Consider the following 55,986-nt stretch of genomic DNA (forward strand, 5'->3'; position numbering starts at 1 on the left):
TAACGGTCCCGGTAGGTCTGGTCTGCGACAAGCCAGGCCGGCAGCCGTACCCCGGGGGCGAGCATCGCGTGCACGGCGTCCACGTAGGGCGCGGCCTCGTTGACGAAGCGCCGCCCGCTGCTGTCGACGAGCAGGCAGCCGGGCTGGTTGCGCTCGGCGAGACAGAAGTACGGCCCGCTGGTGAGCGGGATCGACGGCCCCCACCACGCCTCGTCCATCAGGTCGAGTGCGGCGCCGAGCCGCTCGCCGGCCTCGATGCCGTCGCCGGTGTTGCCGGCCGCGCCGACCGTCCACTCCACGCCGAGGTCCTGATATTTCCGCCGCATCGGCTCGTTGTGCTCGAAGCCGCCGCTGGCCAGCAGCACACCCCGGCGGGCGCGGAAGGTCAGTTCGCCCGCGTGCACCCCGGTGACCCGGCCGTCCTCGACGAGCAGGTCGGTCATCGGCGTGCCGAGCCGGACCGGGACGCCGGCGGTGCGCAGGCCGGCGCGCAGCCCGGCGGCGAGCGCCTGGCCCATGGTCAGCGTCCGCCGCCGCGACAGCCGGGCGGTCAGGCCACGCAGGGCGAGCCGGGCCGCGGTGCGGATCGCCCGCGGATGCCGGGTGCCCAGCGACAGCCACCGGTAGTCGACCTGGGTGACCGCGACGCCGTCGGGTGCTTTCCGGTACGGCTCGGCGAGCGTCGCCAGATCCGGCCCGACCCGCCGGGTGTCCAGCGGTCGCGGCTCGATGCTGCGCCCGCTCGCACGGCCGCCGGGTGCCTCGGGGTAGTAGTCCGGATAGCCGGGGACCCAGGCGAAGTCGAGCGGGGTGTGCGCCCGCACGAACGCCAGCATCCGCGGCGCGGCGTCCAGGAAGGCGTGTTGCCGGGCCGGCGCGACCTGTGGCCCGGCGACGTGGGCGAGGTAGGCCCGCGCGTCCTCGGCGCTGTCGGTCGCGCCGGCCCGCCGCAGCACCTCGTTGCCCGGCAGCCACAGGCCGCCGCCGGAACGGGCGGTAGAACCGCCATACGTTTCGGCCTTCTCCAGAACGATCGCGCTCAGCCCGTGGTGCGCCGCGGCAAGTGCTGCCACCAGCCCGGCACCGCCACTGCCGACCACGACCAGATCGAATGCGTCTTCCGTGACAGTCACTAGAACAGGTTATAGTTATCGGGCATCGAGCACCACTGATCGGAGGTTCCGTGACCGGGTCCTGGGAGGAGACGGCCGACGTCGTGGTGGTCGGCTTCGGCGCGGCCGGGGCGTGCGCCGCCGTCGAGGCCGCCGAAGCGGGCGCCCGCGTGCTCGTACTCGACCGGTTCGGCGGAGGTGGGGCCACCGCGATCTCCGGCGGGGTCGTCTACGCCGGCGGCGGTACCCGGCAGCAGCGGGCGGCCGGGGTCACCGACACACCGCGGGAGATGGCCGACTACCTGCGCGAGGAGGTCGGTGACACGGTCTCGGCCGGGACCCTGCGGCGGTTCTGCGAGCAGAGCGCCGCGATGATCGACTGGCTGGCCGGGCTCGGCGTGCCGTTCGACGCGCGGTCCTGTCCCTACAAGACGTCGTACCCGACCAACCGGCACTACCTGTACTTCTCCGGCAGCGAGCTCGCGTTCGGTCAGTCGGCGCCACGCGGCCACCGGGTACTGGCCCGAGGCACCTCCGGGCGGACGCTCTACACCCGGCTCGCCGCCGCCGCGCGCGACCGTGGCGCGGTGGTGCTCACACAGACCCGAGCTGAGCGGCTGCTCGCCGATGCCGACGGGCGGGTCACCGGGGTGGAGTGCCGGACCCTGCGCGACGCGCCCGGCTGGGCCCGGCTCGGCCACCGCGTGCTGCACCGCTGGTCGGTCAAGCCCGGCCTCTACCTGCCGGGACTGGGCCGCGCACTGCACCGGCGGGTCGCCTGGCTGGAACGGCGCTACGGGCGTCCGCTGCGGGTCTCGGCCGGCAGCGGGACCGTCCTGTGCGCGGGCGGGTTCGTGTTCGACCGCGAGATGATGCGCGAGCACGCGCCGGAATACCGGGGCGGGCTGCGGCTGGGCACGCCCGGCGACGACGGCTCCGGCATCCGGCTCGGCGTCGCAGCCGGCGCCTCCACCGCCCATCTCGACCGGGTGAGCATCTGGCGGTTCCTGAGCCCGCCCTCGGCCATGCTCGACGGCCTGCTGGTCGACCGGGACGGCAGACGGGTCTGCGACGAGACCCGCTACGGCGCGGCGGTCGGCGAGGCGATCCTGCGGTCACCGGAGGCGCGGGCGTGGCTGCTGCTCGACGCCGCCGTGCTGGCACGGTGCCGCCGCCAGCTGTGGACGCAGACCCTGTGGTTCCAGCGCTGGCAGGTGCTCTGGCTGCTCACTTTCGGCCGGGTCACCGGCGCGACCCTGGAGGCGGTCGCTCGGCGGGCCGGCGTCGACCCCGCCGGGCTGGCCGCCACGGCCGGGGCGGCGACGGGCCCACCACCGTACTCGATGATCGATGTCTCGGTCCGCAACCGGACCGCCGTGCCGGCACCGATGCTCACCCTCGGGGGTCTGCGGGTCGACGAGGAGAGTGGCCGGGTGCTGGGTGTGCCCGGCCTCTACGCCGCCGGGCGCACCGCGGTCGGCATCTGCTCCCGCAGCTACGTGAGCGGGCTGTCGCTGGCCGACTGCGTCTTCTCGGGGCGCCGGGCGGGCCGCAGCGCCGCCGTCGGAGGACCGGGGAGGTCCGCATGCTGACCGAGGCTGACCGTCGCACCATCGCCGACCGGCTGCGCGTCGCCGAGCGCGACCGCAAACCGATCCCTCCGCTGGTACGGGAGCGGCCCGACCTGACCGCCGCCGACGCGTACGCGATCCAGCTCGCCAACATCCGCCGCCGCGACAGCGCGGTCGTGGGCCACAAGGTCGGGCTCTCCTCGGCGGCGATGCAGCAGATGATGGGCGTCGACGAGCCGGACTATGGGCACCTGATGGCCGACATGAGACTGTCCGAGACCGAGCCGGCCGACGCGTCGCGCTACTGCTACCCACGGGTCGAGATCGAGGTGGCCTTCCTGCTCGGCGCCGACCTGCCCGGCGCGGACTGCACCGAGCGGGACGTGCTCGCGGCGACCGAGGCGTTCGCACCGTCGATCGAGCTGATCGACAGCCGGATCGAGGACTGGAACATCAGCCTGGCCGACACGATCGCCGACAACGCCTCGTCGGCCGGGTTCGTCGTCGGCGCCGGCCGGGTGCCGCCGGACGGGATCGACATCCGCGGGATCGAGGCGGTGCTCCTCGAGGACGGCGAGCCGGTGGCGCGGGGGCGTTCCGACGCCGTACTCGGCAACCCGGTGACCGCGGTGGCCTGGCTCGCCCGCACGGTCGCCGGCTTCGGGGTCCGGCTGCGCGCCGGTCACCTGATACTGCCCGGAGCCTGTGCCCGTGCGGTCGACGTGCACCCGGGCTCCTCGTTCCACGCGGTGTTCACCGGCCTCGGTGACGTGCGGCTGTCCTTCGCAGGGAGTGAGTCATGACCCGGTTGACCGCGGCGATCGTCGGGTCCGGCAACATCGGCACCGACCTGCTGTACAAGCTGCTGCGCTCGGACGCGATCGAGCCGCTCTGGATGGTCGGCATCGACCCGGACAGCCCCGGGCTGCGGCGCGCCGCCGACCTCGGCCTCGCCGCCAGCGCGAAGGGCGCCGACTGGCTGCTCGCCCAGGACCCGCTGCCCGACCTGGTCTTCGAGGCCACCTCGGCGGCCGTGCACAGGGCCTGGGCGCCGCGCTACGCCGAGGCCGGGATCCGCGCGATCGACCTGACCCCGGCGGCCGTCGGACCGCTCGTCGTGCCCGAGGTCAACCTGCGCGAACATCTCGGCGCGCCGAACCTCAACCTGATCACCTGCGGCGGGCAGGCGACCATTCCCATGGTGTACGCGGTATCCCGGTGCACGCCGGTCGGTTACGCCGAGATCGTCGCCACCGTGGCCTCCCGCTCGGCCGGGCCGGGCACCCGGGCCAACATCGACGAGTTCACCCGTACGACCGGGCGCGCTCTCTCGCTCGTCGGCGGCGCGGCCAGGGGCAAGGCGATCGTCGTGCTCAACCCGGCCGACCCGCCGCTGGTCATGCGGGACACCGTGTTCTGCGCGATCGGCCCCGACGCCGACCCCGCCGCGATCGGCGACTCGATCGTCGAGATGGTCGCGGCGGTGGCCCGATACGTCCCGGGCTACCGGCTGCTCAGCGAACCGCAGTTCGACGACGGACGGGTCGCGATCTTCCTGGAGATCGCCGGGGCCGGGGACTTCCTTCCGCCGTACGCCGGAAATCTGGACATCATGACCGCGGCCGCGGCCCGGGTGGGGGAGGAGCTGGCCACATGAGCGAGCTTGCGAGTGAATCGGTTGGCTCAGTTTTCAGCTCATGGCGACGCCGGAGCGCAGCGGAGGTGGCGCTATGAGCAAGCTTGCGAGTGAATCGGTTGGCTCAGTCGTCAGGGCACGGCGACGCCGGAGCGCAGCGGAGGTGGCGCCGTGACCAGCGATATCAGGATCACCGATTCCACGCTGCGGGACGGCTCGCACGCCAAACGTCACCAGTTCACCGTCGCGGAGGTCACGGCGGTCGTCGCCGCCCTGGACGCGGCCGGCGTGCCGGTGATCGAGGTGACCCACGGCGACGGCCTGGGCGGGTCGTCGTTCACCTACGGCGTCTCGCGGACCCCGGAACAGGAGCTGATCAGGGCGGCCGTCGCGACCGCCTCCCGGGCGAAGATCGCGTTCCTGATGCTGCCCGGGATCGGGCTCTTCGACGACATCCGCGAGGCCGCCGCCAACGGCGCCACGGTCTGCCGGATCGCCAGCCACTGCACCGAGGCCGACATCACCGAGCAGCACTTCGGACTCGCCCGCGAGCTCGGGCTGGAGACCGTCGGCTTCCTGATGATGGCCCACTCCCAGCCGCCCGAGGTGCTCGCCGCGCAGGCCCGGATCATGGCCGACGCCGGCTGCCAGTGCGTCTACGTCGTCGACTCGGCCGGCGCGCTCGTGCTCGACCAGGTCAGCGACCGGGTCGCGGCGCTGGTGGCCGAGCTCGGTGACGACGCCCAGGTCGGCTTCCACGGCCACGAGAACCTGGGCCTCGGGGTGGCCAACTCGGTCCTCGCCGTGCGGGCCGGGGCCAGGCAGATCGACGGCAGCACCCGGCGGTTCGGCGCCGGGGCCGGGAACACGCCGGTGGAGGCGTTCGTCGGGGTCTGCGACAAGCTCGGCATCCGTACCGGCGTGGACTTCTTCGCCATTGTCGACGCGGCCGAGGACGTCGTACGCCCGGTCATGCCGGACGAGTGCAAACTCGACCGCCTCGCCCTGATCATGGGTTATGCCGGGGTGTACTCCAGCTTCCTGACCCATGCCTTCACGCTCGCCCAGCGGTATCAGGTCTCCGGTGCCGAGATCCTGGTGCGGGCGGGGGAGCGGCGCCTGGTCGGCGGCCAGGAGGATCAGTTGATCGACATCGCGATCCAGCTCGGTCGCACGGGTCAGCCGTCGTAGGCGGCCTCCTGGACCGCGAACACGTTGCGGTGGCCCATCGGTTCCTGCAGCGACCAGAGCAGGTCCGGCCGGGTGCCGTTGTCCCAGTAGCTGATGCTCTCGCCGCCGGTCACCCAGTTGTACGCGGAGGGAGCCCTGGCCGGGGTCCAGTAGTACAGCTTCTTGTCGCCGGAGGAGTTGAACCACCAGCGGTGGTCGTGTGCGGCGACGCCGTTCAGTCTGCGCCAGGGCAGCCGCAGTGCCTCGGTCGCCGTGGTGCCGGCCGCGAAGGTGGTGAGGTTCGGGTCGAACGGGAAGCGGACGGCTCGGGGCGCCCGGTTCGGGTAGCGGGTGCATCCGGACGTGCAGGTGTACTCGGCCATCACGATCGACGGGTCCGCCCGGTCCAACGAGATCGTCGACCAGACCAGTGCCGTGCCCGAGGTGGTGGCGGCCGTGATCGTGCCGACCTGCGGCAGCACGTAGGCGTAGTTGTGGGCGTAGTAGGTGGTGTCGTTCTGCCGGCCGATCTGGTCGGCGGTACCGGCGGTGCTGGTCTTGAGGATCCTCGTCATGTCGAACACCCGCATCCCACGGACGGTGTCGGCGACGTAGAGGTGATCGCCGTACCAGGAGACGCCGCCCGCGTGGATCGGGATGTCCGTGAAGTTCGGTACGGAGGCCGTTCCGGTCGGCTCGACCAGCAGGATCTTGCGGTACCTCTTCGGGTGGGTCGCGTCCCAGTCGACCAGCGTGATGCGACTGCGGGAGGTACTGCCGCCGCAGCCGCGCATGGTGTACCAGCTGACCAGGATCAACTGGTGCCCGTCGTATCTTCCGCCGTTCGGGCTGCCGACGGCGTCCCGGCTGGTGGTGATGCCCTGCGGGAAGCTCGTGCAGCTGTTGCGGTCCTCGTCGTCGAACCGGAACCCGGTGCTGTAGCCGGGCAGGTTCAGCGAGTCGGTGATCGCCCAGCGGCTGTGGTTGGCGTTCTCCATCACGTCGGACACCGTGGCCGTGCCCAGCCTCGCGGCCAGTGCCGTGTTGAGCGCGCTGAACTGGTCGTAGTCGGCGGTGAGCGTGAACTGCCCGGCCGGCAGCGAGGTCGGTGCCGCGGCCGCGAGCGCCGGCCTGCCGGCGACCATCGCGGCGGAGACGCAGAGCATCAAGGCCGTCGTAGCCCGCAGCAGTCGTGCATGGATGGACATGCGTGGCCCTCGTGATCTGGATCGATATCGGGCAGCTGCGGATACCCGCCTCATGACCATTCAACCTGCCCAGGCGGCGGCATGCTGGTGAAAAGGTGAATTTGGTTCTATTGAAGGATATTCCGGTTGATTAGGTCCGAGATGCTTGGATCTAATGGCAAGACGTCGCCGTCGGCCCGGGTCCACAGCCACTGCCGTAGGCTTCCAAATTCCGAAGTGATCATCTCGAACGAGCGCGGGAACCTCGACCCGAACTCGTCGTGGCCGCTTCGGCATGGACCCGCGAGCAACCCCGATCCATCCGGCTGATGCCGTCTCCCCGACAGCCTGGAGAGAACGTGACTGAACAACCTGAGGACCAGCAGTTGTGGGCCGCGCTGGTCGCAGCCGAACAGGAACGTGCGCATCGCCGCGCCGAGTTCTACCAGCACGCCAAATCCCGTACCGGCATCATCGCTCAGGCATTGAATGGAAGCCGGTGGGATCAGGGCGTCGCCCTCGAGTTTCTAGCGGTGCTACCCGAAGACGTGCCGGCGGTGCTCGACCGCCTGATTGAACTGTCGCTGTCGCACGGATGGGCGTTGGCCGCCCGTCAAGCCATCGCGCCCGCCTGGCGAACTGGGCGCCTCGGCGAACTTCCCCAGAAGGTGATGGCGCTACTCGATCACGCCGATGAGGATGAGTATCGACGTCTCGCGGAACTGCTGGATCACATCCAAGCCCGCGATGTCTTACGGGAACTTGTGAATCGCGCCAAGACCAGCGCCGATCCCGACATTCGAGAAGTTGCTGAGGACTTCGCCGAGCCGAACAGGTGACCGGACGTCATGCCGCGGATCCTCGCACAGCGACGCCCATCTCCACCTCGAAATGGGTGGGCCCCGGCCTTCACGCGTTGCCGCACGTCAGGGCGAGAAGCCGTCATCCTCGAGGCGGAAGGCGATGGTGAAGCGCCCTCGATAGCCCGGGAAACTGCGGTGCGCCGGCCGACCTCTGTCACTAAGGTCGCGCCATGGAGATCCGTGATGTGATGCCTGCCGAAGAGCTGGCTGCCGAGGAGGTCGTCTCGGCGGCATTCGGCGAGCCACGGGACGGGCGCGTTGTGCAGATGATGCGGGCTCTGCAGACCAGCGGAGCAGCTCGGGCGAGCTTGGTCGCTGTTGTCGACGAGGAGCTGGTCGGGCACGTTGGTCTCGCACGCGGCTGGGTGGACGCTCGACGCGAGCTGGTCGAGGTGGTGGTGCTCTCCCCGCTGTCGGTACGTCCCGACCTCCAGCGCCACGGCGTCGGCACCGCGTTGGTCGCGGCGGCGCTGCGGACCGCCGGAGATCGTGGCGCGCCAGCCGTTTTCCTCGAGGGCAGCCCGGACTACTACGGACGCCGCGGGTTCAGCTCCGCCTCCGCTCTTGGGTTCGACCGGCCCTCGACGCGCATCCCGGACCCGGGGTTCCAGGTGGCGCTTCTTCCGTCGTACCAGCCGTGGATGGTCGGCCGGCTGATCTATCCCGAGGCGTTCTGGGCCACTGACACGGTCGGTCTGCGTGACCCCGATCTGGAGCGGGTGGAAGCGCAGGTCGCGTCGGGGCGTACGGGCGGATGAGCGCTGGTGGTCATCGACAGCGGCGGAGCGATCAGCTCGTACGCCGCGTGCCCGGCTAATGGCAGAGCAGAAGCAGCTTGAAGCCTACACAGCAGGAGGCGGCTACAGCGGTCACGAGGGCGAGGAGGGCACGGGCGACGATCGGGCCCGCCTTGCGGCCGTTCCAGGTGACCGGGAGCAACTGTTCCACGACGACCGCGAGCAGCCAGGCGAGCAGCAGCAGGTGGTAGAGCAGATCCCAGCCGTCGTCGTCGAACGCGGTGCCGTTGCCGTTGCCGCCGTAGTTCGAGCAGCCGCGTACGTCGGTGGCCGGCTGGAGTGCCACGGTCAGCACCGTGAGCAGGCCGCCGCCCACGAGTAGCGCCCAGAAGCCGGCCAGCGGGGATCGGGGCTTCGACAGCCCGGAGCGTTCGCCTTCGAAGAAAAAGATCGTCGTCTCCCTGGATCGCGTGCCGGAGCCGTCAATGACAGCACTCCGGCCCGTGATGATCAAGTTAGGGCTGTGGATGTACGCCTCGCGAACACGGCGGCCCCGCGAAGGCAGCGGGACCGCCGTGCGCCGGCTCAGTTCATCGTCGCGCCGATGGTGCTGCTACCCGTCGTCAGGAACGTCGTGGCAGGCAGCGTGCCGCTGGAGCTGCGAGCGTTGTAACAGCTCGTCGCGTCCGTCGAGAGGAACGCCGGAGTGCTGATGCCGCTGTCCCAGTTGTTGCCGGCCGAGGTGACCGAGGAGCCCTTGTTCACCAGCCCGCTGCCGTTGCCGACGGCCAGGTTCTTGCCGAACTTCGCCGAACTGGTCGCGAAGTAGTAGCCCCAGCTGCCGTTGGCGTAGGCGGTCGTGCGGTTGATGACGATCGCGCCCTTGTTGGAGTTCTCGGTGAAGCCGTTGCCTGTGTTGTCCCACGCCGCCGAGTTGTTCACGACGTGCGCCACGGTCTCGCCGTCACCGCCGAGCTTGTAGCCGTTGCCGTCGCCGGCGAACGCGGAGTCGCTCCAGCGGTTCTTGCCGTTGCCGAAGGACCAGGTGTGCTCGATGGTGACGGGCGAGGAGAAGGACCACAGGTCGATGCCGTCGTCGGAGTTGTTGTAGATGCGGGCGCCGGTGACCAGGTTCCCGGTGCCGGAGCCGTACTTGACGGCGATGCCGTCGGCGTTCTCGCCGTGCTCGGCGGCGTCGTAGTTGCCGTACGAGTCGATGTTCTTGACGGTGTTGTTCACCGTGCCGTCGCCGGTGAGGGTGAAGCCGGAGTCGCCGCCGTTGATGGTCTTGATGTTGTTCCAGTTGGTGCCGGTGCAGGACTGGCAGACGACCGCGCTGTCCGGTGAGTTCTGGAAGGTGATGTTGGAGACGTTCCAGTAGTCGGCGGTCAGTTTGAAGATCCAGGAGCCGCTGGGAAGGCTGGTGCCGCTGATCTTGACGGTCTCCGAGCCGTACGCGGTGAGCGTGATCGGCGAGCCGGAGGTGCCGTTGGCCGTCGACTGCAGGGTGGCCGTCGGGTAGTAGGTGCCGCCGCGGACCTGGATGACCGTACCGGCGGTGGCGTTCTTGATGGCGCTGGTCAGGTCGGTCACGTTGCTGACGACGACCGTCGCGGCGAACGCCGGGGCGGAGACCAGGCCGAGCGCGGCCGCGGCGACGGTCGTTGCGGCGAGGACGTTCCGGATGGAGCTCATGGCGCGACTTCCTTTCGAAAGGGGGATGGCCACGTCGTTGGGGGACGACGACGGCCGACGCGTCATGAGATCGAAACATGCAGGTCTCTAAATTGAAAGCTTACAACTGGTCGTCCGGAACGACGGATGGCAACTCGGGGAAGTAGTCGCGAAGCATGGCGATCAGCCCGTCGCGCAGACGGAAGATCTGCACGAGGGACATTGTCGTCCGGCGCCCGTCGCCTTCGACGAAGGCGGCATCGATCTCGGCGATGAACACGTCAGGATCCGCGGTGTCGTGCAGGACGAAGGCGGACCGTTCCGGGTCCACGGTCCCCTGGTAGTGAAACTGCTGGTGGTACGCACTGATGCCGTCCCGGATCGCGGCACGGCCCACCAGGCGCCGATGCAGCGGATGACCGTCGGGAGCAAGCGGCGCGTCGAACACGCCGTCCTCGGTGAACAGTGCGGCGATCGCGTCCGGGTCCCGGGTGACCGCGCCGGCGTACACATAACGCTGGAAGATTTCCCTGTGAGTCAGGTCCACTCTCCAGTCTAACTTCCACCGTCGGATTCTGAATTCTGCCCGTCGCTCAGTAATAGGTGATCGATACGTTCTCGCTGCGGGCTACGGACTGGCAGGCCAGCACGTAACCCTCGGCGAAGTCCTCCTCCTCGAGGATCTCGTTGTTCAGCATCTCGACCTTCCCGCTGAGCAGCCGGCAGGCGCAGGCGCCGCAGTGCCCCTGCCGGCAGGAGAACGGCGGGTTCAGCCCGGCCTCGATCACCACGTCGAGCATCCGCTTGCCCGCCGTCCACGGCAGCCGGTGGGTCTGCCCGTCCAGCTCCACCTCCAGGGTGGCGTCCATCGTCGTCACCTGTTCCAGCTCGAAGCGCTCGACCCGCACGCGGTCCTCCGGTACCCCAGCTTGCCGTAGAGCCTCGCGGGCCACCGCGACGAAAGGCTCGGGGCCGCAGACGTACGGTGTTCCGGCGCGCGCCTCCACGACGAGAGCGGCCAGCGCGGCCGGGTCGGGGGCGCCGCGCTCGCTGTCGAGCCAGTGTGTGACGGTCAGCCGGTCGCCGTGGCGCCGGACGAGCTCGGCCAGCTCGGCGGCGAAGATGATCGAGGGTGTGTCCCGGTTCGCGTACACCAGGGTGAGCCGTCCGTTCCCGTCGGCGAGCACCGATTTGATGATGGCCATCATGGGCGTGATGCCGCTGCCGCCGGCGAGCAGCAGCAGGTCGTCGTCGAGCGAGCCGGGGGTGAACTCGCCGGCCGGTGGCAGCAGCTCCAGCTCGTCACCGGTCCGGACGTGGTCGCAGATCCAGTTCGACGCGTGTCCGTCCCGTACCCGCTTGATGGTGATCTTCAGATCGATATCGGTGTGCGGAGAACTGGAGAGCGAGTAGCAGCGGGCGACGCTCCCGTCGTCCTGCGGCACCAGGACCGTCAGGTACTGCCCGGGTTGGTAGGCGAACGCCGCCGCGAGCTGCGGCGGCACGGTCAGGACCAGCGAGTGCGCGTCGGCGGTCTCGGCGACGACCTCGGTGACGCGCAGCCGGTGGGACATCAGGGCACTTCCAGGCGTCCGGTGCGCACCGCCTGATCGATGCTGGCGCGCAGGCCGGGGCAGGTGGGCACGAGCGCGCCGAGTTCGGTGACGCACTGGCGGGCGGCCGCGGTGGTCCACTGCACGCTGGTCTGCTGCGGGCTCGACTTGCGGACCAGGACCACGGCGGCGCAGCGCTCGCAGGCCAGCTCCGCGAAGCCGCCGCGCAGGTATTCCTGCCGCTCGCTGAGGGTGTCGGCCCGGGTCATGAGGCGGATCCGGCCTGCTGTTCGAGGTTGGCCTCCACCTCGGCGGTCCAGGTCTCGACGGCCCGGGTGGTGTCGACCTCGAACTCGTAGCGGGCGACCATGTCCTCGGTGACGTCCTCGACGTCCACGTAGAACTGCTCGTACCAGCGGCGCAGCTGGTAGACCGGCCCGTCCTCGGCGCAGAGCAGCGGGTTGTCGATCCGGCTCTTGTGTTTCCAGATCTCGACGTCCTGTTCGAAGCCGATCCCGATGCTCTTGGAGAACTTCACCGCGGCCTTCGCGGCCTGCTCGTTGGTGAGGCCGGGCAGCCGTTTGACGATGACCCCCCACTGCAGCACGAACGAGTCGGCCGAGACCGGGTAGTGGCAGTTGATCAGCACCGATTCGACGTCGATGCCACGGTAGTTGTTGAACAGATAATCGATCATGTACGACGGGCCGTGGTACGCCGCCTCCGAGCGCAGCGTCGCGTCGCCCGACTGTCGCGCGGTGATCGGCACGTCCGGCCGCGGCCGGGTCTGCAGGAACTGCGCCGCCACCTGGCCCTCCAGCACGTTCTTGAAGAACGTCGGGAAGGCGAAGTGGATGTAGAAGAAGTGCGCCATGTCGACGACGTTGTCGATGACCTCGCGGCAGTTGGCGCCGTCGATCCGGATCGAGTCCCAGGTCCAGCTGCTCCACTCGTCGGAGAAGGCGCCCTCGATCCGGGGGATCGTGATCTCCGGCGGGGGTGGGGCGCCCTGCGGATCGTTCCAGACGAACAGCTGCCGGTTCTCCTCCATGGCGTGCCACGAGCGGGTCCGGGCGCGCAGCGGGACCCGGTGCGCGTACGGCACGGCGGCGCAGCGGCCGTCGCCGCGCCAGCGCCAGTCGTGGAACGGGCAGGCGATCTCGTCGCCCTTGATCGTGCCCATCGTCAGGTCGCCGCCCATGTGCCGGCAGTATCCGTCGAGCACGTGCAGGGCGCCCGCCGAGTCGGCGAAGACCACCAGTTTGGTGCCGAAAGCCTCGATCGCGTGCGGCTTGCCGTCCCGGAACGAGTCGGCCAGGCCCAGGCAGTGCCAGCCTCGGGCGAACCTGGTCGGCAAAACCCCGGTGTCGATCGTGCGTGGTGTTCCGCCGTCGGTCATGCTCGCTCCCCGAATCCCGATCGAACGCTTCGGTAGCCCGCTAACTAGAACGTGTTCTAGTATAGGGACCGTTCGGTTCGCCAGCCAAGCCGGTGAGAGGGGATCTCATGGAGGGCGCCGCAGCGGTCGCTTCCGGAGTTCGGGACTTGTTACCCGTTCTACGCGACCGGGCACAGGAGGCGGAGGACCGCCGGACGATCTCCGCCGAGACCATCAAGTCGCTCGCCGCCACGGGCTTCTTCCGGCTGCTGCAGCCGGCCCGGTTCGGCGGCTACGAGGCCCACCCGGTGACCTTCTTCGGCTGCGTACGCGACATCGCCGCCGCCTGCGGGTCCACCGGCTGGGTCGCCTCGGTGATCGGGGTGCACAACTGGCAGATGGCGCTCTTCCCCGACCAGGCCCAGCAGGACGTCTGGGGCGACGACCCGGGCACGCTGATGTCCTCGTCCTACGCCCCGACCGGCCGGATCAAGGCCGTCGACGGGGGATACCGGGTGAGCGGCCGGTGGAGCTTCTCCTCCGGCAGCGACCACGCCACCTGGGTGCTGCTCGGCGGCATCGTGCCCGGCGAGGGCGACACCCCGGCCGACTTCTGCACGTTCCTGCTGCCCGCCGCCGACTACACCATCGAGGACGTCTGGCACACCATCGGGCTGCGCGGCACCGGCAGCAACGACATCGTGGTGGCCGACGCGTTCGTCCCCGCCCACCGGTCGCTCAGCTTCGGTGACACGGCCCGCTGTGTCTGCCCCGGCCAGGAGTTCAACCCGGCCCCGCTCTACCGGATCCCGTACGGATCGATCTTCCCGAACACGATCACCACGCCGATCATCGGCATGGCCACCGGGGCGTACGAGGCGCACGTCACCTACATGCGCGAGCGGGTCCGCGCGGCCTACGCCGGGACCCGCGCCGCCGACGACCCCTACTCGCAGGTGCGCGTCGCCCGGGCCGCCGCCGATGTGGACGCCGCCTGGCTCGCCCTGACCGCCGACATGAACGAGCTGATGTCGCTGGTCACCGCGGGGGAGAGGCTGCCGATGCGGTTGCGCCTGCGGGTGCGCCGCGACCAGGTGCGCGGCACCGAACTCGCGATCCAGGCCGTCGACCGGCTGTTCGAGAACTCGGGCGGCCGGGCGATCTACACCAGCCACCCGATGCAGCGCTACTGGCGGGACGCGCACGCCGGCCGGGTGCATGCGATCAACGACCCCGAGCGGGCCCTGTCCATGTACGGGCGGGGCGAGTTCGGCCTGTCCGTCGCCGACGCGATGGTGTGAGGCCGACATGACTCTCTCCTTCCACCGGGCCGGACCCGCCGGTGCCCGGCCCGTCGTCCTGCTGCACGGCGGCGGCCCGGGCGCGTCCGCCATGAGCAATTTCGGCCGTACGATCCCGGTCTTCGCCAAGCGGTTCGACACCATCGCCGTCGATCAGCCGGGGTACGGCGGGTCGGAGCTCGGTGAGATGACCGGGCAGTACTTCACCCACTCCGCGGACGCGCTCGTGACCCTGCTCGACGAACTGGGCCTCGACCGCGTCGACCTGATCGGCAACTCGCTCGGCGGCGGCACCGCGGTCCGCTTCGCCCTGCGACACCCGTCCAGGGCCGGAAGACTACTGCTGATGGGCCCCGGCGGGCTCAGCCTCAACGTGTTCGCCGCCGACCCCACCGAGGGCGTCAAACGGCTCGGCGCGTTCGGTGCCGGGCCCAGCCGGGAGCGACTGGCCGCCTTCCTGCGCACGCTGGTCTTCGACCCGGCGCTGGTCACCGACGAGCTGATCGACGAGCGGCTCGCCGCCGCCTCGACCCCAACGGCGCTGCGGGCCCTGGGCGCCATGGGCGCCTCGTTCACCGACCCGCGTACGTACGAGGAGGGCCTGCTCTGGCGCGAAGCGCACCGGCTGCGCAACGAGGTGCTGCTGGTGTGGGGCCGCGAGGACCGGGTCAATCCCCTCGACGGCGCGCTGGTCGCGCTCAAGCTGATCCGCCGCTGCCGGCTGCACGTCTTCGGCGGCTGTGGCCACTGGGCACACCTGGAGAAGTTCGACGAGTTCAACCGCTTGGCGTTCGACTTCCTGGAAGGGGACCAGTCGTGAGTCTCATCCGATCCCTCGGCTACCTGCGCGTCGAGGCCACCGACGTCCCCGCCTGGCGGGACTTCGGCGTCAAGGTGCTCGGCATGGTCGAGGGCCGCGGCCCCGACGCCTCCGCCGTCTACCTGCGCATGGACGACCTGCCCGCGCGCATCGTCGTGGTACCCGGCGACCGCGACCGGCTCGCCGCCAGCGGCTGGGAGCTCGCCTCTCCCGTCACGCTCGGCAGGCTGGCGGGAGTCCTGGAGGCGGCCGGCGTCGGTTACAAGCCCGCCGGGGCCGACGAGCTCGCCGACCGGCGGGTGGCCGGGATGATCAGCGTCGACGACCCGTTCGGCAACCGGCTCGAGTTCTTCTGCGGGGCGGCCCTCGACACCCGGCCGGCGATCAGCGCGTACGGGACCAGGTTCGTCACCGGCGAGCAGGGCATGGGCCACGTGGTCCTGCCGGCCTTCGACGACGAAGCGGCGCTGCACTTCTGGACCGAGGTGCTCGGCTTCCGGCTGCGTGACTCGATGCGGCTGATCCCGGAGCACGTCGGCCTGCCGCCCAGCGACAAGCCACTGTGGATGCGCTTCCTCGGCTGCAATCCCCGGCACCACAGCGTCGCCCTCGCCCCGATCCCCGCGCCCACGGGGCTGATCCACCTGATGACCGAGACCGCGACGATCGACGACGTGGGCCGGGCCATCGACCGCTGCGCGAGGAACAAAGCCCCGATGATCTCCACGCTCGGCCGGCACGCCAACGACAACATGATCTCTTTCTACGTACGGACACCAAGCGGTTTCGACATCGAGTACGGCACCGCCGGCCTGACCGTCGACGACGACACCTGGGTGGCCCGGCAGACGACCGCGCACAGCGTGTGGGGCCACCGGTTCGCCGTCGGTGGCGGGCACTGAGGCCGGGGTGACCGTCATCCCGCAGCGGCTGGACACCCGCGAGTTCCGGCGGGTGTTCGGCCACTTCTGCACCGGCGTCACGATCATCACGACGGCGGCCCCGGAAGGTCCGGCCGGCTTCGCGTGCCAGGCCTTCGCCCCGTTGTCGCTGGACCCGCCGCTGGTGCTGTTCTGCCCGCAGGCCGGCTCGCGGACCTGGCAGCGGATCCAGGAGACCGGGCTGTTCTGCGTGAACGTGCTCGCCGAGCATCACGACGAGCTGTCCCGGGCGTTCGGCGGGAACCGGTCGGACAAGTTCGACGGCGTCGCGTGGAGTCCGTCCCCGCTGGGCGTGCCGATCCTGCACGGCGCGCTGACCTGGGCCGAGTGCCGGGTCGAGGCGGTCCATCCGGGCGGGGACCACGCGATCGTGGTGGGGCGGGTGCTGACCCTCGGCGAGTGTCGTGACGGTGGGCCGTTGCTGTTCTTCAAGGGCGGTTACCGGGCGGCCGCCCCGCCCGCCCCGGCCGCCGGCACCGAGGTCGTCGACACCCTCCTCGCCTGGCCCCGCCACGACGACTGGATCTGACTCGCTGTCCCATCGGCCATCTGCCGCTTGTATAGGTAGTTGAGCTACATATATAGTTGATGAATGCGACAGGTGACGTACTTCATCCTGGCCGCTCTGCAGAGTGGTCCGAGACATGGTTACGCGATCATCAAACAGGCCGACGAGCTCTCCCAGGGGCGCGTGCGGCTGGCGACCGGCACCCTCTACACCGCCCTCGACCGGCTGACCGGCGAAGGGCTGGTGCAGGTCGTGAACGAAGAGGTGGTGAACGGTCGGGCGCGGCGCTACTACGACCTCACGCCGGCCGGCCGGGCCGCCCTGCACGCCGAGGCCGTCCACCTGGCCGCCGCCGCCCGGGTGGTCACCGACCGGATGTCCACCGCCGTCCGGCCCGCGGCGGGCCTCACATGAGCGAGCTTGCGAGCGAATCGGTTGGCTCGGTCATGAACTCAGGTCGACGCCGGAGCGCAGTGGAGGTGGCGGCATGAGCGCCCAGGTCGAGCGCCGGTACACGCGTCTGCTTCGCCTCTACCCGGCCGCCTACCGCCGTGAGCGCGGTTCCGAGCTGCTGGACACGCTGCTGGAAGTGGCCGCCGATCAGGGCCGGAGCCGCCCGTCGGCGCGCGAGACCGGTGCGCTGGTCCTGGGCGCGTTGCGTGCCCACGCGGGCCACGGCCGCCGCCGAGGTGCTCGGCAGAGCTGGCTGGCCGCCTCCCGAGTCGCCGCGCTGATGCTGATCGCCTATGCGCTGGCCGACGCGATCGCTCAGATCGGCCACCACACCGTGTTCCGGGCGTCGTTCCCGTACCTGATGGCGGGGATCGTGGTGCTGAGCGCCGGCGCCCTCGTCGCGGTGCTGCGCCATCGCTATGCGATAGCGGTCGCCGCGTCCGTGGCGGCGTTCCTGTTGTCGGTCGGCATGTGGCCGCTCGTCAGGCCCAGCGACGGTACGTTCTGGTTGCTCCCGCTCGCGACGGTGGCGCTCCTGCCGCTGCTGCGGCACCGGTGCGAGCCGAGTGCCGGCCTGCTCCGCTATCTCCCGCTGGCGCCGTTGCTCCTGGTCGGCGTGGACGCGGGCAGGAGCGTGCCGCTACTCGCCGGCCTCGCGGACGTCCTCGGGCCCGTGGTCGTGCTCGGCATCGGCGGCGTCGGGCTGCTCTGGCTTGCCGTCGACGAGCGGGTGACCATGGCGATCGGACTGTTCGCCGTCAACGTGCTGCTGATCCAGGTGTCCTTCGAGATGGAGGGCGGCTTCGGTGCCTCGGCCCGATCGACCCCGGTGATCGCGGCCCTGCAGATCGGGGTCGCCGCGGTCGCGCCCGCGCTCCTCTTGGGCGCGGCCACCCTGACCGCCCGCTTCCATTCCCGCCTCTGACCCGGTTCTCCTCCACCCTGCGCTGCACCAATACCCCAGGTCCACCAGTTCGGCTGTCTCGTGGGCCGAGAACGGTTGATCGACATCGGTTGATAAAAGGGCAGATCGGTGCAATCCTGTTTCGGGAGCGCTCCCAATCCCCGTAAAGCCGAAGAAGGAGGACACACCGTGCCCCCACGCGCGTCCGATCAATCCGGCAGACCCTCCCGCTCAGCCGCACACCGGCCGGTCCAGGTGCTCATCGTCGTGCTCGCCACGCTCGCCGGCATGCTGCCCTGGACCGGCACCGCCCAGGCCCACGGCACCATCATCAACCCCGCCTCCCGCGCCTACCAGTGCTGGAAGACCTGGGGAAACCAGCACACCAATCCCGCCATGCAGCAGCAGGACCCGATGTGCTGGCAGGCCTTCCAGGCCAACCCGGACACCATGTGGAACTGGATGAGCGCCCTGCGCGACGGTCTCGCCGGCCAGTTCCAGGCCCGCACCCCCGACGGGCAGCTGTGCAGCAACGGCCTCACCAGGAACGACAGCCTGAACCAGCTGGGCGCCTGGAAACAGACGACCGTGAGCCGCAACCTCACCGTGCAGCTGTACGACCAGGCCAGCCACGGCGCCGACTACTTCCGTGTCTACGTCAGCAAGCAGGGATTCAACCCGGCCACACAGCGCCTCGGCTGGGGCAACCTCGACTTCATCACGCAGACCGGTAAGTACGCCCCGGCACAGAACATCTCCTTCAACATCTCGACCTCCGGATACACCGGACACCACATCCTGTTCGTGATCTGGCAGGCCTCGCACCAGGACCAGACCTACATGTGGTGCAGCGACGTGAACTTCGCCTGACCACAACGACCGGCCCGGGACGTCAGCCGGCGTCCCGGGCCGTGGGCCTCCAGCGTCCCGACCCGAGGTGAATCGATCATGATTGCTCTCCGAAAGCTCCGGCAGCGTGACCGCAGCCGGTACATCTGGGCGGCGGCGGTCCTGCTGGCCGGGACCCTCGGCGTGGCCGCACTGGCCGACTCGGACCGCTCGCGGGCGGAGCCGGCCGATCTGCAGGCCCAGATCGTCACCCGCATGCGCGCCACGCTCGAACAGTCCGGCCCGGAAACACACAACCACGCCGGCCACGGAACCCAGCAGGCCACAGCCGGAGGAGCGGCGAAGCCGGCGGTGATCTGCGGAATCCGCCTCTACGGATACGAGCCGACCGGCGCCTCCCGGCTCGCCGAGATCCGGACGGTCTACGGCTTTCACCTGTGCGGGGTCGCCGAGCCGAAACAACCCTGGGACGTGGCGGTCAAGCTGGCCGGCCCGGTGATCCTGGACCTCTCCACCGACCCGGTGGGCATTCAAGTCGTCGAGGCGACCGCCGAGGTCAAATACGTCGACCGGCTGCGCCAGATGTTCCCGGACAAGTACGCGCAACTGGCACTCAAAGAGGCCCTGACCGAGACGGAGATGGCCGACCTGCACCGCCGATACGCCACCGCCGCCGATCAGTGACAGCGGCGACCAACGCGGGCCGTTTGTAACTCCGGTTGATGTCGGCCAGGACCGGGCTCAGGTCCGTCAGCGTCATCGCTGGCTACCTCCCTCCCTGGAAGCACACCATCATGTGCTGTCCACAGCCGGCACAAGCGACATACGTATCCATCCGAGGCTGTTGCACTTCGGGCAGTACAAGGGCGACCTTGGTTCGTGGCCGTCCGGCCATGGCAAGAGCGTTCCCTGCGAGATCGTCACCCTGCCCCGGCCACGGCACAGGTCGCAGGTGGCCGCGAGCTGTGGCCTTGCGGGCTTCAAGTGGGCGAGTTCCGGATACTGCTCAGCGGCTCGGGCGAGCGCGAAGTCGCGCTCGGCTGGGCCGGCCGGTCGTAGCGGGCCGTCCTCCTCGTCGTTCATGACGACGTCGCCTACCGGGGTCAGATACATGACGGGTCCCCAGTTGTTGAACAGGGGGAGGTGCCCGGGGCGGGCCCAGCCGCTACGCCAGTCGGGTGCTTGTGCTGTCTCCTCGATCAGCCGATCGATCAGTTCAGCGTTCGTCATGTGACCTCCCGGGGCGCAGGATATGAAGCAGCCGCCAGCGTGCCGGCGCGGTCTCGCGCGGGAATGGCACGGGGCTTGGCTTGAGCCTGGCCACAGAGCTCCATCGGTCGTACCGGAGATGGATCTTGAATTTGTTGTCGGTCCTGGTGGGCAGGGTGTTGGGTCAAGGCTGGGTCAGTGCGCTGATCAGGTCTTCCGGTGGTGTGGTGGTGGGGCGGTCGGAGACCTGGCCGTCGCCGAGTTCGACGATGCGCCAGGCGCCGTCGCTGCGGCGGGTTAGATCGATTGTGACGAATGACAGGTTGAGGGTGGCGACGGCGGGGCGTAGCGGGGTGAGGTCGAGGTCCTGCGGAAGCGGTTCGTGTGGGGTGTCCGGGTGTGCGGTGACCAGCCGGCAGGTGCCGTTGACCCACCAGGTGCGGACCTCGGGTCCGACGAACGGCTCGTAACGGCGGAGCACGAAGCCGCCGGTCAGGTCATCGCCGCGGAGTTCGAGCATTCGCTGGGCGACGGCCCAGGCCCCGGCCGCGTCGGTGAGGTCCGGGATGTAGGTGGCCTCGTGCCAGTAGTGCTTCATCGACTTGCTGTAGTCGCGGACTACGGCCGGACCTGATCCCAGGGCGGAGCGGGCAGCGTCAAAATCCGTTCGATCGGTTCCGGTGGTCCAGGTCGAGGCGGGGGTGAAGTCGGACAAGGCGGCGTACCAGCCGGGGAGTTCGTGAGCGCGGCGGTACCGCTCGGCGTCGGTGTAGAGGCGGATGTCTCGGGTCGCCAGTGCGGTGGCCAGGCCCGCGTATGCGCGGCTGGACAGCATCCAACCGCGGTAGAGCGCGACCTCGCCGCCGGGCGCTCGCGTTACCGAGCCGGCGAGCGTGCCGGTTGCGGCGAGGGCATCGTGGTCGACCAGGGCCACCGACCAGCCCAGCGCGCGGGCCGCCTGCTCCTCGGCCGCGAAGTGCTCGTCGACGCGACGGGGGTGCAACACGTCCGCGGGGAGCAACAGGATCATGGGGCGAATTCTCGCCGCTCACTCCGACCTGGTCATACGATTTTCCTCGGCCCGGGAAACGGGTCGGTCGCCGCACCGTCCACCGGGTCCCGCGAAGCCGCCGTTCCCGAGCCCGGCCGGGCGCGGGGCAGGCGCAGCACGAACCGGCCGCCGTGTGGAACGACGTCTTCGTACCAGACCTGGCCCCGGTTCGCCTCGGCGAGCAGCTTGGACAGGTACAACCCGAAGCCGACGCCGGTCCTCGCTCCGCCGGACCGTTCGGCCTGGGCGAAGCGGTCGAACAGGTGCGCGACGAAGTCCGGCGGTACCCCGTTGCCCTCGTCGCTGACGGTGAACAGGACTCCGTCGCCGGTGTCGTCGACGTCGGCCGACACGTGGATCTCGCCGGGGCTGTACTTGACCGCGTTCGTGACGAAGTTGGTCAGCACCTCGTGGGTGTGTATCGGGTCGGCCCAGACAGCCGTGCCGGGTGGGCCGTAGGTGGCGGTGACCCGCGTACGGGCCTGCCTGCTCAGGTTGTCCATGACGTGGTTCAGCGCCTGCTCGACCGGCAGAGCGGCAGGATTGGCATGGATCTCGCCCGGCTCGGCGTGACAGAGCGCGAGCAGTTGCGCCGCCATGTCGAGCAGTTGGTTGACCCGTCTGCCCAGGCCCTGGGCCGCGGCGCGGCGTTCGTCGTCGGTGAGGGTGTCCCACTCGTGAGTCAGCTCCTCGGTGCAGGCCGAGATCACGGCCAGGGGCTGGTTGATCTCGTGGGAGAGAGTGGCGATGACGTCGCTTTTCCAGGTGCCCGCGGCTTCCAGGTCGAGATTGACCACGGTGAGCCGCTCGGCCCGGCGGCTCAGTTCGCGGTGTGCCCGATCGAGATCGTCGTGGGCTGCCGAGAGCCGGCGGTAGAGATTCGCGGTCTCGGAGAGCAGAGCCAGCAGCACCACCCAGGCGGAGATCAGCAGAGCAATCCGTGCCGCATACCAGCCGATCGTGAACCGGTACGGAGCGGCCAGGTACAGGATCGTGGTGGCCAGCGACGAACTCATCGCCACCACCACCCACCGCTCCACCGGCGGCCGGTGGCGCAGCCCCCTGATCACCGTCAGCAGGCTGGCCGCCGTGGCCAGCAGTGCCGCACATCCCATCCATCGAGCTGCCGGGGTCTGCATGCCTCCGCTCTGCCAGAACGGGGGCAACCTGTCGGCGGCACCGACGATGATGCCGGTCACCGCGATCACCAGCGTGATCACCGCGACGGTCGCGACCGCCGCGGCGGTCCGCCGCCGCTTCCGGGCTCGCGCGATCAACCGGGCCGGCAGCGCCGCGACAACCCAGTGCTGCACCGCCACCATGACCGGAAACCCGGTGAAAACCGCGAAGAACAGCCACGGTACGCACACTTCGGTCCAGGTCGTGCCAGTGGTTGAACGCTGTCCCCGGTTGAAGGCGAAGACGTAAGGCACCATGGTCACGCTGGCGTAGAGGTAGGCCGACGACAGACCCAGCGTCGCCGGCCGGCCACCGGCGAGGAACTGTTGCAGCAGCAGATGCGCGGTCAGCAGATCAGCCACCGCGATGAGGATGAAGAACGCGATTATCAGGCTCAGATGAATGGTCAGGCGGAAGTCGGCGATCGGCACGATGACCAGGGCCGTGGCGAGGATCGCGACCGAGTACACCCACACGTTCCGGTTCACCGGTGTGTCGTCTGGCCACCCCGCCGCGCTCGCCTGTTCCACGAGCATAAACCCCCAAACCGTCACAGACTCCTCAGCAAAGGCTACCCGTCGAGCGGGGGGTTTCGCGGTGGACGACGGTTGCGGCGTTGAGGCACAGTCAACCCCGTGAACGAGCCCATCGCCGTACGCCATCGCTCGCTGGACGAAATCGTGGAAGGTCTGCACGTCGTGCGGCAATCCCCGCAGAAGGTCGGCACCCTGGCGCTGGCCGTACGCCGGCCCGCGGCCGGCCTTCGGGAGGTGCTCGCCCAGGCTGAACTCGATCCCGAGGTCGGGCTGGTCGGTGACAGCTGGAGTCAGCGGCCCAGTTCGCGAACGGCCGACCGTTCGCCGCACCCGGACATGCAGCTGAACGTCATCAACTCCCGCTTCGTCGAACTGATCGCCGGCCCTGATCGGGAGGCCTGGGCGCTTGCGGGGACCAGCTCTACGTTGATTTCGACCTGAATGTCGACGCCCTGCCGGCCGGCTCACGGCTGGCGATCGGCGACCGGGCCGTGATCGAGGTGACTGAAGAGCCGCATACCGGCTGCGCCAAGTTCGCTGCTCGGTTCGGGCGGGACGCCCACAAGCTCGTGTGGAGCGAGGAGGGCCGGCATCTGCGCCTGCGTGGCCTCAACGCCCGGGTGATCGTCGGTGCGACGATCGAGACAGGCGATGTCGTACGGCGGCTCGCTTAGTCGGGTCAATTCGTGTGGCGGAGGTCAGTCGACGCCGAAGATGGCTTTCACGACAGTGACGGCCATGTCGAAAATGGTGCTGATCAGTGTTTTGAAAACCTCGGCCGCCTCGTGCGGGCGGAGAATTGCGAATACGACGAGAAAAAGGATTCCCAGGACTGAGGGGACTGCCGACCCGGGCTTGGGAATGATCTTTACCTTGAAATCGCCCATTGCCCAATACCTTTCTGCGGGCACTTCGTGACCGATGGTCGCAGCGGGACCCGAGAGCCGGACGGGTCAGCCGACCCCAGCGTTGCATGGCCTATTGGTCGATACAACGAGGTCACCCGGACGCGCGACCCGGATCGATTGTTTGCCCTCCGTCGCCCGTTCCCGCGTTTCGAGGTGCCGGGTGCGGGCCCTCCTCGTAGGAAAGCACGAATTTTCTTCTGATCTTGCGGCAGCAACCACGACGGCCCACCGCGTTCAAGAGGGCAGGCAGCTCCCTGACAGCGAGGAGGCAGATCGATGGTAGTCAACCGCATGAAGATCGCCTTACGGATCGCCATGGCGACCGTCATGGTCGCCGCGTCCGCTTTCGGCAGTGGTACGGCGGCCGCGGCGAGGGCACCCCGGGCGGCCCTGCCGCCGGCGAACGCGAAGTTCGACTACCAGATCGGCGGGGCGTACACGCCGCCCTCGGGCGTCACCGTGGTGAGCCGCGACCGGGAGGCGGCGCCCGCCGCCGGGATCTACAACATCTGCTACGTCAACGCGTTCCAGACGCAGCCCGGCGCGGAGTCCTGGTGGCAGACCAACCACCCTGACCTGCTGCTCCGCGACAAGAACGGCAAGCTGGTCATCGACGGCGACTGGAACGAGATCCTGCTCGACCTCTCCACCGCGGCGAAGCGGACGGCACTGGCCACGATCGTCGGCGGGTGGATCGACGGATGCGCGGCCGGTGGATTCAAGGGGCTCGAATCCGACAACCTGGACTCCTACACTCGCTCGAAGGGCCTGCTCACCCAGGCGCACGCGATCGCGTACGCCACCCTGCTCAACACGCGCGCCCACACCGCCGGCCTCGCCTCCGGGCAGAAGAACACCGCCGACCTGAGCAGCGCGAACGCGAGGCGGGCGGGGTTCGATTTCGCGATCGCCGAGGAGTGTGCGGAGTGGGACGAGTGCGGCGACTACACCGCGACGTACGGCGACAACGTGATCGTGATCGAGTACGCCCGGAGCGGGTTCACCAAGGCGTGCCGGGCGTACGGAAGCAAGCTCTCGATCGTCCTGCGGGACGTCGGCGTCACCGCTCCCGGCTCACGGTCGTATGTGTATGAGGCCTGCTGACGACTTCGACGAGTTCGTGCACGGCCGCGGCCGTGCACTGCTCCGCTTCGCGTACGTGCTCTGCGGCGACGCGCACCTGGCCGAAGACCTCGTGCAGGAGGTCCTGGCGCGGATGCACCGCCGCTGGGACCGGATCACCGCGATGGACAGCGCCGAGGCGTACGTCCGTACCGCGATCGTGCGGCAGTTTCTGACCTGGAGCAGGCGCCGCGCGTACCGCGAAGCGGTCCGCGCCGACCTGCCCGAACCCACCGGTGGCGACGAGCCGCAGCAGCAGATCGTGGCCCGCGACCAGATGTGGCGACTGTTGCACGGGCTGCCGCGCGCGCAGCGGGCCGTGCTGGTGCTGCGCTTCTACCTCGACCTGCCCGACGACGAGATCGCCGTCCTGCTGGACTGCGGTCAGTCGACGGTCAGGTCGCAGGCGGCCCGCGCGCTCAGCCGGATGCGCACCTTGATGAACGAGACGGGAGTGGGCGTTGACGGATGAGCTGGACCGGCTGCTGACCGAGTCCCTGCATGACGCCGCGGAGTGTGCGCCCTCGGCCGCCGGGCTGCTGGCCGCTGTGCACAGCCGGTCGCGCCGCTATCGCCGTCGGCGGGTCGTCGCGGCCGCGGTCTCGCTCGTCGCCGCGATCGCGGCCGGGAACCTGATCGCCGGCCGCCCGGATCCGGCCATTCCCACCTCCGCGCTGATGAGCGGCTGGGCGGCCCCGATCTTTCCGTACACACTGCCGGCCACGGACGGGATGCGTGCCCCGGTCGCGTCGATGACGGCGGGTCAGGTGAGCGCGTTCTTCGAGGCGACCGAGCTACGCGATCATGCGGACGTCACGGTCACCGTCTCGGCCACGGCACCGGCGTCAACCACGGGATCCTTGCGGGTACGCGGTCATCCCGCGACCCTGCGGACCGTCGACGTGGAGCCGGCCAAGCGGCTCAGCCTGTACTGGCAGGAGTCCGCCGGTCAATGGATCGAGCTGGAGACCGACGACACCTACACCCCGGCGCAGGTCGTGGCCCTCGCCGGCTCGCTGAAGCCGGCCGTGATTCCCGTCCTGCCGCCGTTCGAGCTCGGCCTGATTCCGGTCGGCCTGGTCACCGACACGGTGTCCGCGTCCCGCATGACGTTCCGCGCGCCGTCCGCACCGCCGGGCACGGCCGGCCTGACCACGGTCCTGCGCAGGAAACAGCAGCTCAAAGGCATCAACAAGACGATTGACGGGTACGACGCGGTCCTCGCCCGTGCCGGTGCGAACGTGACCCTCTCGATCGACGTCCCGGACTGGAACGCCACGCTGGTCATCACCGTCGGCAACGGCTTCACGATGAGTGACGACGACCTGATCCGCTATGCGAGCGCCATCCAGGTCCTGAACCGCTCCGACCCCGAGTAAATCGGTGGCAGGCGGCTCCGCCGGCACGGAAGATGCGTCGATGACCGGCACACCTGAGGGATTCACATTTCGTCTTCGCAAGAACGGGGACGTGGAAATACTCCACCACGGCCGCCCCGCCACCGTGCTTCGTGGCGCGTCCGCGGCCCGGTTCCTGATCGACGTGGACAGCGGCGATCCGCAGGAGCTGATGGCGCGCGTCACCGGCAACTACCGGCACGGCAACGAGCGAACGGCCAAGAACCATCCCCGCAACCGCAGCCGGTAGAGGGCGCCTTTCCGCGCGACTTCAGAGGCAGCTCCAGCAGTAGAGAGACTCGCAATGCCCATGTGGTTCTGCGCACGACTTCGGGTCCCTGGTCCGCGAGTCGGTGCGAGTTCCGTGGTGTGAACGCGCCGAGCCGCCATCGTCGCCGCCGTCCAGCGGCTGTTCCCGCGAAGGACGGCAACGGCAAACCGGGCCCAACCGGCGGGCGCGACCCTGCGCGATCCGTAGCAGCAGTTGCCGGGCCGGAACGTGTGGCAGTGTCAGGCCGTACTCGACTCAGCCGGTGATCGGATGTCCCAGGCGGGCCAGCTCGACGACGAGTGCGGCGATGTTCCATGCGTCGTCGTCGCCGCGGTGGTGGCGTCCCTCCAGGGGCAGACCGGCCTTGGCCAGGGCGCTGCTCATGCCGACCCCGCGGCGTAGGCCGAACGCGGTCGCGAAGCGTTCCTTGACGTTGATGTGGCGGCTGCCGAACGGATATCCGACGTCACCCACGCATTGACGTTCGAACTGGCGCCGGTCGTAGTCGCCCCAGCTCGCCCAGGTCCGGTAGGGTCCGCGCAATTCGTCGCGGACGCGGGTGCAGGCCGTGGCGAAGTCGACCCCGCCGTCGACGTCGGCCTGGGTGAGCCCGGTCAGTTCCGTGCAGAATGCGCTGATCCGCGACCGGCGTGGCCGGACCAGGATGCGCCGCCGCTCGCCCCGTCGCCAGCCGGCGGTGTCGACCACGCAGATCCCGATCTCGATGATCTCGCTCGACTCGCCGCGCGGCGGGCCGTCAGCCCAACAGGTCGCCTCGACGTCGACGACGTTGAGGAACCGTCCGAAAGCCTCGTCCACGGGTGAGCACCCTAACGGCTCGTTCCTGGACGCCGCATTCGATATTCACGGCGATCTGCGAGCGATACTGTTCGCGGGTGGCGATGGGTCATGAAGAACGTGAGCGCCTGCTGGCGTTCTATCGCAATCGCGTCGACTCTTACGTCGGGGTAGGTCCGCAATACCGGCAAAGCTGGCGCGGCTGGTGCCGGACGCTGTTGTCCTTCGGTGGCTCTCTTGTCGTCCCGCCGGGCGGCCCGGAGACGGACCTCGAGGCACTTCTCAATGCCGGATCCCCGGTAGCCGGGCGGGCCCGCCGAATGGCAGGAGAGCCCGGGGAATGCCATCGCAACGTCGCGGTGCTCTGGATCGACGGGGCGGTCGAGTCGATCGGAACGGGCTATGCGCTCTCCGACGACGACCTCTGGCGGCAACACTCGTGGGGTCTGACAGCCAATGGTGATGTGGTGGAGACCACTGACGACAGGCGCATCTACGTCGGCATCACGCTGCCCGCCAGGGCGGCGAGCATGCAGTTCGCCGGTAGCAACGCTCAGGAGCACCTCAAGACCGTGCTTCGGCGGCGTGATTCCCGGGCCGTCGAACTGATCGGGATGATCCGGGAGTTGGCGGCCTCGCGCCCCCGGTCGTAGCGGATGGCACCTCAAGTGACCGCCCGGTGATGGCCTGCCCCGCGGGAAGAGGCGACCAAGATCATCATTATGCTGCCGCGCATGGAAGACGCGGGTCAGCTGACCTTTCAGGCCCAAATGGACCCGAAGCTGATGAAGGCGCTGCTACGGCGGGTCCTGTTCCCGATCCTCGCGGTGGGCGGGGCCGTCATGCTGGCCATGGCCGCGCTGTTGTATTGGGCCGGTGACCCGGGCGACGCGGCGCTGTCCACCGCCGCCGGTGGCGTCATCGCGCCGCTGCTCCTGCTGTTCACCGTGCCGCCGCAGGTCGTGAAACGGGACGCCCACAAGATCGGCCGGCCGGTCGCCTACCGGATCGACGCCGCGGGTGTGCACTCCACCTCAGGCTTCTCGACGAAGACCCTGGAATGGTCGGCGATCAAGGCGGTGCACCGGGCGCGCGGCCAGATCCTGCTCTCGCACGGCCGGCTCTCCAGCGGCAAACGCTGGATGTCCAGCATCCCGACCGCCGATCTGACCCCCGCCGAACAGGACCGGCTGCTCGCGGTCCTGCGTTCGCGCGGCGCGGCGCTCACGAACGCGCCCGCCTCCTGACTTGCCGGACCGGTCGGGTCCCTGCCAGTGGCACTGTGGACGCGTCGCCTGATGCCTGATCAGGCGGGCAGCAGCGTCGCGGCGAGACGGTCGAGGTGGCCGGCCGGGGCGCCGAAGAGCTGGGCGTCGGCGTACGCGCGGCGCAGGTAACGGTGAGCGTCGTGTTCCCAGGTGATGGCGATGCCGCCGTGCATCTGGACCATCTCGGCGACGACCGCCTGCAGGGCCTCCGAACAGTAGACCTTGGCCATCGCCGCCAGCGTGGAGCCCTCGGCGGCACCGGCCGCCAGGGCCTCGGCGGCGGTCCAGGATGCGGTGGTGGCGGCCTCCAGACGCAGGTACGCCTCGGCCAGCCGGTGCTGGATCACCTGGAACGAGCCGATCGGACGGCCGAACTGAACCCGCTGGCGCACGTACTCATGGGTCAACTCGAACGCACGGGACGCGGCACCGATCTGCTCGGCGCTCAGCGCCACACAGGCCAGGTCACGCAGCCAGGGCCGCAGTCCGGCGGCACCGCCCAGACGCCGGGCGGGCACGTCGTCCAGGCGCACCACGGCCAGCGGGCGGGTGGCGTCGAGCACGTCGCAGGGCAGCACGGCAACACCGGGCGAGGCCGCCGCCACCTCCCACAGCGCGTCCCCGGCGGCCACCAGCAGCACATCGGCCGACGAGGCGTCGAGAACCTGACTCGCCTCACCGCTCAGCCGGCTCTTCCCAGAAAGCCTGTGCTCCTCGACGAACAGCAGAGCGGCGACACGATCGCCGGCGCACAACGACGGCAGCAGCTCGGTGGCCCCGGCCCGCAGCAGAGCCTGCGTGGCCAGCACCGCACTGCCCAGCATCGGGGACGGGGTGAGCAGCCGGCCCAGCTCGGCGAGCACGACCTGGGACTCCAGCAGGGTGGCGCCCGCACCACCGTACTCCTCGGGAACCGCCAGGCCGGCGACGCCGATCTCCTTGCACAGCCGCGGCCACAGCGGGTCCGGGCGGGCGGCCAGCAGACCTCGCACGGCATCGCGCAGCGCCCCGCGTTCCTCGGTCAGTTCCATGCTTCCCCCTTGGCCAGCTCCGCCATCACTCGCGCCCGATGATCGGCCGGTGTACCCCACGACAGGCTCAGCGCCCGCACCTTCGTCAGCCAGCGACCGAGCCCGTGCTCCCGCGTGAACCCGATCGCGCCGTGCACCTGCAACGCCGCCCGAGCGGCCCGGTTCGCGGCGTCAGCGCAGGCCACTTTCGCGGCCGACACGTCCCGGGCGCTGACGGTCACCGCGGCCGCGTGCAGCAGGGGCCGGGCGAACTCCAGACCGACCGCCACGTCGGCGAGACGATGCCGGACGGCCTGGAACCGGCCGATCGGCCCGCCGAACTGAGCCCGGCTCCGAGCGTGCGCGACCGCCGCCTCGAGCAGCGCCCGGCCGGCGCCGAGCAACTGGGCGGCGCAGACGAGCACGCCGAGATCCAGCGCCCGCCCGATCGCGGGGCAGATCTCGGCCGGTCCGTCCGGGACCACCTCGAACAGCCGCCGGGCGGGGTCCAGGGATTCGAAGATCGCGCCGGTACGGGCCGGTCCGGCCGCGCCCCGGTCGGCGAGCAGCACCACATCGGCGACATCCGCGTCGAGGGCGTACGGCAGCCACGGCGGCGCGGCGAGCGTGCCCAGAATCCTCCCGCCGGCCAGCTCCGGCAGCCACCTGCCGGGCTCGTCGAGGGCGGCCAGCAGGGTGGGAACAGCTGCGAGGGTCTCGGCCACCGGCCCGGGCACCGCATGGTGACCCAGCTCCTCGGCGACGACGACCAGATCGGCCGGGCCGGCGTCGAGTCCACCCCAGCGACCCGGCACGGCGAGCGCGGTGACCCCGGCCCCGGCCAGCCGCGACCACAACCGTCGCCCGGGACGATGGTCGCCCTCGGCCCAACTGTCCGCGGCCGCCGGCACCTCAGCCGCGGCCAGCAGGTCGTGCAGCACGGCAGCGAAATCGTTCTGCTCAGCGGACGGAACGAGCCTCATCGTGGAAGTCCCAGCACCCGGGTGGCGACGATGTCCCGCTGGATCTCGTTCGTACCCGCGTAGATCGGCCCGGCCAGCGCGAACAGATAGCCACGCGCCCACTCCCGGTCGGTCTCGGCATAGGGGCCGAGCAACTCCAGAGCGGTCTCGTGCAGGGCGACGTCCAGCTCGGACCAGAACAGCTTGACCATGCTGGCGGAACAGGGCGGCGCGTCGAGCCCGGCGAACGCCTGCATCCGGTACGCCTGAGCGGCGATCCACGCGTCCGCCACCCGATCCCGCAGCGCCGGGTCCTCGCCCTCCCGCCATCGGGCGACCAGCCTGCCCGCCGCCGCCGTGAACCGGCCGGGGCTGCGCAGACCCGGCCCCCGCTCGTGCCCGGCGGTGCTCATCGCCACCCGCCAGCCGTCACCGGGCGCGCCGAGCACGTCCGTGTCGGGCACGAACACGTCGTCCAGGAAGATCTCGGCGAAGCCGGGATCGCCCCCGAGCTGCCGGATCGGCCGCACGGTGACACCGGGCGCGCGCAGGTCGAACATCAGGTAGGTCAGGCCCCGGTGCCGCTCGGCCGACGGGTCGCTGCGGAACAGGCCGAACGCCCGGTCGGCGACCACCGCGCGGGAACTCCAGGTCTTCTGCCCGGACAGCAGCCAGCCGCCCTCGACGCGCACCGCGCGCGACCGGATCGCGGCGAGGTCGCTGCCCGCCTCCGGCTCCGACCAGGCCTGCGCCCACACCTGGTCGGCGCGGGCCATCGCCGGCAGGATCCGGTCACGCTGCTCCGCGGTCCCGTGCGCGAGCAGCGTCGGGGCCAGCAGGAACAGGCCGTTCTGGCCGATCCGCGCGGGGGCTCCGGCGGCGTGGTACTCCTCCTCGAACAGCAGCGCGTGCAGCGGCGGAACCTCCCGGCCGCCGTACCGCCGCGGCCAGGAGACCACCGCGAGGCCGGCGTCGGCGAGCCGGCGCTCCCAGGCCCGATGCACCTCGTCGCCGGCCGGTGTGTCCACGCTGGGCAGCGGTTCGGCGGGGACGTTCGCGGCGAGCCAGTCGCGCACCTCGTCACGGAACGCCCGCGCCTCGGGAGGCAGGTCGAGGTTCACTTCTTCATGGCCTTCGGGTCCAGGCCGGCCAGGGGATCGCCGGTGACCTCGGCGTTGTGCGCGTGGGCGACGTGGTGCAGGCCGAAGACCGCGTCCATCCCGGCGCGCATGCCCATCAGGTCCTCGCACTGGTTCAGCCCCCGTTTGGCGAGGGCCAGGCCGAACGGGGGCATCGCGGCGATACGCTCCGCGAGCGTGGTCACCGCCGTCTCGAGGTCGGCGCGCGGCACCACCCGGTTGACCATGCCTATCTCGTACGCCCGGCGGGCGTCGAAGCGGTCGCCGGTGAACAGGATCTCGCGGGCGAAGCGGGGCCCGAGCGCCCACGGATGCGCGAAGTACTCCACCCCGGGGATGCCCATCCGCAGCACCGGATCGGCGAAGAACGCGTCCTCGGCGGCGACGATCAGGTCGCACACCCAGGCGAGCATCATGCCGCCGGCGATGCAGGCGCCCTGCACCATGGCGATGGTCGGCTTCGGGAGGTCCCGCCATCGCCGGCACATGCTCAGGTAGACCTCGACCTCGCGGGCGTAACGGCGGTCGGCGCCGGCCCGGTCGGTGTGGTCCCACCAGATCGTGGCCCGGCGCGGGAACGGCGTGTCCGCGTCCCGCTCGGGGGTGCCGATGTCGTGACCGGCCGAGAAGTGCTCGCCCGCCCCGGCCAGCACGATCACCCGCACGTCGCCGTCGTCCACGGCCCGGGTGAAGGCGGCGTCCAGCGCGTACGTCATGGCGGAGTTCTGCGCGTTGCGGTAGCGCGGCCGGTTCATCGTCACGACCGCGAGCGCGCCCCGGCGTTCGTAGAGGACCTCGTCAGGCATCGGCCGCCTCCGCGCGCAGCAGGTATTTGAGGACCTTGCCCGAGGCGTTGTGCGGCAGCTCGGCCCGCAGCTCGACACCGCGCGGGACCTTGTAGCCGGCGAGCCGCCCCCGGCAGAACTCGATCACCTCGGCTCCGGTGAGCGACTGACCCGGGCGGCACACCACGAACGCCCTTCCGACCTCGCCGAGCCGCTCGTCGGGCACCCCGATCACGGCGGCCTCGGCGACCTGCGGCAGCCGGGCCAGGACACGCTCCACCTCGGCCGGATAGACGTTGAAGCCACCGCAGATGTACATGTCCTTGAGCCGGTCGGTGATGGTCAGGTAGCCGTGCTCGTCGAGCCGGCCGACGTCACCGGTGTGCAGCCAGCCGTCGGCGTCGATCGCCGCGGCGGTGGCCTCCGGGTCGTCGAGGTAGCCGAGCATCGTGTTGGGACCGCGCAGCAGCACCTCGCCGTCGGGCTCGCCGATCCGGACCTCGAAGCCGGCCGCGGACCGCCCGCACGTCTCGGCCACGATCTTCGCGTCGTCGCCGGGCCGGCACATGGTGGCCACGACCGCCTCGGTCAACCCGTACGCCGTGAGCACCTCCGCGCCCAGCTCCTCGCGCATCCGCTCGACCAGCGCGGGCGGCACGGTGGCCGCCCCGGTCACCGCCAGGCGCAGGCTGGACAGGTCGTGCCGGCCGGCCTCGGGATGATCCATCAGGCTGGTGTAGAGGGTGGGCGGACCGGGCAGCACGGTGATCCGCTCGGCACCGATCGACTCCATGGTGCGCGGCACGTCGAAGACCTTCTGCGGCACGATGGTAGCCCCGCTGACCAGGCAGGACAGGATGCCCGCCTTGAGGCCGAAGCTGTTGAAGAACGGGTTGACCACCAGGTACCGATCGTCGGGGCCGAGCCCGGCGATCTCGGCCCAGGCCGTGGCGACGGCCAGCGACTGCCGGTGCGCGCTCATCACACCCTTGCTGCGCCCGGTCGTCCCCGAGGTGAACAGGATGTCGGCGACGTCGTCGGGGGAGACCGCCGCGGCTCGCGCGTCGGCCTCGCTCTCGGGGACCGCGTCCCCCGAGGCGAGGAACTCGTCCCAGCCGTCGGGGATGGAGACGACCAGCCGGGGGAGGGCCACGCCTTCCTCGGCGGCGACGGCGGTGACCGCGGCGAGCCGGTCGGCGCGCAGGAACGGGCCGACCACGACGAGGCCGCGGGCGTCACTGCGCTGGAGCACGTCGAGGGCCTCGACGCCGGTGAATCGCGTGTTGACCGGCACCAGTGTGCCGCCGGCGTAGCCGACCCCGAGCGCGGTGAGCACCCACTCCGGCGAGTTCGGCGCCCACAGTGCGAGCCGGTCGCCCGGCCGCAGACCACCGGCGATCAGCGCCCGGGCCACCCGTCGCACCTCGCCGAGCAGCGACCCGTAACTCAGCGGACCGAGCGCCGGGGCCGGACCGAAGGTAGCGGCCGCGCGGGTCACGGCCGCCGGGATCGTCGAGGTCATCACAGCTCCTGACGCTGCATTCACCAACGCCGATGGTCACTCAAGCAAGTGCTTGGTAGGGTGAGCCTACGCGCGGAGCGGGAGGCAGACCAGTGCAGGACGACCAGGAGTTCAGGCGCGAGATCCGGGACTGGCTCGCCGCGAACGTGACCGACGACCTGCGTGGCGCCGGTGGCGCCGGCCGGGAGAACGAGGCCTTCTCCAGACGCCTCGACTTCACCCGCCGCCTGGCCGCCGCCGGCTGGAGCACCCTCGCCTGGCCGGTCGAGCACGGCGGCCGGGGCGCGTCCCTGCAGCGTCAGGTCATCTTCCATGAGGAGTATGCGAAGGCCGGTGCCCCCGGTCGGGTCGACCACATCGGCATCACCATGGTCGGCCCCACCCTCATGCAGCTCGGCACCGACCGCCAGCGGGAGCGGTTCCTGCCGGGTATCGCCACTGCCACCGAGCTGTGGTGCCAGGGCTACTCCGAGCCCGGCGCCGGCTCCGACCTCGCCGCCGTCACCACCCGGGCGGAGCTCGACGGCGACCACTGGGTGCTCACCGGTCAGAAGGTGTGGACGTCGCTGGCGCACGTGGCCGACTGGTGCTTCGTGCTGGCCCGCACCGCACCGATCCCTGAGGGCGCCTCCCGCCACGCCGGCCTGTCCTACCTGCTGGTGCCGATGCGCCAGCCCGGCGTCACGGTCCGCCCGATCCGCCAGCTCACCGGCGACAGCGAGTTCAACGAGGTGTTCTTCGACGGCGCCCGCACCGAGCGCGACCTGGTCGTCGGTGAACCCGGTCAGGGCTGGCGGGTGGCGATGGCGACGCTCGGCTTCGAGCGCGGCGCGGCCACCGTCGGCCAGCAGGTCGGCTTCCAGCGCGACCTCGACGACCTGGTCGCGCTGGCCCGGCGCACCGGCGCGACCGACGACCCGGCCGTCCGCGAGCGACTGACCCGGGCCTGGATCGACCTGACCGTGCTGCGTGCACACACCCTGCGGGTGCTGTCCGCGCCGCCGTCGGCCGGCACCGCCACCGTCATCAAGCTGCTCTGGTCGCGCTGGCGGCAGGGGCTCGGCGAACTCGCCATGACCATTCTCGGACCGGCCGGGGTGGCGTCCGTGACCGGCGACGACGGGGAGGCCGACCGCTGGCGGCGACTGTTCCTGTTCAGCCGGGCCGACACCATCTACGGCGGCTCCAACGAGATTCAGCGCGGCATCCTCGCCGAGCGGGTCCTCGGCCTGCCCCGCCAGGACCGCCGGTGACCGCCCCGCCGGACGGGCACGCCCTGCTCGACGGCAAGGTCGTGGTGGTGACCGCGGCGGCCGGCACCGGGATCGGCGCCGCCATCGCCGAGCGCTGTCTCGCCGAGGGCGCCCGGGTGGTGCTCAGCGACAGCCACGGACGGCGGCTCGCCCAGGCGCACGAGCGCCTGATGAGGACGTACGGCAAGAAGGTCTGGTCCCTGCCCTGCGATGTCACCGACGACCGGGACGTGCGGGCTCTGGTGAGCGGCGCGGCCGGGGAGTTCGGGCGGATCGACGTCATGATCAACAATGCTGGGCTGGGCGGCGAGCGGGCGGTCAGCGAGATGACCGACGACGAGTGGACGCGCGTCCTCGACGTCACCCTCACCGGCACGTTCCGCTGCACCCGGGCCGCCCTGCGGCAGCTGATCGCGCAGGGCGGCGGGGGAGCGGTGATCAACAACGCCTCCGTGCTCGGCTGGCGCGCCCAGGCCGGGCAGGCCCACTACGCGGCGGCGAAGGCCGGGGTCATGGCGTTCACCCGGTGCGCCGCGCTCGACGTGGCCGCCCACGGCATCCGGGTCAACGCGGTGGCGCCCAGCCTCGCCACCCACCCCTACCTGAGTAAGGTGATCAGCGAATCGGACCTGGCCGAGCTCGCCCGGCGCGAAGCGTTCGGCCGGGCCGCGCAGCCGTGGGAAGTGGCGACCGTCGTGGCGTTCCTGGCCAGCGACTATGCCTCCTACCTCACCGGCGAGGTGATCTCCGTCAGCAGCCAGCACCCATGAGCGAGCTTGCGAGCGAATCGGTCAGCTCAGTTGTTGGCTCATGTCGACGCCGGAGCGCAGTGGAGTTGGCGGCATGACCGGCACGGTGGTGTGGCGGCTGCGGGTGACGGCCTGCTGCGCGCTGCTCACCGGGCTGGCGTTCTGGCAGCAGCCCGGCCGGATCGTGCCGGACACCAAGGTGGACCTGGTCGTCGCGCCCGGCGCGTGGCTCGCCCGCGCCCTGCACGCCTGGGACCCGGCCGGCAATTTCGGACAGATGCAGAACCAGGCGTACGGCTACCTGTGGCCGATGGGTCCGTTCTTCGGCCTCGGCAGGCTGCTCGACGTGCCCGCCTGGGCCGTACAGCGACTCTGGTGGGCGATGCTGCTCTGCCTCGCCTTCACCGGGGTGGTGCTGCTCGCCGGACGGCTCGGCATCGGCTCGCCGGCCACCCGGCTCGCCGGCGGCCTGATCTTCGCCCTCTCCCCGCGCATCCTCAGTGAGCTGGGGCCGGTCTCGGTCGAGGCGTGGCCCACCGCCGTGGCACCCTGGGTGTTGATCCCGCTGGTCGGCGTCACCCCGGGCACCCTGCGCCGGGCGACCGCCCTCTCCGGCCTCGCCGTGGCCACCGCCGGCGGGGTCAACGCCACCGCCGTGCTCGCGGTCCTGCCGCTGCCGCTGCTCTGGCTGCTCACCCTGCGCCCGCTGCGCTGGCGACTCACCGTGGCGGCCGCCTGGGGCGTCGCGGTCGCCTGCGCCACCGCCTGGTGGGTGGTGCCGCTGCTGCTGCTCGGCCGGTACAGCCCACCGTTCCTCGACTACATCGAGACGGCCGCGACCACCACCAGCACCACCGACATCGTCAGCACCACCCGCGGCACCTCGCACTGGCTGGCCTACCTGAGCAACCCCTACGGACCCGGCTGGCCGGCCGGTAACCGTCTCGTCGTCGAGCTGCCGCTGGTCCTCGCCACCATGGTGGTGGTCGGACTCGGCCTGGCCGGCCTCGCCCGGCGCGGGCTGCCGCACCGGAGGTTCCTCGTCACCGCGGCGCTCGCCGGGATCGCCGCCGTCGGCCTCGGCCACCTCTCCGCGGCGCCCGGCGCCGGGGCCACCATCCTGCACGCCTGGCTCGACGCGGGCGGCGCCCCGCTGCGCAACCTGCACAAGTTCGACGTACTGCTGCGGCTGCCGCTCGCTCTCGGATTCATCCACCTCGCCGGCCTGACGGCCCGGCTCGCGGCCTGGCGCGCCGGCCTCGTCGGCGCCGCCGTCGCTGTCACCGCCGCCGTCGCCGCCGTTCCGGCGCTCTCCGGCGGTCTGCCGGGGCAGGGCACATTCACCGAGGTTCCAAGCTATTGGCGTACGGCGGCAGCCTGGCTCGACACGCACGCCGGCCGGAGCAGAACACTGGTCGTGCCCGGTGCCCGCTTCCCGAGCTATCTGTGGGGCGCACCCGGCGACGAGATGGTCCAGCCGCTGCTGAGCTCGGGCTGGGCAGTGCGCAACTCCAACCCGCTCGTGCCACCGGCCACCGTCCGGTTGCTCGACACCGTCGAATCCGTCCTCGCCGCCGGTCAGGGCTCGCCCGGCCTGGCCGAGCTGCTCGGCCGCTCCGGCGTGCGCTACCTGCTGATCCGTGCCGACCTGGACACCGGGCGCACCGACGCGCTGCGGCAGCTCACCGTGCGGGCCGCGCTGGCCGGCTCACCCGGCCTGCGCTCGGTCGCCACCTTCGGCCCGGTCGTCGGCGGGCATCCACCGCAGTACTACGTGGACCACGGCCTGGACCTGCCGGTGCCGGCCCTCGAGGTGTACGAGGTGGCGGGCACGGCTCCACCCGTCTCCGCCTACGACCTGGCCGACACCCGGACCGTCGTCGGCGGGCCGGAATCGCTGCTGGAACTCGCCGCCGCCGGGCAGTTGAGCCGGGCGCCGACGGTGCTCGCCGCCGACCAGCCGGCCGGGCTGATCACCGGTGGGACGGTGGTCACCGACGGTCACCGTCGCCGGGAGATCATCTTCGGTCAGGCCCGGGACAACGTTTCGGCCACCCTGACCGCCACCGAACCGTGGCGCCTCGAGCAGCCCGCACACGACTACACCGCCGTGGACGACGCCCGGGGGCAGACCGTCGCCCGCTACCTCGGCGTACGGGACGTCACCGCGTCCAGCGCGTACAGCCAGGCGTTACCGCTCACCAGCAACCGGCCGGCGTACCTGCCGTACGCGGCGATCGACGGCGACCCGGCGACCTCGTGGCGGTCGGCACCCGGCACCGCGGCCATCGGCCAATGGCTCACCGTCACCCTCGACCACGCCCGCCGGATCGACCAGGTACGGATCACCTTCGACCACGGTGCCGACGCCATCCCCACCCGGATCGCCGTCTGGGCCGGCGACGAACGGCACGAGATCCCGGTGACCGGTACGACCGTGACCGTGCCGCTCGACGGCTGGTACGCGGTCCGCGACGTCACCGTCGAGATCGTGGCGGTCTGGAGCGTACGGCTGGGCCAGGGCGGCGTCGGCATCGCCGAGCTCACCATCCCCGGCGTCTCGGCGCGACGCACCCTCGTGCTGCCGGCCGGCACCGACCCCGGCGCGCCGGCGCCGGCCGTGATGCTCGCCGCGGCCCCGGCCCTGCCGTCCTGCTTCTACCTCGGCCCGCTGCCCTACTGCGCCGCGACCGCCGCCCGTGGCTCGGAGGACGGCTCGATCCTCGACCGGACCGTGCCGTGGTCGCTGCCCGGCACGTACACGGCCCGTCTCTGGGCTCGCCCGCGCGCCGGACCGGCCGTCGACGACCTGCTCGACAGGGCGATCGCCGGGCCGGACACCCCGCACGTCACCGCCTCGTCGACCGGCGTCGCCGACCCCGCGGCCCGGGCCGGTGCGGTCGTCGACGGCAGCGACGACACCGTCTGGTACGCCAGCGAAGAGGACCGGACGCCGTGGCTGCGGCTCGACTGGTCGTCCCCGCGCACCGTCACCGGCGTGCGCGTCACGCTCGGGGAGCGGGCCGCGGCGGCCCGCCCATGGGCGGTGAACGTGCTGACCGACGCCGGGTCGCGGGCCGGCATCCTGGGCGCGGACGGGTGGCTCGCCCTGGACCCGCCGGTGCGTACCGACGATCTCACCGTGCTGTTCACCGGCGGTCCCGTCGCGGTCAACTTCGACTCGTACGCCGGTCGGTTCGACAACCTGCCGATCGGGGTCGGCGAGGTGAGCGTCTCCTCGGATCGGGGGCCGGCAGTGCTCGGCGGGGGAGCGGCCAGCGTGGTCCGCCTGCCCTGCGGCAGTGGCCCGGCCCTGGAGATCGGTGGTCGCAGGATCACGACGGCGTTCACCGCTACCGTCGCGGATCTGCTCGCCCGGCGTGAGCTGCCGATGCGGCTGTGTGAAACCGAGCAGGTTCGGCCGGGAGATGCGGTGCGGGTGGTGGCCACCGGGAGCGCGGCGGTCGAGCCGACCAGGATGGCCCTGCTCCCCGCCGGAGGCGCGTCGACCGGGGTGCCGGTCGACAGTGCCCTCTCCGTCGACCGCTGGGATGCCGCCCGGCGGCAGGTCACGCTCGCGTCGTGGCCGGCCTCGCGGATCCTGGTGGTGCGGGAGAACGCCAACGCCGGGTGGCAGGCCCGGGTCGGCGAGCAGCCGCTGCGCCCGGTCACGGTCGACGGCTGGCAGCAGGGCTGGATCGTCCCGGCCGGGCTGTCCGGCGCGGCGACCATCGAGTTCGGCCCCGACCAGGTCTATCGGGCCGGGCTGGCCGGGGGAGCGGTCCTCGTGGCCGCGGTCGTGCTCGCCGCGGTCCTGCCGACTCGGCCCGTGACGACCGCACCGGTCCTCGTCGCGCCCCGCCGACGTCGGCTCGGCGGTCCTCTGGTGTTGCTGGGTGGTCTCTTCCTGCTCGTGGCCGGCGGTTATGCCGTAGTGGCGTGCGCGGCATTCGGCACGGTGGCGCTCCTCGCGCTGCGGATGGTCGACCGGCGCCGTTCGCTGCGGCTGTTGCGGTGGGCGCCGGTCGTCCTCTTCGCGATCGCCTGCCTGCTGTCACTGCGATCGGGCGCGCCGCACACGGCGCTCGGGCCTCAAGCCGCGGGTCTGGCCGCCTTTGTCGCACTGTGGCTCGGGACGTTGCCGTTCAGCGCGCGGTGCGCCGCGGTTCGGCCGCCGGGTCGGTGACCGGCAGGGTGAGGGTGAAGGTCGCCCCTTGGGGCTGGTGTGGCTGGTAGCCGATTTGCAGGTTGCTGGCGGTGGCGAGCCGGTGGGCGAGGTACAGGCCGAGTCCGGTGCCGGGTTTGGTGGTGGCCACGCCGGTGTCGGCGCGGGCGAAGCGCTCGAACAGGCGATCGACGAACTGCGGTGGGACGCCCTCGCCGTGGTCGCTGACGTGGAAGTTCAGGCTATCGTCCGCGGGGGCGACGGTGATGTCGATCGGGGGACTGCCGTATTTGACGGCGTTGCCGATCAGGTTGCCGAGGATCAGTTGAAGGAAGGCGGGGTCGGCGTAGGCGATGGTCTCGTCGTTCGCGGTGATGGTGATCCCGTAGCCGGGATCGAGGCCGAGGCCCTCGACCGCTTGCCGGACGGCTCGGTTGATGTTCAGCGGCACCGGATGCGCGGTGATGGCGCCCGCGTCGAGTCGGGACAGGGTGAGGATCTCCTCGACGATGCGGTCGGCGCGGTGCCCTCCGGTGGTGATGCGCCGGATGTATCGGTGTTTCTCCTCGTCGTCCAGATCAGGCCATTCGTCGAGCAGAACGTGGCCGTAGGAGACGATAGAGCTCAGCGGCTGACGCACATCATGGCTGAGCATGGTGATGAAGTCGCCCAACTGCGTGTTCGCCCGGTGCAGGTCCCGGCGGCTGCGTCGCGTGTGGGCAACCGCGGCGACCACTAGCAAACCGGTGGCGGAGGCGACGGCGACGGCTATTCGGTTACCGAGTTCGGTGTTGGCCACCGGCGCGAACAGATACTCTTCGGTGGCGGTCCCGGTGAGCCGCCACGGGGTGCCGGCGACGGGCACCGTGATATATCGCCACCATTGGCCGTCCTGCCGTAACCGGCCTTGTTGATGCCCTCGCTGTGCTGCGGCCAGCTCTGCGTCGAGGCGGGTCGGCTCAAGCGTGCCGGCGTTGTTCTGATTGTTGGCGATGAGCGTGCCGGAGGCGCCAAACAGGTCGAGGTGCGCCTCCGAGCGGGGAACTGCGGTGGACAGGAACGGCGACAGCGGACCGTTGGTGATCTCGACTGATCCGGCGAAGACCCGTCGACCGGTCGCGGTGTCGAAGGGCACTGCGCTGTTCACCACCGGCGGATGTTGCGTAGGCCAGATGATCGCTGAGGAAACGGATGGTTGGCCTTGGCGTACCGCGACAGCCAGATGTGGGTACCGTCCGGTCAGATCCTGCCCGACTGGCAATGCGCCGGCGGGGGCCACACGCAGCACCCGTCCCTGGGCGTCAAGCAGGACTGCCGTCGAAAGGCGCAACCCCTCGACCGCCCGACTGAAGTCACGTTCTGTGATGGAAGGGCCACTGAGGTATGTCACTGCCTGCTGGCGCTGTCGTTCGATCAGATCATCGACGAAGCCGGTGACGAAGTTCGCCGTGACCTCAACTCGATGGTTAAACAGCAGCACCAGCCCCTTGCGACTGGCGCGTTCCAGTGCGGCGACGGCACCCACTGCTGCGATGGTCAGAACCAGCCACACGACCAGCGGCAGCGCGGCGTAACGCCATCGGGCGAGAAACCGCGCAAGCCGCATATCGTGCAGAATACCAAGCTGTCTTGCAAATAGGGTGAAAGCCTACCTTCAGGGTGGCCCGACGAGGCGCCGTCTTCATGCGTCAATGTGACCGGCCACCGTGCTCAGGGCATCCATGCTGGTGCGGAGCCACCGTCCTCGGATGAATGTGTGCCGGTCACCACCACGGCACGCGTAACGGAGGTGTTGTGCTTCCATGCCATCGGGTAGCACGATGCTGCACTGCCCACCCATACGACGCACGCCGTCCGTGTCGATACGCAGCAGCGTCACAACGTCGTACTCCGGGCCCGTGCCCGTCAGGAATGCGCGCTCCATCTCCGCACGGTCTGACGGCGCCAGAAATCCTTGATGTTGCAGCGGTACGACCGGCAGCTTCAAGACCTCCAGCCGTTGCTGAAGCTTGGCGCGGCGTCAAGGAGATTTACGTGCGATGTCTCAGCGGCCGGAGCCGGAGACCGATGTGCTGATGGTCTCGGTAGGGGCCGCGCAGGTGCCGGGCGGCAGGTCGGGGCTGCCGAGTTGAGCCATCGACTGATTGACCTCGGTGCGTGTGGCGAGCTGTCGGTACTGGTCGCCGACGATGATGTCGATGACGTCGGTGGTTTGCGTCGCGGCGAACTGCGGCTCCGCTTCGCCCAGGAAGTGCGCTCGGATCCATTGGGCGGCTCCGACCGTCTTCGGCCCGAAACGGACGATCGCGGTCGCGGCTGATTTGTACTTGCCCTTTCCGGGTGGCTGCACCTGGAAGCCGCGGTCCTTGAAGTCCTTGCTGACCCGATCGGCCAGCCCAGGCGTCCTCGTGCCGTTGAATACTCGAAGCTTCACCTCGCTCGCCTGGGCGGGAAGGTCAAGGTTGACCATCGTCGTGCCCTGCGGGCAGCCGTTCCCGGTCGCGGCATCTGCCTGGCTGTCACGGACCAGCGCCACCACCACGACAACGACTGCGGCTACAAGAACCAGGCCAAGGGTGCACAACGCTCGCACACGTGTGAAGCTCATGACCACTTGACGCCGGCCGCTGGAGTCTTGTGCCCTCCGTTTCAAAATTTCGACGAACACCACACAAATTGCTGCTGCGTTGCGGCTTTGGGCGGCCTGGTGTACGTCCAGGTCTCCTGCTCGTGCGGCCCGTCACCGCGCGCCGGGACCGTCATCGAGGCTGGGTCGACGTTCCTCGCTACGACGCGGCGTGGGCGTTCGACCGCACAATCCCCATCTGGTGCAGGATGTCCCAGCCGTCCATGGTGTTCCACTCCTCGATGATCTGACCGTTGGACACGTGGTAGATGTCCGTGGCGCTGAAGGAGATCTCTCGCCCGGTCGCGGGGACCACGGTCGTGGGCGGGATGCCGCGATAGTCGCCGGTGTGGATGCCGCGCGCGGACCATCGGAGCACGACCTTGTCGCCTTCCGCGAATAGGTCCTCGACGGTGAAGGTCAGGTCGGTGAAGGCGTCCAGGAATTGCTTCAGCACCGTGGTGAAGTCGTCGATGCCGTGGACCTCACCCTCGCCGGCTGGAAAGTAGTTCACATAATTCGGTGCGAAACACTCCCGAATGATGCTCATGTCGCGTCGGTTCAAACCTTCCAGGTATGCTCGCTTTACAATTGCCTTGTTGTCCTCGATGCCCACCCGGTCTTCCTTCCCACTGCTCCGCCGTCCCGATTTCGCCTATTGGGCCCGGTCAAGGAGCAGTTAAACATGTTCATCCTGGGAAAGCTGAGGCATCGTGGAAAATTCCGACGCTGATCTGCCGCTGTGGGCCGTCATGCTTCTTGTCGTCGGCATGACAGTCGCTTTCGCCGTGGGCGGGCAGGCGCTCATTCGCTGGATGTTCCCAAAACTGCGGGAGAAGCGGCACAACGATGTCGCCGGTTTTCTGGTGGCGGTGATCGGCGTCATCTACGCCGTCACGGTCGGGTTCATCATCGCCGAACAATGGAACAACTTCACCGATGCGCGCGAACACGCGCAGCAAGAGGCGTTCGCCTTGTCCTCCATCGCCCAGGGCGGCGTCATCCTCGGGCCGATCTGGCAGGCGCAGATGGAGCAGGCCGTGGTCAGGTACAACCAGGCGGTGATCAAGGGGTGGCCCCAGCAGGGCGATGCCGAGGAACTGGGCCGGATACGCGAGGAGCAGACGCTCGACCCGCTCTTCGCGCTGCTCGACCAGGTGCGCCCGACGACACCGGCCCAGCGGGCTTACGTCGACCAGGCGAGCAAGCAGCTCACGTTCGCCGTCGCTGACCGCGAGGAGCGGTTGTACCGGGCCGGCACCTCCCATCTGGAGCGGCCGCTCTGGGTCCTCGTGGTGTTCGCCAGCGGAGTGATCCTGCTGTTCTGCATGCTGTTCGGCCTGGAGAGCCGCTGGCTGCACTACACGATGATCACCGGCGTGGCGATGACGGTCTCCTGCAACCTGCTGCTGGTGGTGCTGCTCAACCATCCGCTCTCCGGAACGTTGCAGGTGTCGCCGGACGCTTACAAGAGCGTCGTACGGGATCTGACGCGCTGATTGCGGGCGGTCAGCGCGGCGTCGAGGGATCTGGCCGCCCCGATCAGCCCCAGGTGGGTGAAGGCCTGCGGGAAGTTGCCCAGATAGCGGCCGGTGCCGTCCATCTCCTCCGCGTACAGCCCCAGATGGTTGGCGTAGCTGTGCATCTTCTCGAAGTAGAACTGGGCCCGGTCGAGGTCGCCGGCCAGCGTCAGACAGTGAATGAACCAGAACGAGCACATGCAGAAGGTGCCCTCGGTGCCGGACAGACCGTCGTCGGCGCCCTGGGCGGTGCGGTAACGGTAGACCAGCGAGTCCTCCACGAGTTCGCGGTCGATCGCCTTCAAAGTGTCCAGCCAGCGCGGTTCCACCGGGGACAGGAAACCCGCCAGGGGCATCAGCAGGCTGGCCGCGTCGACGGTGCAGGCTCCCCGGTGCTGTACGAAGGCCCTCCGGCCTGGATCCCAGAACTGTTCGTGGATCTCCCGGTGGATGTCGTCCCGGGCCTCCCACCACCGCTGGATCGGTGCGGGCAGGGACCGCCGTTGGGCGATGCGCAGCGCGCGGTCCAGCGCGACCCAGCACATCAGGCGTGCGTACAGGAACTCCTGCGGCCCGCCGCGGACCTCCCAGATGCCCTCGTCGGCGCGACGCCAGTTGGCAACCACCCAGTCCACCGAGGCTCGCAGGTGGCACCACAGCTCGTACGTCACGGGCTCCACCCGGTCGTCGAAGCGCTCGACCAGGTGCAGCAGCTCACCGTAGATGTCCAGCTGGACCTGCCGGTGCGCCCCGTTGCCGATCCGCACCGGCCGGGAGGAGGCGTAGCCGTCCAGGTGCGGCAGTGTCGTCTCGGTCAGGTCGGGCCGGCCGTCGATGCCGTACATGATCTGTAGTCGTCCCGGTTCGGTGCTCTCGTCGTAGCGCTGCCCGATCCAGTGGAGGAACGCTCGGGGTTCGTCGGTGAATCCCAGGTCGACGAGGGCGGCCGCGGTCAGCGACCCGTCGCGTATCCAGGTGTAGCGGTAGTCCCAGTTGCGCTCGCCGCCGACCAGTTCGGGCAGCCCGAAGGTGGCGGCCGCGGCGATCGCGCCGTGGCGCTGCGAGGTCAGCAGCTTCAACGCCAACGCCGACCGGATCACCTCGGAACGCCATCGGCCCTGGTACGTGGCCTGTGCGGCCCAGTCCCGCCAGTACGCGACCGCGTGGGTGTAGGCCCGCTCGGCCCATCGCGGGCCGGCCGCCGGGGTTTCCGCGTCGGGCGAGATCGCCTCCAGCACGAAATCCAGCGTCTCGTCCGGGCCCAGCTCGAATTCGGTGTCGACGTCGCCGTCGACGATCCGTGCCGCGACGGGCGTGTGCAGGCGTAGGGTCAGCCCGTCGGCGCCGTCGGTGTGGAACAGGATCTCGCCGGGATTCTGCGTCGTCGAATGGTGCCGCCGGCCGTAGTCGAAGCGCGGAGCGCAATTCAGCCGGAACCGGAATCGTCCCCTGACCCCCTTGACCCGGCGAACGACCGCGTGCGCGTGGCGCATCGTGCCCACCGGCATGAAGTCGGTGACCTCGCCGACGCCGTCAGTGGACAGGAACCTGGTCAGCAGGACGTTGGTGTCGGGCAGGTAGAGCTGCCGCAGGCGGGCTCCGGACGCCGCGGGACCGATCTGGAAGTTACCGCCGTTGGCGTCGTCGAGCAATTTGGCGAAGACCGTCGGAGAGTCGAAGTCGGGCAGGCACAGGTAGTCCAGCGAGCCGTCGATCGATACCAGGCCGACGGTGTGCAGGTCGCCGATGATCCCGTAGTCCTCGATGCGGTGAAAGACCATCAGATCCTCGCGGTGGCGCGCAGGTATTCACGGGCTCGCTTCGCGGAGGCGAGCGGGTGCGCCCGCCGGGGATCCTGCTCGGCCTCCACGACGAGCCAGCCGCGATAACCGCCGTCGGCCAGTGCTCCCAGCACCGATTTAAAATCGATCATGCCGTCTCCCGGGACGGTGAAGATGCCGGCCAGGACAGCGTCGTGGAAGCTGGAGTCGGTGCGCCGCCACTCGGCGAGCACCTCGGCGCGCAGGTCCTTGAGGTGCACGTGCGCGATCCGGCCGGCGTACGCGCGGGCAAGCGCCAGGGGATCGTCACCGGCCCAGGTGAGGTGTCCGGTGTCCAGGAGCAGATGAACCAGGCCGGGGTCCGTGTCGGCCAGCAGCCGGTCCACGTCCTGGCGGGTCTGCACGCCGGTGCCCATGTGGTGGTGGTAGCAGAGCATCATGCCCGCGTCGGCCGCCAGCTTGCCGAGCTCGTGCAGGCCGGCCACCATCCGGTTCCACCGAGCGTCGTCGAAGATCGGCCGGTTGGCCAGCAGCGCCACGGGCTGCTGGTGTACGGCGTGCCCCAGCTCCGCCACGACGATCCGGTCGCCACCGGCCGCCTGGATGAAGGACATCTGGTCCCGAAACGCGGCCACGGTGCGCTCGTGCATGCCCTCGACGGTGAAGTAGGTGCTGGACCAGGGCTCGGTGACCCGCAGCCCGCGCAGCGCCAGGGCGTCACGCAGCTCGGTCGGGTCCTTCGGGAACTTGTGTCCGACGCTGCACCCTTCATATCCGGCCAGGGCCATCTCGCTGATGCACTGTTCGAAGCTGATGTCCTCGCCGATGCCGGGGAAGTCGTCGTTGGTCCAACAAGTAGGCGTGATGCCGACCGACACCGCACCGGCGGGGAAGCTCACTTTTCCCGTCCGATCAAGCGCCGGGCAGCCCGGATCGCGAGTGCCACGCTGGTCAGGGTGGGATTGCTCGCGGTGCCGCGTGGAATGAGGTTGTTGCCTCCCAGGTAGAGGTTGTCGATGTCCCAGACCCGCGAGTCGATGTCCACGACGCTGGTCTCGGGGTCGTCGCCCATCCGGGTGGTGCCGCAGACGTGCAGGCCCAGGCCGGGCTCGACGAAACACGGCTCCGAGCCCGGCAGGAAGCCGCCCAGCGCGGTGGCCGCGCGCAGCATGTCGCCCATCATCGCGTGCTGGCGGTCCCGGTCCTGCGGCGACAATGTGAAGGTGAACGTCGGCTGCGGCATGTCGTGGGTGTCGGTGTGCCGGTCCGAGAACGCGATGCGGTTGTCGGGATTCGGCTCCACGATGCCGAACCAGCGCAGGTCCACGATCAGCCGGGTGTCGACGTTGGGGGCGAGGTCACCGTAGTGGAACGCGTCGCGGTGGATCTGGCAGTGCCATGGACGGTCCGGTGACACCGGGATCCACACGTTGGGCTCCGGGTCGTCGGCCGGGATGGGAACCGGATCGTGCAGCTCACTCCCGCGGTGCGTGCGGACCCGCTCGGCGAACCGGGGATCGTCGACGATCCCGTCGACCAGCTCCTGGCGCAGCACGATCTGGCAGAAGGCGATCGGCTGCTCGGTCATGTAGCGGCCGAGCGCCGGCGGACGGATCCCGGAGGCGTACAGCAGCTGCGGTGTCAGATAGGCGTTGGCGGCGACCACGAAGTGCTCGGCCTCGATCCGCAGCGTGCGGGACTGCCGGAGATCCAACACCTCCGCGTACGCGATGCGGCTGCCGTCCGCCGTCGGTACCAGTCGCTTGCACAGGTGCTCCGGGCGCAGGTCGAGGGCGCCGTCGGCACCACCGGCGACCTGGTCCGCCAGCTCGCCCAGGACGGTGTCGGCGCCGCTCCAGCGCACCAGCGTGGGGTTGTCCTGGCGACGTTCGACGGCCAGCGGCAGGCTCTGCACCTCGTACGGTTTGGGCAGGTCGGGGTAGGCGCCCTGGAGCACCTCGCGAACAAGCTGGTGCCGGATCGACTCCTCGAACGCGCCGACGTGCGTGTTCAGCAACCGCTCGGCGGCGTCGTACAGCCGCTCCCACTCGTCGTCCGGCAGGAGCGGGGACCGTTCGATCTGCGGGTGATGCCGTGGAGTGGCGCAGGTCCAGTGTGTCGCCATTCCGCCGACGCCGTAGCTGACCGCGGCCGCGCCGAGGTTGACCGCCGGATCCTGGTCGGGGTTCTGGTTGTTCAGCACGAAGCCGCGGTAGCGCTTCCGATCGATCTGAAACGCCGCCGGGTCCAGCGTGACCTCGGGTCGCTGCTCCGGTGGAACGGACAGCAGGTTCAGGTGGCCGCGGATGACACCGGAGAAGAGGTCGAGGTTGCGCTGATAGAGGTACGCGTTCTTCAGGTGCTCGCCGGGACGCTGGGAGAGAGCGGCACCCGCGTCGACCATGAGCACCCGCCGGCCCGCGCCGATCAGCTCGCGGGCGAACGTACAGCCGACCGGGCCGGAGCCGACGATGAACACGTCGGTTCGTGCGGTTTCGAAGCTCACCGTGACGGTCCTTTCTCGACGTGGAACCCGTTCACCCGTCGCCTCCGGGCGGAGCGGGCGTGGCGCTCGGCGCGCCGAACACGTTGCGATGCAGCTCGATGCGCGGCTCCTCGACCTCGTAGTAACCGACCGTGTCGTACGAGGTGGTGACGAAGTCCAGCCGCCCGTCGCCGGTGAAGTCCGCCACGGCGATCCGCGCGGCGGAGCCGTCGGTCACCAGGTCGCGGACCAGCACCTCGCCGGAGGCGTCGAGCTTGAGATAGAGCACGCCCTGTGCGGGAGCCGGTCCGCGCAGGGCCACGAGGAACTCGTCGTCGCCGTCGCCGTCGAAGTCGGCGGCGACCACGTGATGCGCGACCGCGTCATGCTTGCCGTCGGGCGACGGGAACACCTCGAGCTCGCGGCGCTGCCACTCGGTGGTGAGGGTCAACTCGCCGGGCGGGCGCAGGTAGGCCGCGAGGGTGTCGCCGTGGAAGGGCTCCGCCGCGATGATCACGGCGTACGGACGGCCGGCGATGGTGCCGACGGCGAGGTTGCCGCTACCGCCGAATTCGTGGTCCGGGAACTCCCGCGAGCGTCGCGGAGGCACGCCGGCACCGATCCGGTGCTGGCGCCAGATCCCGGCGTCGTCGCAGGCCAGCCAGGAGATGCCCTCCGCCGAGGCCAGCAGCATCGAGTCGCGGCCGTCCGCCGACTCGACCGGGAAGCGGCCCACGATCACGCCGTGAATGGTCCGCAGGGACGCGGAGTCGACCTCCTTGCCCGTCCACGACGTGTCGCCGTGCAGGTCGTCCGGCCGGTCGTAGACCATGACCCGCACCGGCGCCGACACGCCCGCGGGCCCGCCTTGCGGGCCGACCACGGGCAGCGCGGCCAACTGGAGGTGCTCGTCGGTGGTGAACCGTCCGATCCGGATCCGGTGGGCGGCGAGCAGGTCGGCGATGAAGTGCCGGCTCCACTGCCCGTCGAGGCCATCGGCGGTCGGGTTCCGCAGCCAGGAGATCTTGCCGTCGTTCGGGCCGCAATTGAACATGCAGTTCCCGTAATCGTGACAGACCACCAGGTCCGGGCGGCCGTCACCGGTGAGATCGGCGGCTTCCAGTGCGACCGGTTTCGGCAGTGTCGCGATGGTCCGCTTCTGCCAGCCGGGGTTCTGGTACCAGACGACCTCACCGTTGGTCAGGCCGGAGGCGACCAGATCAAGCCGACCATCACCATCCACATCGACCGCTTGGACCCAGTACCCGTCACGGGGATCGGCATCGATCACCGTGGTGACGAAGCGGGGTTCGCTAGCTTTGCTCACGAGGTGATGCTCCTGAGAATTGCTGGATTTTGTCCGCTACCGCCGGTCCGTCGCCGCGGTCGAGCGCATCAGTGCTTCAGCACGGGCCATCAACGTCAACCCGAAAAGCGTAACGAGCCGACTACTTTCCGTATGCGGGATCGGTGAGATTCGGGAAGGGCGTGGTTGCCGGGACTGCTCTGGTGCGCGTGGCCGGAGTGGTCGTCTGCGCCGGACTACCGAATGTCCCGGGCGGTCAACTCCCGCGGGTCTCTCGGGGCCGGTGAGGTGAGCCAGGTGCCGTGTGCGGTGTCCCGTCCCGGACGCGCTGTGCCTTTCGCCGCGGAGATCCGGGGTCTTCGGGGTGGCACAAAAGGGGGAGATGCCCCGTGTCGAGGTCCACATAGGATCTGCATATCAGCAGCTCAACACGGGGGATCACATGCTCATGCTCAACCGCGAGAAGCTGGCCGCGATCGGTATCGCGGCCGCCGCCACGACCACCTTCTTCGCCTCCCCGGCGCAGGCCGCCTCGGCCGCCAAGGCCGAGGTCGTGGGGAAGAGCGGCACCGTCGTTCGGTTCACCGCGGCCGCCGGTCAGGTCAACTCGCTGACCATCACCATCTCCGGCCGGACGATCACGCTGGACGACAAGGTCGCCATCAAGGCCGGCAAGGGCTGCAAGGCGGTCAAGGGCGACAAGACCAAGGTCAAGTGCACCACCACGAGGAAGCCGACGGGACTCAGCGTCACGCTCGGTGATAAGAACGACCAAGTTTACAACGAGACGGCGGTTCCCCTGACCGCCAACGGTGGTGTCGGCAATGACACCGTCTTCGGCGGACGGGGAAAACGACACCCTCACCGGTGGTGACGGCATCGACGACGTCCAGGGCGGGGGCGGCAATGACACCCTCCGTGGTGGCCGGGGCAACGACTTCGTGACGGGTGGCCGGGGCAAGGACCGGATCTACGGCGAGGCCGGCAACGACACCCTGATCGGCGGCGACCTCGACGGCGAAGACGCCGACAGCGGCGACATCATCTACGGCGGTACGGGCAACGACTTCCTGTACGGGGGCTACGGCAACGACGCCCTCTACGGCAACGCCGGCAACGACAGGCTGATCGGCGGTTCCGGCCGCGACAAGCTGGTCGGCGGCCCCGGTAAGGACAGCATCACCCGGTAGGGACCGGCGGGCCTCAACCGGTTCGATCTTCGGAACAGATCCTTCGCCGTACGTCCATGAAGGATCTGTCCCGAAGAGAATCGAGCGTCTGTGGTCACGGCACTGGAACCGGCCGTCGCTTCGAGCTGCCTTCTTTTGCCGGCGCCGGACGCGTGCGGGTGAATCGGCGGCGGCCGAGCTGCTGCAGCGGCTGCTCCATGCCGTACCAGCTCAGCGAGGCCAGGATCAGCGCGCCGCCCACAACCAGCGCATAGACGCGCAGCGTGCTGGCCAGGGTCTCATGCGTCAGGACCGGATGCAGCAGGATCAGCACGAGCGGATGCCAGAGGAACAGCCCGTACGAGACCGTGCCCAGCCACCCGGCGATCGGACCGGACAGGGCCGATCGGACCGGACCGGGCCCGGCGAACGCGACCGGCAGCACGACCGCAACGGAGATTGCCAGGAACAGCACCAGCTTCGTCCCGAACTGGGCCGCGGTCGGATCGGAGAGATCCCGCGGCCCGGTCAGCGGCGTCCCCGCCACCACGAACAGCCCGGCCGCCAGCGCCCACCAGGTCAGTGGCGCCGTGGCCGCCTCGGTCAGGATCGACCGTCCACCGGTCGCCACCACGATCTCGAGGGTCGCCATCGCCATCCCGGCCGCGAACCAGACCGCCAGCCCGGGCAGCCACATGATGTGCAGCCCCATGTCCATCCGCCCGGTGCTCATCGCCGCCAGCCAGCCCCCGCTGACGGCCACCCCGCCGACGCACAGGATCACCACCGTGCGCCGCGGCCGCCAGGACGAACCCAGGGCGAGCACCGCCAGCAGCGGTAACAGCAGGTAGAAGGCGACCTCCACGGTCAGGCTCCAGGTGTGCCCGAGCGCGTCGTGGTAGTGCCCGCGCTCGTAGAACTGGGTGAGCGTGGCGTACCGCAGCCACTCGCCCCAGGATGCCCCGGCGTTGCCGGGGATCACGAGCAGGCACACCGCCACGGTCAGCCAGTACGCCGGAAGGATCCGCAGCGCGCGCCGCCACAGGTAGCGGCCGGCGCGCGGCCGTCGAGCGCCGTGCGCGTGTGCCCACGCGAACGGCCGGAACAGCAGGAATCCGGAGAGGACGAAGAAGACGGCGACGCCGATGTCGAGCCGCGCGACCAGGCCGCCCCACTGCGAATTGCCCCAGCCGGTGGCGATCCCGACGTGGGTGCCGACCACGGCGGCGGCTCCGACGGCCCGGAGCGCGTCGAGGGCCGGCAGGCGGGGAGGTGCCGCAACGTCGAAAGACATCGTTCGCTCGGCCTTTCCCTGGAGGTTACGCGGCAGTAGATTGTAACAAGTTCTACCCGAGTGGAGGTGTCCTCATGCGACGGTTTGCCGGTGCTCTGCTCTTCGGTCTCGGGGTGCTCTCCGTGGTGGCCGCCGCCGCTCTGGCGTGGCTCGTCGTGCCGGCGCTCAAGCGGGTGCCCTTCGACATGAAGCCGCCGGATGTCGTGGTGAACGCGCCGGACGCGACCTTCGTCAGCGCCCGCGTGCTCTCCGACGGCACGCCGAAGGTGGCCGTCGAGCGGGGCACGCTACGCAACACCACCGGCATCAAACCCGGCTACAAGGACGCTGCCGCGCTTGACGGCAAACTTGCCGGAAACACTCTCATCTGGAACGTGTATCAGGCAACGGACTGGGTCGATCAGCAGGTTCCGATCAGCCGGGCCGAGAGCCGCATCGCGCTCGATCGGGTCTCCGGCGCGGCGGTCGCCTGGAAGGGCCAGTGCTACAACGACGTCAAGGTCGACAAGCAGGACACGACCATCTGCCAGCCGGGGAGCATCACGTTCACCGGGCAGCTCTACCTGTTCCCGTTCGGTACCGAGAAGAAGACGTACCAGTACTTCGACGGCACCCTGCGCAGGTCGCTGCCGATGGCGTACCGCGGCACCGAGAAGGTCGCGGGCCTGCGGACGTACCGTTTCGAGCAGATCGTGCCCCGGCAGGACCTCGCGGCTGACGACGAGACCGTGGCCGGGCTGCTCGGCTTCCTCGCCCCGAAGGCGAAGACCGCGACGATGAGCTACCAGGCGTCGCGCACCCTGTGGGTGGAGCCGATGACCGGCGCCATCGTGGCCTACCGTGAGCAGCAGCACCGCGAGCTCACGCCGGACACCGGCGCGGCCATCCCGATCCTCGACGCGACCTTCCAGTACGACAAGGCCACCGCCGACACCATCGTCGACCAGGCCAGGGACGGCCGCTCCCAGCTCCTGCTCTACGGCCGTTACCTGCCGATCGGCCTGCTGCTCGCCGGGATCCTGGCCGCGGTCGCCGGACTGATGGTCCTCCGCCGGGCCCCGCGGCCGGTCGCGCCCGCCCCGGAACCGGAACCGTCCGCCGTACCGCAGGGCTGAGCGGTCACCCGCCGCCGTGTCCCACATCCTGTTCCTCAACTGGCGGGACACCCGGAACCCGGAAGGCGGCGGGTCCGAGGTCTACACCGAGCGGATCGCGGCCGAGCTGGTGACCCGCGGCCACCGGGTGACGCTGCTGTGCGCCGCGTACCAGGGGGCGCCGGCCGAGCAGGTGCTGCCGACTGGAGTTTCCGTGCTGCGCCGTGGCGGGCGGCACACCGTCTACCTGCGGGCCGCGCTCACCTACCTGGCCGCCGGCGCGCGTGACCGGCCCGACCTGATCGTGGACGTCTGCAACGGCGTCCCGTTCCTCTCCCCGCTGTACGCCCGCTGTCCCACCGTCGTCGTGGTCCACCATGTGCACCGCGAGCAGTGGCCGGTGGTGTTCGGTGACTGGCGTGGCCGGTTCGGCTGGTGGCTGGAGTCCTGGGTCGCGCCCCGGGTCTACCGGCGCTGCCGCTACGTCACGGTCTCCACGGCCACCCGCGACGAGCTGGTCCGGCTCGGCGTGGCCGCGTCCCGGATCTCGATCATCCAGAACGGCCTGTCCAGCGGTGGCGGCCCCGCGGCCGGCCGGTCCGGGTACCCGTGCCTGGTGGTTCTCGGACGGCTGGTGCCGCACAAGCGGGTCGAGTACGCCATGGACGCCCTCGCCGCGCTCACCCCGCACCTGCCCGGCCTGCGGCTGGTCGTGGCCGGCCGGGGCTGGTGGGAGCCGCGGCTGCGGGAGTACTCCGCCCGGCTCGGCGTCGAGGCCCGCGTCGACTTCGCCGGGTACGTCAGCGAGGGGCGCAAACATGAGCTGCTGTCGTACGCCTGGGTGGTGCTTGTCCCGTCCCTCAAGGAAGGTTGGGGGCTGACCATCCTGGAGGCGGCCGCGCGTGGCACCCCGGCGATCGCCTTCCGCGCCGCGGGCGGAGTGTGCGACGCGATCCGGGACGGCCGCACCGGCCTGCTCGCCGACGATCCGGACGACTTCGTCGCCAAGGCCGGGTGGCTGCTCGCCGACGAGGCGGCGCGGCGCCGGATGGGCACGGCGGCCCGGGCGTACGCGGAGACCTTCAGCTGGGCGGCCGCCGGGGAACAGCTGGCCGCCCTGGTCGACGAAGGGGTCAGCGGGAGCCGTAGAAGGTCGGCGGCTCGTTCGGATCGGAGGCCTGGTCGGCCATCCGGGTCGCCACGTCGGCGGCGGTCGGATTGAGCACGGCCATCGCGGCCGCGACACCCGCGACGGCGAGCAGCGCGCCTACCGCCGCACCGACCAGCAGGGTCTTGAACGTGGTCATCGGTTCCTCCTCATCGGTTCTCTCTCCTCGATCCGAAACGCCGCCATCCGGCGATGGCGACGACCGAGCCGGCCAGCAGGTAGCCGGCCAGCCCCAGCAGCGGGACCCGGCCCGCGGGTGCGCGGTACCCCGGATTCCGATACAGCTCCAGAGCCGGCCCGAGATGGACCGGGACGAGCCCGGCCAGCGCCGCCACCGGCACCGGGCCGCCGGCGTCCCGCTGCACGAGCACCCAGCGCACCCGCTCGTCGGCGGCTGGACCACCCGCCTCGACGCGGGCCCGCACCGCAGCGGCCGTCTCGCTCTCGCCCCGGATGGTCCGCGTCGCCGCACCCAGCGCTATCCGCAACCGGTCGTCGGCGATGACCTCGGCCGGCAGATAGCGCGACGCCGGGTCGTAGACGACCGGCCCCGGGTTCCACGAGTAGGACCGGTAGGCCGACATCGGCAGCGACACCACCGGCCCCGGCTCGGCTCGCACCACGCCTGCCACGCTCGCCCAGTCCGCCGGGTAACTCACCGGTCGCAGCTTCCCGCCGGCACCCCAGGCCAGGTCGGGCAGGGCGACCACCGGCAGCAACGCGAAACCGGCCAACACCAGCCGGCCCGGGGCCGCCGGCAGCCGCTCGGCGATCCGTTCGGCCGCCAAGGCAAGACACAAGATCAGCCCCAGCGCGTACGGGATGAGGAACTTCTGCCCGTCCCGGAACAACCCGGCACCCGGCACCGCGACGACCGCCCAGCGCAGCAGCCCGGCAGGGCCCGGCAGCGCACCCCACGCCGCCAGCAGCAGACCCCCGGCGGCGAGCCGGGCCAGCCGGGTCGCGGCGCCGTCCGGCCAGCGCCGCCGCAACCGCCCGAAGCCGAACCCGGCCGCGACCAGCAGTCCGAGAGTGATCAGCGGGACGAGCGGCCCGGTGCGGCTGGCGGGCACCGCCCCGGCGTTCCAGATGCCACCGGTGCCGGCCAGCGCGACCAGGACACCACCCCAGTTCTCGGCCCGGGCCGCGAACGACGCCACCGCGTCCGGGCTGGACGTGGCCGGTGTCGCCGAGCCGGCGGCGACCAGCAGCCAGGGCGCGTTCAGCGCGGCGACCGCGAGCGGCACGACCGGGGCACGCCGGCGGGCGAACGCGAGCGTGGTGGCCAGCGCGATGATCCCGCCGGTCGGGGTGATCGACGCGCAGGCGGCGGCCAGCACCACCCGCGCCCCGGCGCCCGCCCGGCCCCGCCCGGCGTCGAGGGCGGCCCGGACCAGCCAGGGCAGCGCGGCGTAACACAGCAGCAGGCCCCACTGCCCGATCAGGAGACGCTCGGCCAGGAACGGGGTCCAGGCGTACCCGATCGCCGCGACCACCCGGGTGAGCCCGCGCCGGGCCGGGACGAGCCGGCCGGCGCCGATCGCCGCCGCGGCGAGCAGACC

General features: G+C 70.2%; 58 protein-coding genes (2 of these 58 cut by a window edge). 30 read left to right on the forward strand and 28 right to left on the reverse strand.

The annotated features are described in order from the left end of the window. A protein-coding gene (kstD, locus tag CHC09_RS16895) for a 3-oxosteroid 1-dehydrogenase (protein ID WP_089294044.1) crosses the window boundary here: on the reverse strand, positions 1-1,133 show its 5' portion. Its footprint begins 496 nt before the window's first position; the window shows 1,133 of its 1,629 coding nt (coding positions 1-1,133); its start codon is at positions 1,131-1,133; its stop codon lies beyond the left edge, outside the window. Positions 1,134-1,183: 50 nt separating this feature from the next. On the opposite strand from kstD, the gene CHC09_RS16900 reads away from it, so the two are divergent. The 4 genes from CHC09_RS16900 to dmpG all read left to right on the forward strand — a co-directional run bounded on the left by CHC09_RS16900 (position 1,184) and on the right by dmpG (position 5,510). Further along, complete coding sequence (locus tag CHC09_RS16900) at positions 1,184-2,704, forward strand: FAD-binding protein (RefSeq protein ID WP_089294045.1); 1,521 nt, start codon at positions 1,184-1,186, stop codon at positions 2,702-2,704. Then, entirely contained in the window at positions 2,698-3,486 is a 789-nt protein-coding gene (locus CHC09_RS16905) for a 2-keto-4-pentenoate hydratase (RefSeq protein ID WP_089294046.1), read from the forward strand. Before CHC09_RS16900 ends, CHC09_RS16905 begins: the two co-directional genes overlap by 7 nt. Next, entirely contained in the window at positions 3,483-4,340 is an 858-nt protein-coding gene (locus tag CHC09_RS16910) for an acetaldehyde dehydrogenase (acetylating) (protein WP_089294047.1), read from the forward strand. Before CHC09_RS16905 ends, CHC09_RS16910 begins: the two co-directional genes overlap by 4 nt. Before the next feature lie 150 nt (positions 4,341-4,490). Continuing rightward, complete coding sequence (gene dmpG / locus CHC09_RS16915; protein WP_089294048.1) at positions 4,491-5,510, forward strand: 4-hydroxy-2-oxovalerate aldolase; 1,020 nt, start codon at positions 4,491-4,493, stop codon at positions 5,508-5,510. Here the strand turns inward: dmpG and CHC09_RS16920 are convergent. After that, the gene (locus CHC09_RS16920; protein WP_089294049.1) at positions 5,498-6,697 is read right to left on the reverse strand and encodes a hypothetical protein; all 1,200 of its coding nucleotides are present in this window, start codon (positions 6,695-6,697) and stop codon (positions 5,498-5,500) included. The genes dmpG and CHC09_RS16920 overlap by 13 nt on opposite strands. Positions 6,698-7,035: 338 nt before the next feature. Between CHC09_RS16920 and CHC09_RS16925 the strand changes: the two genes are divergently transcribed. Further along, positions 7,036-7,515 (forward strand): hypothetical protein, encoded by a 480-nt coding sequence (locus CHC09_RS16925; protein WP_089294050.1) that lies wholly within the window; start codon positions 7,036-7,038, stop codon positions 7,513-7,515. A 194-nt stretch (positions 7,516-7,709) separates the two neighbouring features. Further along, on the forward strand, positions 7,710-8,297 hold the full coding sequence (locus CHC09_RS16930; protein WP_203833093.1) for a GNAT family N-acetyltransferase: 588 nt from the start codon (positions 7,710-7,712) through the stop codon (positions 8,295-8,297). Positions 8,298-8,352: 55 nt separating this feature from the next. Here CHC09_RS16930 and CHC09_RS16935 read toward each other — a convergent pair whose 3' ends face one another. The 6 genes from CHC09_RS16935 to CHC09_RS16960 all read right to left on the reverse strand — a co-directional run bounded on the left by CHC09_RS16935 (position 8,353) and on the right by CHC09_RS16960 (position 12,902). Next, positions 8,353-8,622 (reverse strand): hypothetical protein, encoded by a 270-nt coding sequence (locus tag CHC09_RS16935; RefSeq protein WP_239138254.1) that lies wholly within the window; start codon positions 8,620-8,622, stop codon positions 8,353-8,355. A 239-nt stretch (positions 8,623-8,861) separates the two neighbouring features. Continuing rightward, a complete protein-coding gene (locus CHC09_RS16940; protein ID WP_089294051.1) occupies positions 8,862-9,971 on the reverse strand; it encodes a right-handed parallel beta-helix repeat-containing protein in 1,110 nt (369 codons plus the stop codon). A gap of 100 nt (positions 9,972-10,071) precedes the next feature. Next, a complete protein-coding gene (locus tag CHC09_RS16945) occupies positions 10,072-10,497 on the reverse strand; it encodes a nuclear transport factor 2 family protein (RefSeq protein ID WP_089294052.1) in 426 nt (141 codons plus the stop codon). A 46-nt stretch (positions 10,498-10,543) separates the two neighbouring features. Beyond that, on the reverse strand, positions 10,544-11,524 hold the full coding sequence (locus CHC09_RS16950; RefSeq protein WP_089294053.1) for a ferredoxin--NADP reductase: 981 nt from the start codon (positions 11,522-11,524) through the stop codon (positions 10,544-10,546). Further along, on the reverse strand, positions 11,524-11,772 hold the full coding sequence (locus tag CHC09_RS16955) for a hypothetical protein (RefSeq protein WP_089294054.1): 249 nt from the start codon (positions 11,770-11,772) through the stop codon (positions 11,524-11,526). Before CHC09_RS16955 ends, CHC09_RS16950 begins: the two co-directional genes overlap by 1 nt. Continuing rightward, positions 11,769-12,902, reverse strand: a complete 1,134-nt coding sequence (locus CHC09_RS16960; RefSeq protein ID WP_089294055.1) for a 3-ketosteroid-9-alpha-monooxygenase, oxygenase component — start codon at positions 12,900-12,902, stop codon at positions 11,769-11,771. The genes CHC09_RS16955 and CHC09_RS16960 overlap by 4 nt, the downstream gene beginning before the upstream one ends. A 107-nt stretch (positions 12,903-13,009) precedes the next feature. On the opposite strand from CHC09_RS16960, the gene hsaA reads away from it, so the two are divergent. From hsaA to CHC09_RS17000, 8 genes are all read left to right on the forward strand, one after another. Then, on the forward strand, positions 13,010-14,182 hold the full coding sequence (gene hsaA / locus CHC09_RS16965) for a 3-hydroxy-9,10-secoandrosta-1,3,5(10)-triene-9,17-dione monooxygenase oxygenase subunit (protein WP_089294056.1): 1,173 nt from the start codon (positions 13,010-13,012) through the stop codon (positions 14,180-14,182). 7 nt (positions 14,183-14,189) lie between these two features. Further along, complete coding sequence (gene hsaD, locus CHC09_RS16970) at positions 14,190-15,002, forward strand: 4,5:9,10-diseco-3-hydroxy-5,9,17-trioxoandrosta-1(10),2-diene-4-oate hydrolase (RefSeq protein WP_089294057.1); 813 nt, start codon at positions 14,190-14,192, stop codon at positions 15,000-15,002. Further along, positions 14,999-15,904 carry an iron-dependent extradiol dioxygenase HsaC gene (gene hsaC / locus CHC09_RS16975; RefSeq protein ID WP_089294058.1) on the forward strand — a complete coding sequence of 302 codons (906 nt, stop codon included), beginning with the start codon at positions 14,999-15,001 and terminating at the stop codon, positions 15,902-15,904. The genes hsaD and hsaC overlap by 4 nt, the downstream gene beginning before the upstream one ends. Positions 15,905-15,920: 16 nt before the next feature. Beyond that, positions 15,921-16,472, forward strand: a complete 552-nt coding sequence (hsaB, locus tag CHC09_RS16980) for a 3-hydroxy-9,10-secoandrosta-1,3,5(10)-triene-9,17-dione monooxygenase reductase subunit (protein ID WP_239138272.1) — start codon at positions 15,921-15,923, stop codon at positions 16,470-16,472. 63 nt (positions 16,473-16,535) lie between these two features. Beyond that, positions 16,536-16,865 (forward strand): PadR family transcriptional regulator, encoded by a 330-nt coding sequence (locus CHC09_RS16985; RefSeq protein WP_089294059.1) that lies wholly within the window; start codon positions 16,536-16,538, stop codon positions 16,863-16,865. A 73-nt stretch (positions 16,866-16,938) separates the two neighbouring features. Continuing rightward, the gene (locus CHC09_RS16990; RefSeq protein WP_089294060.1) at positions 16,939-17,829 is read left to right on the forward strand and encodes a hypothetical protein; all 891 of its coding nucleotides are present in this window, start codon (positions 16,939-16,941) and stop codon (positions 17,827-17,829) included. Between the two features lie 168 nt (positions 17,830-17,997). After that, positions 17,998-18,678 carry a lytic polysaccharide monooxygenase auxiliary activity family 9 protein gene (locus CHC09_RS16995; protein ID WP_089294061.1) on the forward strand — a complete coding sequence of 227 codons (681 nt, stop codon included), beginning with the start codon at positions 17,998-18,000 and terminating at the stop codon, positions 18,676-18,678. Positions 18,679-18,756: 78 nt separating this feature from the next. Beyond that, on the forward strand, positions 18,757-19,341 hold the full coding sequence (locus tag CHC09_RS17000; protein WP_089294062.1) for a hypothetical protein: 585 nt from the start codon (positions 18,757-18,759) through the stop codon (positions 19,339-19,341). 108 nt (positions 19,342-19,449) lie between these two features. Here the strand turns inward: CHC09_RS17000 and CHC09_RS45215 are convergent, their stop codons facing one another. The 3 genes from CHC09_RS45215 to CHC09_RS17010 form a co-directional block, all read right to left on the reverse strand. Further along, a complete protein-coding gene (locus CHC09_RS45215) occupies positions 19,450-19,887 on the reverse strand; it encodes a DnaJ-like cysteine-rich domain-containing protein (protein WP_143232382.1) in 438 nt (145 codons plus the stop codon). Positions 19,888-20,050: 163 nt separating this feature from the next. After that, positions 20,051-20,896, reverse strand: coding sequence for an ATP-grasp domain-containing protein (locus CHC09_RS17005; RefSeq protein WP_089294063.1), 846 nt, complete (start codon positions 20,894-20,896; stop codon positions 20,051-20,053). A gap of 32 nt (positions 20,897-20,928) precedes the next feature. Continuing rightward, entirely contained in the window at positions 20,929-22,584 is a 1,656-nt protein-coding gene (locus tag CHC09_RS17010) for a sensor histidine kinase (RefSeq protein WP_179277142.1), read from the reverse strand. Between the two features lie 147 nt (positions 22,585-22,731). Between CHC09_RS17010 and CHC09_RS47110 the strand changes: the two genes are divergently transcribed. Together CHC09_RS47110 and CHC09_RS47115 are read left to right on the forward strand one after the other, a co-directional pair. After that, positions 22,732-23,073, forward strand: a complete 342-nt coding sequence (locus CHC09_RS47110; protein ID WP_203833094.1) for a hypothetical protein — start codon at positions 22,732-22,734, stop codon at positions 23,071-23,073. A 29-nt stretch (positions 23,074-23,102) separates the two neighbouring features. Beyond that, positions 23,103-23,306 (forward strand): hypothetical protein, encoded by a 204-nt coding sequence (locus tag CHC09_RS47115; protein ID WP_373871896.1) that lies wholly within the window; start codon positions 23,103-23,105, stop codon positions 23,304-23,306. 24 nt (positions 23,307-23,330) lie between these two features. Here CHC09_RS47115 and CHC09_RS17020 read toward each other — a convergent pair whose 3' ends face one another. Then, entirely contained in the window at positions 23,331-23,519 is a 189-nt protein-coding gene (locus CHC09_RS17020) for a hypothetical protein (protein WP_089294065.1), read from the reverse strand. Positions 23,520-23,816: 297 nt separating this feature from the next. On the opposite strand from CHC09_RS17020, the gene CHC09_RS17025 reads away from it, so the two are divergent. From CHC09_RS17025 to CHC09_RS17040, 4 genes are all read left to right on the forward strand, one after another. After that, positions 23,817-24,644, forward strand: coding sequence for an endo alpha-1,4 polygalactosaminidase (locus CHC09_RS17025; RefSeq protein ID WP_089294066.1), 828 nt, complete (start codon positions 23,817-23,819; stop codon positions 24,642-24,644). Beyond that, entirely contained in the window at positions 24,631-25,134 is a 504-nt protein-coding gene (locus tag CHC09_RS17030) for a SigE family RNA polymerase sigma factor (RefSeq protein WP_239138255.1), read from the forward strand. The genes CHC09_RS17025 and CHC09_RS17030 overlap by 14 nt, the downstream gene beginning before the upstream one ends. Continuing rightward, positions 25,124-26,041 carry a hypothetical protein gene (locus CHC09_RS17035; RefSeq protein ID WP_089294067.1) on the forward strand — a complete coding sequence of 306 codons (918 nt, stop codon included), beginning with the start codon at positions 25,124-25,126 and terminating at the stop codon, positions 26,039-26,041. Before CHC09_RS17030 ends, CHC09_RS17035 begins: the two co-directional genes overlap by 11 nt. Before the next feature lie 91 nt (positions 26,042-26,132). After that, positions 26,133-26,309 (forward strand): hypothetical protein, encoded by a 177-nt coding sequence (locus CHC09_RS17040; protein ID WP_239138256.1) that lies wholly within the window; start codon positions 26,133-26,135, stop codon positions 26,307-26,309. Positions 26,310-26,585: 276 nt separating this feature from the next. Here CHC09_RS17040 and CHC09_RS17045 read toward each other — a convergent pair whose 3' ends face one another. Then, entirely contained in the window at positions 26,586-27,149 is a 564-nt protein-coding gene (locus CHC09_RS17045; RefSeq protein ID WP_089294069.1) for a 3'-5' exonuclease, read from the reverse strand. A 77-nt stretch (positions 27,150-27,226) separates the two neighbouring features. Between CHC09_RS17045 and CHC09_RS45220 the strand changes: the two genes are divergently transcribed. Then, positions 27,227-27,781, forward strand: coding sequence for a hypothetical protein (locus tag CHC09_RS45220; RefSeq protein ID WP_143232384.1), 555 nt, complete (start codon positions 27,227-27,229; stop codon positions 27,779-27,781). Positions 27,782-27,862: 81 nt separating this feature from the next. Beyond that, positions 27,863-28,375, forward strand: coding sequence for a YcxB family protein (locus CHC09_RS17055; protein WP_143232385.1), 513 nt, complete (start codon positions 27,863-27,865; stop codon positions 28,373-28,375). Positions 28,376-28,434: 59 nt separating this feature from the next. Here the strand turns inward: CHC09_RS17055 and CHC09_RS17060 are convergent, their stop codons facing one another. From CHC09_RS17060 to CHC09_RS17080, 5 genes are read right to left on the reverse strand one after another with little or no spacing between them, the layout of a single operon-like run. After that, positions 28,435-29,421 carry an acyl-CoA dehydrogenase family protein gene (locus tag CHC09_RS17060; protein ID WP_089294216.1) on the reverse strand — a complete coding sequence of 329 codons (987 nt, stop codon included), beginning with the start codon at positions 29,419-29,421 and terminating at the stop codon, positions 28,435-28,437. After that, a complete protein-coding gene (locus CHC09_RS17065) occupies positions 29,418-30,389 on the reverse strand; it encodes an acyl-CoA dehydrogenase family protein (protein ID WP_089294072.1) in 972 nt (323 codons plus the stop codon). Before CHC09_RS17065 ends, CHC09_RS17060 begins: the two co-directional genes overlap by 4 nt. Further along, positions 30,386-31,489, reverse strand: a complete 1,104-nt coding sequence (locus CHC09_RS17070) for an acyl-CoA dehydrogenase family protein (RefSeq protein ID WP_089294073.1) — start codon at positions 31,487-31,489, stop codon at positions 30,386-30,388. The genes CHC09_RS17065 and CHC09_RS17070 overlap by 4 nt, the downstream gene beginning before the upstream one ends. Continuing rightward, positions 31,486-32,313, reverse strand: a complete 828-nt coding sequence (locus CHC09_RS17075) for an enoyl-CoA hydratase (protein ID WP_089294074.1) — start codon at positions 32,311-32,313, stop codon at positions 31,486-31,488. The genes CHC09_RS17070 and CHC09_RS17075 overlap by 4 nt, the downstream gene beginning before the upstream one ends. Beyond that, the gene (locus CHC09_RS17080) at positions 32,306-33,814 is read right to left on the reverse strand and encodes a FadD3 family acyl-CoA ligase (protein WP_089294075.1); all 1,509 of its coding nucleotides are present in this window, start codon (positions 33,812-33,814) and stop codon (positions 32,306-32,308) included. Before CHC09_RS17080 ends, CHC09_RS17075 begins: the two co-directional genes overlap by 8 nt. Before the next feature lie 92 nt (positions 33,815-33,906). On the opposite strand from CHC09_RS17080, the gene CHC09_RS17085 reads away from it, so the two are divergent. The 3 genes from CHC09_RS17085 to CHC09_RS17095 all read left to right on the forward strand — a co-directional run bounded on the left by CHC09_RS17085 (position 33,907) and on the right by CHC09_RS17095 (position 40,002). Further along, entirely contained in the window at positions 33,907-35,067 is a 1,161-nt protein-coding gene (locus tag CHC09_RS17085) for an acyl-CoA dehydrogenase family protein (RefSeq protein WP_089294076.1), read from the forward strand. After that, the gene (locus tag CHC09_RS17090) at positions 35,064-35,837 is read left to right on the forward strand and encodes an SDR family oxidoreductase (protein WP_089294077.1); all 774 of its coding nucleotides are present in this window, start codon (positions 35,064-35,066) and stop codon (positions 35,835-35,837) included. The genes CHC09_RS17085 and CHC09_RS17090 overlap by 4 nt, the downstream gene beginning before the upstream one ends. A gap of 73 nt (positions 35,838-35,910) precedes the next feature. Next, complete coding sequence (locus CHC09_RS17095) at positions 35,911-40,002, forward strand: alpha-(1->3)-arabinofuranosyltransferase domain-containing protein (RefSeq protein WP_179277143.1); 4,092 nt, start codon at positions 35,911-35,913, stop codon at positions 40,000-40,002. Here CHC09_RS17095 and CHC09_RS17100 read toward each other — a convergent pair. From CHC09_RS17100 to CHC09_RS17115, 4 genes are all read right to left on the reverse strand, one after another. Then, positions 39,962-41,587 (reverse strand): sensor histidine kinase, encoded by a 1,626-nt coding sequence (locus CHC09_RS17100; RefSeq protein WP_089294079.1) that lies wholly within the window; start codon positions 41,585-41,587, stop codon positions 39,962-39,964. The genes CHC09_RS17095 and CHC09_RS17100 overlap by 41 nt on opposite strands. Before the next feature lie 75 nt (positions 41,588-41,662). Next, the gene (locus CHC09_RS17105; RefSeq protein WP_143232386.1) at positions 41,663-41,968 is read right to left on the reverse strand and encodes a hypothetical protein; all 306 of its coding nucleotides are present in this window, start codon (positions 41,966-41,968) and stop codon (positions 41,663-41,665) included. 57 nt (positions 41,969-42,025) lie between these two features. Beyond that, a complete protein-coding gene (locus CHC09_RS17110; protein WP_239138257.1) occupies positions 42,026-42,652 on the reverse strand; it encodes a LytR C-terminal domain-containing protein in 627 nt (208 codons plus the stop codon). A gap of 115 nt (positions 42,653-42,767) precedes the next feature. Further along, the gene (locus CHC09_RS17115) at positions 42,768-43,223 is read right to left on the reverse strand and encodes an ester cyclase (RefSeq protein WP_143232387.1); all 456 of its coding nucleotides are present in this window, start codon (positions 43,221-43,223) and stop codon (positions 42,768-42,770) included. A gap of 172 nt (positions 43,224-43,395) precedes the next feature. On the opposite strand from CHC09_RS17115, the gene CHC09_RS17120 reads away from it, so the two are divergent. After that, on the forward strand, positions 43,396-44,106 hold the full coding sequence (locus CHC09_RS17120; protein ID WP_179277144.1) for a bestrophin-like domain: 711 nt from the start codon (positions 43,396-43,398) through the stop codon (positions 44,104-44,106). Here CHC09_RS17120 and CHC09_RS17125 read toward each other — a convergent pair. Genes CHC09_RS17125 through CHC09_RS17140 form a run of 4 tightly spaced genes read right to left on the reverse strand, consistent with a single transcriptional unit; the run spans position 44,073 to position 49,720 of the window. Continuing rightward, positions 44,073-45,908 (reverse strand): glycoside hydrolase family 15 protein, encoded by a 1,836-nt coding sequence (locus tag CHC09_RS17125; RefSeq protein WP_089294083.1) that lies wholly within the window; start codon positions 45,906-45,908, stop codon positions 44,073-44,075. The two genes, CHC09_RS17120 and CHC09_RS17125, sit on opposite strands and share 34 nt — an antisense overlap. Continuing rightward, complete coding sequence (gene iolE, locus CHC09_RS17130) at positions 45,908-46,807, reverse strand: myo-inosose-2 dehydratase (RefSeq protein WP_089294084.1); 900 nt, start codon at positions 46,805-46,807, stop codon at positions 45,908-45,910. Before iolE ends, CHC09_RS17125 begins: the two co-directional genes overlap by 1 nt. Beyond that, positions 46,804-48,414 (reverse strand): pyranose oxidase, encoded by a 1,611-nt coding sequence (locus tag CHC09_RS17135; RefSeq protein ID WP_089294085.1) that lies wholly within the window; start codon positions 48,412-48,414, stop codon positions 46,804-46,806. Before CHC09_RS17135 ends, iolE begins: the two co-directional genes overlap by 4 nt. Before the next feature lie 31 nt (positions 48,415-48,445). Then, positions 48,446-49,720 carry an FG-GAP repeat domain-containing protein gene (locus CHC09_RS17140; protein WP_089294086.1) on the reverse strand — a complete coding sequence of 425 codons (1,275 nt, stop codon included), beginning with the start codon at positions 49,718-49,720 and terminating at the stop codon, positions 48,446-48,448. Between the two features lie 421 nt (positions 49,721-50,141). On the opposite strand from CHC09_RS17140, the gene CHC09_RS17145 reads away from it, so the two are divergent. Together CHC09_RS17145 and CHC09_RS17150 are read left to right on the forward strand one after the other, a co-directional pair. Beyond that, positions 50,142-50,573, forward strand: a complete 432-nt coding sequence (locus CHC09_RS17145; protein WP_089294087.1) for a hypothetical protein — start codon at positions 50,142-50,144, stop codon at positions 50,571-50,573. Continuing rightward, on the forward strand, positions 50,524-50,889 hold the full coding sequence (locus tag CHC09_RS17150) for a calcium-binding protein (protein ID WP_089294088.1): 366 nt from the start codon (positions 50,524-50,526) through the stop codon (positions 50,887-50,889). The genes CHC09_RS17145 and CHC09_RS17150 overlap by 50 nt, the downstream gene beginning before the upstream one ends. A gap of 94 nt (positions 50,890-50,983) precedes the next feature. Here the strand turns inward: CHC09_RS17150 and CHC09_RS17155 are convergent, their stop codons facing one another. Further along, positions 50,984-52,162, reverse strand: coding sequence for an acyltransferase family protein (locus CHC09_RS17155; protein ID WP_089294089.1), 1,179 nt, complete (start codon positions 52,160-52,162; stop codon positions 50,984-50,986). Between the two features lie 74 nt (positions 52,163-52,236). Here CHC09_RS17155 and pgfA point away from each other — a divergent pair, with 74 nt between their 5' ends. Continuing rightward, positions 52,237-53,277 carry a cell envelope lipid trafficking protein PgfA gene (gene pgfA, locus CHC09_RS17160; protein WP_089294090.1) on the forward strand — a complete coding sequence of 347 codons (1,041 nt, stop codon included), beginning with the start codon at positions 52,237-52,239 and terminating at the stop codon, positions 53,275-53,277. Positions 53,278-53,302: 25 nt separating this feature from the next. After that, the gene (locus tag CHC09_RS17165; protein ID WP_089294218.1) at positions 53,303-54,478 is read left to right on the forward strand and encodes a glycosyltransferase family 4 protein; all 1,176 of its coding nucleotides are present in this window, start codon (positions 53,303-53,305) and stop codon (positions 54,476-54,478) included. Positions 54,479-54,573: 95 nt separating this feature from the next. Here the strand turns inward: CHC09_RS17165 and CHC09_RS17170 are convergent, their stop codons facing one another. Continuing rightward, positions 54,574-55,986, reverse strand: partial view of an MmpA family trehalose lipid delivery protein gene (locus tag CHC09_RS17170; protein WP_239138259.1) — the 3' portion only. It continues 240 nt past the right edge of the window; 1,413 of the gene's 1,653 nt are visible here — the last part of the coding sequence; the start codon falls outside the window, past its right edge; its stop codon occupies positions 54,574-54,576.

This window comes from Actinoplanes regularis (assembly GCF_900188005.1).
Lineage (GTDB): Bacteria > Actinomycetota > Actinomycetes > Mycobacteriales > Micromonosporaceae > Actinoplanes > Actinoplanes regularis.

What these genes read in the sequence shown, in the direction of transcription:
- CHC09_RS17000 (WP_089294062.1), top strand. Translation starts at nt 18,757, where the DNA reads ATGATTGCTCTCCGAAAGCTCCGGCAGCGTGACCGCAGCCGGTACATC.
- CHC09_RS17055 (WP_143232385.1), top strand. Translation starts at nt 27,863, where the DNA reads ATGGAAGACGCGGGTCAGCTGACCTTTCAGGCCCAAATGGACCCGAAG.
- pgfA (WP_089294090.1), top strand. Translation starts at nt 52,237, where the DNA reads ATGCGACGGTTTGCCGGTGCTCTGCTCTTCGGTCTCGGGGTGCTCTCC.
- hsaD (WP_089294057.1), top strand. Translation starts at nt 14,190, where the DNA reads ATGACTCTCTCCTTCCACCGGGCCGGACCCGCCGGTGCCCGGCCCGTC.
- CHC09_RS45215 (WP_143232382.1), bottom strand. Translation starts at nt 19,887, where the DNA reads ATGACGAACGCTGAACTGATCGATCGGCTGATCGAGGAGACAGCACAA.
- CHC09_RS16985 (WP_089294059.1), top strand. Translation starts at nt 16,536, where the DNA reads ATGCGACAGGTGACGTACTTCATCCTGGCCGCTCTGCAGAGTGGTCCG.
- CHC09_RS17125 (WP_089294083.1), bottom strand. Translation starts at nt 45,908, where the DNA reads ATGGTCTTTCACCGCATCGAGGACTACGGGATCATCGGCGACCTGCAC.
- hsaA (WP_089294056.1), top strand. Translation starts at nt 13,010, where the DNA reads ATGGAGGGCGCCGCAGCGGTCGCTTCCGGAGTTCGGGACTTGTTACCC.
- CHC09_RS16910 (WP_089294047.1), top strand. Translation starts at nt 3,483, where the DNA reads ATGACCCGGTTGACCGCGGCGATCGTCGGGTCCGGCAACATCGGCACC.
- CHC09_RS17020 (WP_089294065.1), bottom strand. Translation starts at nt 23,519, where the DNA reads ATGGGCGATTTCAAGGTAAAGATCATTCCCAAGCCCGGGTCGGCAGTC.
- CHC09_RS17095 (WP_179277143.1), top strand. Translation starts at nt 35,911, where the DNA reads ATGACCGGCACGGTGGTGTGGCGGCTGCGGGTGACGGCCTGCTGCGCG.
- CHC09_RS16960 (WP_089294055.1), bottom strand. Translation starts at nt 12,902, where the DNA reads ATGACCGACGGCGGAACACCACGCACGATCGACACCGGGGTTTTGCCG.
- CHC09_RS17145 (WP_089294087.1), top strand. Translation starts at nt 50,142, where the DNA reads ATGCTCATGCTCAACCGCGAGAAGCTGGCCGCGATCGGTATCGCGGCC.
- CHC09_RS17025 (WP_089294066.1), top strand. Translation starts at nt 23,817, where the DNA reads ATGGTAGTCAACCGCATGAAGATCGCCTTACGGATCGCCATGGCGACC.
- CHC09_RS17150 (WP_089294088.1), top strand. Translation starts at nt 50,524, where the DNA reads ATGACACCGTCTTCGGCGGACGGGGAAAACGACACCCTCACCGGTGGT.
- CHC09_RS16920 (WP_089294049.1), bottom strand. Translation starts at nt 6,697, where the DNA reads ATGTCCATCCATGCACGACTGCTGCGGGCTACGACGGCCTTGATGCTC.
- CHC09_RS17100 (WP_089294079.1), bottom strand. Translation starts at nt 41,587, where the DNA reads ATGCGGCTTGCGCGGTTTCTCGCCCGATGGCGTTACGCCGCGCTGCCG.
- CHC09_RS17005 (WP_089294063.1), bottom strand. Translation starts at nt 20,896, where the DNA reads ATGATCCTGTTGCTCCCCGCGGACGTGTTGCACCCCCGTCGCGTCGAC.
- CHC09_RS17080 (WP_089294075.1), bottom strand. Translation starts at nt 33,814, where the DNA reads ATGACCTCGACGATCCCGGCGGCCGTGACCCGCGCGGCCGCTACCTTC.
- CHC09_RS16930 (WP_203833093.1), top strand. Translation starts at nt 7,710, where the DNA reads ATGGAGATCCGTGATGTGATGCCTGCCGAAGAGCTGGCTGCCGAGGAG.
- CHC09_RS17030 (WP_239138255.1), top strand. Translation starts at nt 24,631, where the DNA reads ATGAGGCCTGCTGACGACTTCGACGAGTTCGTGCACGGCCGCGGCCGT.
- CHC09_RS16905 (WP_089294046.1), top strand. Translation starts at nt 2,698, where the DNA reads ATGCTGACCGAGGCTGACCGTCGCACCATCGCCGACCGGCTGCGCGTC.
- CHC09_RS17075 (WP_089294074.1), bottom strand. Translation starts at nt 32,313, where the DNA reads ATGCCTGACGAGGTCCTCTACGAACGCCGGGGCGCGCTCGCGGTCGTG.
- CHC09_RS16955 (WP_089294054.1), bottom strand. Translation starts at nt 11,772, where the DNA reads ATGACCCGGGCCGACACCCTCAGCGAGCGGCAGGAATACCTGCGCGGC.
- CHC09_RS17155 (WP_089294089.1), bottom strand. Translation starts at nt 52,162, where the DNA reads ATGTCTTTCGACGTTGCGGCACCTCCCCGCCTGCCGGCCCTCGACGCG.
- CHC09_RS16940 (WP_089294051.1), bottom strand. Translation starts at nt 9,971, where the DNA reads ATGAGCTCCATCCGGAACGTCCTCGCCGCAACGACCGTCGCCGCGGCC.
- CHC09_RS17065 (WP_089294072.1), bottom strand. Translation starts at nt 30,389, where the DNA reads ATGAGGCTCGTTCCGTCCGCTGAGCAGAACGATTTCGCTGCCGTGCTG.
- CHC09_RS16990 (WP_089294060.1), top strand. Translation starts at nt 16,939, where the DNA reads ATGAGCGCCCAGGTCGAGCGCCGGTACACGCGTCTGCTTCGCCTCTAC.
- CHC09_RS16950 (WP_089294053.1), bottom strand. Translation starts at nt 11,524, where the DNA reads ATGTCCCACCGGCTGCGCGTCACCGAGGTCGTCGCCGAGACCGCCGAC.